65 protein-coding genes and 1 riboswitch (2 of these 66 only partly in view) are annotated in these 57,671 nt (G+C 28.2%); of the genes, 59 read left to right on the plus strand and 6 right to left on the minus strand.

From position 1 onward, the window contains the following. From ACYUEX_RS05500 to ACYUEX_RS05520, 5 genes are all read left to right on the plus strand, one after another. Positions 1-1,063 carry the 3' portion of a glycosyltransferase family 2 protein gene (locus tag ACYUEX_RS05500; protein WP_460286909.1) on the plus strand. Its footprint begins 188 nt before the window's first position, so the window shows 1,063 of its 1,251 coding nt (coding positions 189-1,251); its start codon lies beyond the left edge, outside the window; the stop codon is at positions 1,061-1,063. 13 nt (positions 1,064-1,076) lie between these two features. Further along, positions 1,077-3,212 (plus strand): cellulose biosynthesis cyclic di-GMP-binding regulatory protein BcsB, encoded by a 2,136-nt coding sequence (locus ACYUEX_RS05505; RefSeq protein ID WP_460286910.1) that lies wholly within the window; start codon positions 1,077-1,079, stop codon positions 3,210-3,212. 206 nt (positions 3,213-3,418) lie between these two features. After that, positions 3,419-4,174, plus strand: coding sequence for an amino acid ABC transporter substrate-binding protein (locus ACYUEX_RS05510; protein WP_460287062.1), 756 nt, complete (start codon positions 3,419-3,421; stop codon positions 4,172-4,174). A gap of 146 nt (positions 4,175-4,320) precedes the next feature. Next, entirely contained in the window at positions 4,321-4,941 is a 621-nt protein-coding gene (locus ACYUEX_RS05515; RefSeq protein WP_460287063.1) for an amino acid ABC transporter permease, read from the plus strand. A gap of 27 nt (positions 4,942-4,968) precedes the next feature. After that, positions 4,969-5,646 (plus strand): amino acid ABC transporter ATP-binding protein, encoded by a 678-nt coding sequence (locus tag ACYUEX_RS05520; RefSeq protein WP_460286911.1) that lies wholly within the window; start codon positions 4,969-4,971, stop codon positions 5,644-5,646. 140 nt (positions 5,647-5,786) lie between these two features. On the opposite strand, the gene ACYUEX_RS05525 is transcribed toward ACYUEX_RS05520, so the two are convergent. Next, the gene (locus ACYUEX_RS05525) at positions 5,787-8,417 is read right to left on the minus strand and encodes a calcium-translocating P-type ATPase, PMCA-type (protein WP_460286912.1); all 2,631 of its coding nucleotides are present in this window, start codon (positions 8,415-8,417) and stop codon (positions 5,787-5,789) included. 153 nt (positions 8,418-8,570) lie between these two features. On the opposite strand from ACYUEX_RS05525, the gene ACYUEX_RS05530 reads away from it, so the two are divergent. The 6 genes from ACYUEX_RS05530 (at position 8,571) to ACYUEX_RS05555 (ending at position 15,426) form a co-directional block, all read left to right on the plus strand. Beyond that, a complete protein-coding gene (locus ACYUEX_RS05530) occupies positions 8,571-8,993 on the plus strand; it encodes a YaaR family protein (protein WP_460287064.1) in 423 nt (140 codons plus the stop codon). Positions 8,994-9,141: 148 nt separating this feature from the next. Then, positions 9,142-10,854 carry an ABC transporter ATP-binding protein gene (locus ACYUEX_RS05535; protein WP_460286913.1) on the plus strand — a complete coding sequence of 571 codons (1,713 nt, stop codon included), beginning with the start codon at positions 9,142-9,144 and terminating at the stop codon, positions 10,852-10,854. A gap of 128 nt (positions 10,855-10,982) precedes the next feature. Further along, a complete protein-coding gene (trxA, locus tag ACYUEX_RS05540) occupies positions 10,983-11,297 on the plus strand; it encodes a thioredoxin (RefSeq protein ID WP_460286914.1) in 315 nt (104 codons plus the stop codon). A gap of 18 nt (positions 11,298-11,315) precedes the next feature. Beyond that, positions 11,316-12,185 carry an NAD(P)/FAD-dependent oxidoreductase gene (locus ACYUEX_RS05545; protein ID WP_411168554.1) on the plus strand — a complete coding sequence of 290 codons (870 nt, stop codon included), beginning with the start codon at positions 11,316-11,318 and terminating at the stop codon, positions 12,183-12,185. Between the two features lie 314 nt (positions 12,186-12,499). Next, the gene (locus tag ACYUEX_RS05550; protein WP_460286916.1) at positions 12,500-14,239 is read left to right on the plus strand and encodes an oleate hydratase; all 1,740 of its coding nucleotides are present in this window, start codon (positions 12,500-12,502) and stop codon (positions 14,237-14,239) included. A gap of 401 nt (positions 14,240-14,640) precedes the next feature. Beyond that, the gene (locus ACYUEX_RS05555) at positions 14,641-15,426 is read left to right on the plus strand and encodes a histidine phosphatase family protein (RefSeq protein ID WP_460286919.1); all 786 of its coding nucleotides are present in this window, start codon (positions 14,641-14,643) and stop codon (positions 15,424-15,426) included. 187 nt (positions 15,427-15,613) lie between these two features. Here the strand turns inward: ACYUEX_RS05555 and ACYUEX_RS05560 are convergent, their stop codons facing one another. Continuing rightward, positions 15,614-16,354: a MerR family transcriptional regulator gene (locus tag ACYUEX_RS05560; RefSeq protein WP_460286921.1), complete on the minus strand. Its 741-nt coding sequence runs from the start codon at positions 16,352-16,354 to the stop codon at positions 15,614-15,616. 146 nt (positions 16,355-16,500) lie between these two features. Between ACYUEX_RS05560 and ACYUEX_RS05565 the strand changes: the two genes are divergently transcribed. The 5 genes from ACYUEX_RS05565 (at position 16,501) to ACYUEX_RS05585 (ending at position 21,258) form a co-directional block, all read left to right on the plus strand. Then, positions 16,501-17,823, plus strand: coding sequence for a PTS sugar transporter subunit IIC (locus ACYUEX_RS05565; protein ID WP_460286924.1), 1,323 nt, complete (start codon positions 16,501-16,503; stop codon positions 17,821-17,823). 4 nt (positions 17,824-17,827) lie between these two features. Then, on the plus strand, positions 17,828-19,219 hold the full coding sequence (locus tag ACYUEX_RS05570) for a glycoside hydrolase family 1 protein (protein WP_460286925.1): 1,392 nt from the start codon (positions 17,828-17,830) through the stop codon (positions 19,217-19,219). A gap of 71 nt (positions 19,220-19,290) precedes the next feature. Further along, a complete protein-coding gene (locus tag ACYUEX_RS05575) occupies positions 19,291-20,538 on the plus strand; it encodes a prolyl oligopeptidase family serine peptidase (RefSeq protein WP_460286926.1) in 1,248 nt (415 codons plus the stop codon). A 97-nt stretch (positions 20,539-20,635) separates the two neighbouring features. Beyond that, entirely contained in the window at positions 20,636-20,938 is a 303-nt protein-coding gene (locus ACYUEX_RS05580) for a PTS sugar transporter subunit IIB (protein ID WP_460286927.1), read from the plus strand. A gap of 5 nt (positions 20,939-20,943) precedes the next feature. Then, complete coding sequence (locus ACYUEX_RS05585; protein WP_411168546.1) at positions 20,944-21,258, plus strand: PTS lactose/cellobiose transporter subunit IIA; 315 nt, start codon at positions 20,944-20,946, stop codon at positions 21,256-21,258. Between the two features lie 172 nt (positions 21,259-21,430). Here the strand turns inward: ACYUEX_RS05585 and ACYUEX_RS05590 are convergent, their stop codons facing one another. Continuing rightward, positions 21,431-22,249: a VanW family protein gene (locus tag ACYUEX_RS05590; protein WP_460286928.1), complete on the minus strand. Its 819-nt coding sequence runs from the start codon at positions 22,247-22,249 to the stop codon at positions 21,431-21,433. Positions 22,250-22,428: 179 nt separating this feature from the next. After that, on the minus strand, positions 22,429-23,493 hold the full coding sequence (locus ACYUEX_RS05595) for an NAD(P)H-dependent flavin oxidoreductase (protein ID WP_460286929.1): 1,065 nt from the start codon (positions 23,491-23,493) through the stop codon (positions 22,429-22,431). A gap of 371 nt (positions 23,494-23,864) precedes the next feature. Here ACYUEX_RS05595 and ACYUEX_RS05600 point away from each other — a divergent pair, with 371 nt between their 5' ends. The 25 genes from ACYUEX_RS05600 to ACYUEX_RS05720 all read left to right on the plus strand — a co-directional run bounded on the left by ACYUEX_RS05600 (position 23,865) and on the right by ACYUEX_RS05720 (position 44,737). Continuing rightward, positions 23,865-24,842, plus strand: coding sequence for a beta-ketoacyl-ACP synthase III (locus ACYUEX_RS05600; protein WP_460286930.1), 978 nt, complete (start codon positions 23,865-23,867; stop codon positions 24,840-24,842). 12 nt (positions 24,843-24,854) lie between these two features. Beyond that, complete coding sequence (gene acpP / locus ACYUEX_RS05605; protein WP_322458835.1) at positions 24,855-25,082, plus strand: acyl carrier protein; 228 nt, start codon at positions 24,855-24,857, stop codon at positions 25,080-25,082. Between the two features lie 15 nt (positions 25,083-25,097). Continuing rightward, positions 25,098-26,024 carry an enoyl-[acyl-carrier-protein] reductase FabK gene (fabK, locus tag ACYUEX_RS05610; protein WP_411168542.1) on the plus strand — a complete coding sequence of 309 codons (927 nt, stop codon included), beginning with the start codon at positions 25,098-25,100 and terminating at the stop codon, positions 26,022-26,024. Between the two features lie 12 nt (positions 26,025-26,036). Further along, positions 26,037-26,981, plus strand: coding sequence for an ACP S-malonyltransferase (fabD, locus tag ACYUEX_RS05615; RefSeq protein ID WP_460286932.1), 945 nt, complete (start codon positions 26,037-26,039; stop codon positions 26,979-26,981). Further along, a complete protein-coding gene (gene fabG, locus ACYUEX_RS05620; RefSeq protein ID WP_460286933.1) occupies positions 26,982-27,725 on the plus strand; it encodes a 3-oxoacyl-[acyl-carrier-protein] reductase in 744 nt (247 codons plus the stop codon). 15 nt (positions 27,726-27,740) lie between these two features. Continuing rightward, on the plus strand, positions 27,741-28,982 hold the full coding sequence (fabF, locus tag ACYUEX_RS05625) for a beta-ketoacyl-ACP synthase II (RefSeq protein WP_460286934.1): 1,242 nt from the start codon (positions 27,741-27,743) through the stop codon (positions 28,980-28,982). Continuing rightward, positions 28,967-29,470 (plus strand): acetyl-CoA carboxylase biotin carboxyl carrier protein, encoded by a 504-nt coding sequence (gene accB / locus ACYUEX_RS05630; protein WP_460286935.1) that lies wholly within the window; start codon positions 28,967-28,969, stop codon positions 29,468-29,470. The genes fabF and accB overlap by 16 nt, the downstream gene beginning before the upstream one ends. Positions 29,471-29,480: 10 nt before the next feature. Next, positions 29,481-29,897, plus strand: coding sequence for a 3-hydroxyacyl-ACP dehydratase FabZ (gene fabZ / locus ACYUEX_RS05635; RefSeq protein WP_411168537.1), 417 nt, complete (start codon positions 29,481-29,483; stop codon positions 29,895-29,897). 15 nt (positions 29,898-29,912) lie between these two features. Continuing rightward, positions 29,913-31,256 (plus strand): acetyl-CoA carboxylase biotin carboxylase subunit, encoded by a 1,344-nt coding sequence (locus ACYUEX_RS05640; protein WP_411168536.1) that lies wholly within the window; start codon positions 29,913-29,915, stop codon positions 31,254-31,256. Between the two features lie 11 nt (positions 31,257-31,267). Next, positions 31,268-32,125, plus strand: a complete 858-nt coding sequence (gene accD, locus ACYUEX_RS05645) for an acetyl-CoA carboxylase, carboxyltransferase subunit beta (RefSeq protein ID WP_460286937.1) — start codon at positions 31,268-31,270, stop codon at positions 32,123-32,125. Positions 32,126-32,127: 2 nt separating this feature from the next. Next, positions 32,128-32,919, plus strand: a complete 792-nt coding sequence (locus ACYUEX_RS05650) for an acetyl-CoA carboxylase carboxyltransferase subunit alpha (protein WP_460286940.1) — start codon at positions 32,128-32,130, stop codon at positions 32,917-32,919. A 390-nt stretch (positions 32,920-33,309) separates the two neighbouring features. Further along, positions 33,310-34,134 carry a hypothetical protein gene (locus ACYUEX_RS05655; RefSeq protein ID WP_460286941.1) on the plus strand — a complete coding sequence of 275 codons (825 nt, stop codon included), beginning with the start codon at positions 33,310-33,312 and terminating at the stop codon, positions 34,132-34,134. A gap of 249 nt (positions 34,135-34,383) precedes the next feature. Continuing rightward, positions 34,384-34,839 carry a deoxycytidylate deaminase gene (locus ACYUEX_RS05660; RefSeq protein WP_460287065.1) on the plus strand — a complete coding sequence of 152 codons (456 nt, stop codon included), beginning with the start codon at positions 34,384-34,386 and terminating at the stop codon, positions 34,837-34,839. A gap of 121 nt (positions 34,840-34,960) precedes the next feature. After that, complete coding sequence (locus tag ACYUEX_RS05665) at positions 34,961-35,332, plus strand: YkvA family protein (RefSeq protein ID WP_460286942.1); 372 nt, start codon at positions 34,961-34,963, stop codon at positions 35,330-35,332. A gap of 154 nt (positions 35,333-35,486) precedes the next feature. Further along, on the plus strand, positions 35,487-35,654 hold the full coding sequence (locus ACYUEX_RS05670) for a response regulator (RefSeq protein ID WP_460286943.1): 168 nt from the start codon (positions 35,487-35,489) through the stop codon (positions 35,652-35,654). Positions 35,655-35,815: 161 nt separating this feature from the next. Further along, positions 35,816-36,961 (plus strand): MGDG synthase family glycosyltransferase, encoded by a 1,146-nt coding sequence (locus tag ACYUEX_RS05675; RefSeq protein ID WP_460286945.1) that lies wholly within the window; start codon positions 35,816-35,818, stop codon positions 36,959-36,961. Then, the gene (locus ACYUEX_RS05680; RefSeq protein ID WP_460286946.1) at positions 36,900-37,589 is read left to right on the plus strand and encodes a polysaccharide deacetylase family protein; all 690 of its coding nucleotides are present in this window, start codon (positions 36,900-36,902) and stop codon (positions 37,587-37,589) included. Before ACYUEX_RS05675 ends, ACYUEX_RS05680 begins: the two co-directional genes overlap by 62 nt. Next, entirely contained in the window at positions 37,576-38,619 is a 1,044-nt protein-coding gene (locus ACYUEX_RS05685) for a lysylphosphatidylglycerol synthase transmembrane domain-containing protein (RefSeq protein WP_460286948.1), read from the plus strand. Before ACYUEX_RS05680 ends, ACYUEX_RS05685 begins: the two co-directional genes overlap by 14 nt. Before the next feature lie 84 nt (positions 38,620-38,703). Further along, entirely contained in the window at positions 38,704-39,543 is an 840-nt protein-coding gene (locus ACYUEX_RS05690) for a metallophosphoesterase (protein ID WP_460286950.1), read from the plus strand. Between the two features lie 70 nt (positions 39,544-39,613). Next, a complete protein-coding gene (locus ACYUEX_RS05695; protein ID WP_460286951.1) occupies positions 39,614-40,348 on the plus strand; it encodes a TatD family hydrolase in 735 nt (244 codons plus the stop codon). A gap of 261 nt (positions 40,349-40,609) precedes the next feature. Next, positions 40,610-40,717: riboswitch (TPP riboswitch) on the plus strand. A 127-nt stretch (positions 40,718-40,844) separates the two neighbouring features. Continuing rightward, the gene (locus ACYUEX_RS05700) at positions 40,845-41,135 is read left to right on the plus strand and encodes an MTH1187 family thiamine-binding protein (RefSeq protein ID WP_460286952.1); all 291 of its coding nucleotides are present in this window, start codon (positions 40,845-40,847) and stop codon (positions 41,133-41,135) included. Then, positions 41,107-41,883 carry an ABC transporter permease gene (locus tag ACYUEX_RS05705; RefSeq protein WP_460286953.1) on the plus strand — a complete coding sequence of 259 codons (777 nt, stop codon included), beginning with the start codon at positions 41,107-41,109 and terminating at the stop codon, positions 41,881-41,883. Before ACYUEX_RS05700 ends, ACYUEX_RS05705 begins: the two co-directional genes overlap by 29 nt. A gap of 34 nt (positions 41,884-41,917) precedes the next feature. Continuing rightward, positions 41,918-42,922 carry an ABC transporter substrate-binding protein gene (locus ACYUEX_RS05710; RefSeq protein WP_460286955.1) on the plus strand — a complete coding sequence of 335 codons (1,005 nt, stop codon included), beginning with the start codon at positions 41,918-41,920 and terminating at the stop codon, positions 42,920-42,922. Continuing rightward, positions 42,903-43,625, plus strand: a complete 723-nt coding sequence (locus ACYUEX_RS05715; protein ID WP_460286956.1) for an ABC transporter ATP-binding protein — start codon at positions 42,903-42,905, stop codon at positions 43,623-43,625. The genes ACYUEX_RS05710 and ACYUEX_RS05715 overlap by 20 nt, the downstream gene beginning before the upstream one ends. A 446-nt stretch (positions 43,626-44,071) precedes the next feature. After that, complete coding sequence (locus ACYUEX_RS05720) at positions 44,072-44,737, plus strand: deoxynucleoside kinase (protein WP_460286958.1); 666 nt, start codon at positions 44,072-44,074, stop codon at positions 44,735-44,737. 103 nt (positions 44,738-44,840) lie between these two features. Here the strand turns inward: ACYUEX_RS05720 and ACYUEX_RS05725 are convergent, their stop codons facing one another. Beyond that, the gene (locus ACYUEX_RS05725) at positions 44,841-45,359 is read right to left on the minus strand and encodes a hypothetical protein (RefSeq protein ID WP_460286959.1); all 519 of its coding nucleotides are present in this window, start codon (positions 45,357-45,359) and stop codon (positions 44,841-44,843) included. Between the two features lie 168 nt (positions 45,360-45,527). Between ACYUEX_RS05725 and ACYUEX_RS05730 the strand changes: the two genes are divergently transcribed. The 18 genes from ACYUEX_RS05730 (at position 45,528) to ACYUEX_RS05815 (ending at position 57,360) form a co-directional block, all read left to right on the plus strand. Next, positions 45,528-45,707 (plus strand): hypothetical protein, encoded by a 180-nt coding sequence (locus ACYUEX_RS05730; RefSeq protein WP_460286960.1) that lies wholly within the window; start codon positions 45,528-45,530, stop codon positions 45,705-45,707. A 309-nt stretch (positions 45,708-46,016) separates the two neighbouring features. Next, complete coding sequence (locus ACYUEX_RS05735; protein ID WP_460286961.1) at positions 46,017-46,700, plus strand: HD domain-containing protein; 684 nt, start codon at positions 46,017-46,019, stop codon at positions 46,698-46,700. 150 nt (positions 46,701-46,850) lie between these two features. Next, positions 46,851-48,266 (plus strand): MFS transporter, encoded by a 1,416-nt coding sequence (locus ACYUEX_RS05740; protein ID WP_460286963.1) that lies wholly within the window; start codon positions 46,851-46,853, stop codon positions 48,264-48,266. 304 nt (positions 48,267-48,570) lie between these two features. Beyond that, positions 48,571-48,759 (plus strand): hypothetical protein, encoded by a 189-nt coding sequence (locus ACYUEX_RS05745; RefSeq protein ID WP_460286964.1) that lies wholly within the window; start codon positions 48,571-48,573, stop codon positions 48,757-48,759. A gap of 63 nt (positions 48,760-48,822) precedes the next feature. Continuing rightward, positions 48,823-49,317: an SdpI family protein gene (locus tag ACYUEX_RS05750; protein ID WP_460286965.1), complete on the plus strand. Its 495-nt coding sequence runs from the start codon at positions 48,823-48,825 to the stop codon at positions 49,315-49,317. Positions 49,318-49,420: 103 nt separating this feature from the next. Further along, positions 49,421-49,879, plus strand: a complete 459-nt coding sequence (locus tag ACYUEX_RS05755) for a GNAT family N-acetyltransferase (RefSeq protein ID WP_460286966.1) — start codon at positions 49,421-49,423, stop codon at positions 49,877-49,879. Between the two features lie 135 nt (positions 49,880-50,014). Then, on the plus strand, positions 50,015-50,452 hold the full coding sequence (locus tag ACYUEX_RS05760) for a GNAT family N-acetyltransferase (protein ID WP_460286967.1): 438 nt from the start codon (positions 50,015-50,017) through the stop codon (positions 50,450-50,452). Positions 50,453-50,537: 85 nt separating this feature from the next. After that, on the plus strand, positions 50,538-51,014 hold the full coding sequence (locus ACYUEX_RS05765; RefSeq protein WP_460286968.1) for a GNAT family N-acetyltransferase: 477 nt from the start codon (positions 50,538-50,540) through the stop codon (positions 51,012-51,014). 65 nt (positions 51,015-51,079) lie between these two features. Next, positions 51,080-51,673, plus strand: a complete 594-nt coding sequence (locus ACYUEX_RS05770) for a GNAT family N-acetyltransferase (RefSeq protein WP_460286969.1) — start codon at positions 51,080-51,082, stop codon at positions 51,671-51,673. Positions 51,674-51,840: 167 nt separating this feature from the next. Next, positions 51,841-52,170, plus strand: coding sequence for a hypothetical protein (locus tag ACYUEX_RS05775; protein ID WP_460286970.1), 330 nt, complete (start codon positions 51,841-51,843; stop codon positions 52,168-52,170). Between the two features lie 71 nt (positions 52,171-52,241). Next, positions 52,242-52,502 (plus strand): hypothetical protein, encoded by a 261-nt coding sequence (locus tag ACYUEX_RS05780; RefSeq protein ID WP_460286971.1) that lies wholly within the window; start codon positions 52,242-52,244, stop codon positions 52,500-52,502. 144 nt (positions 52,503-52,646) lie between these two features. Then, positions 52,647-53,576 (plus strand): phosphotransferase family protein, encoded by a 930-nt coding sequence (locus ACYUEX_RS05785; protein WP_460286972.1) that lies wholly within the window; start codon positions 52,647-52,649, stop codon positions 53,574-53,576. Between the two features lie 121 nt (positions 53,577-53,697). Next, the gene (locus ACYUEX_RS05790; protein ID WP_460286973.1) at positions 53,698-54,201 is read left to right on the plus strand and encodes a hypothetical protein; all 504 of its coding nucleotides are present in this window, start codon (positions 53,698-53,700) and stop codon (positions 54,199-54,201) included. 307 nt (positions 54,202-54,508) lie between these two features. Then, positions 54,509-55,081 carry a class I SAM-dependent methyltransferase gene (locus ACYUEX_RS05795; protein ID WP_460286974.1) on the plus strand — a complete coding sequence of 191 codons (573 nt, stop codon included), beginning with the start codon at positions 54,509-54,511 and terminating at the stop codon, positions 55,079-55,081. 118 nt (positions 55,082-55,199) lie between these two features. Then, positions 55,200-55,661: a hypothetical protein gene (locus ACYUEX_RS05800; RefSeq protein WP_460286975.1), complete on the plus strand. Its 462-nt coding sequence runs from the start codon at positions 55,200-55,202 to the stop codon at positions 55,659-55,661. A 158-nt stretch (positions 55,662-55,819) separates the two neighbouring features. Beyond that, a complete protein-coding gene (locus tag ACYUEX_RS05805; protein WP_460286977.1) occupies positions 55,820-56,530 on the plus strand; it encodes a hypothetical protein in 711 nt (236 codons plus the stop codon). Between the two features lie 87 nt (positions 56,531-56,617). After that, on the plus strand, positions 56,618-56,749 hold the full coding sequence (locus tag ACYUEX_RS05810) for a hypothetical protein (protein WP_460286979.1): 132 nt from the start codon (positions 56,618-56,620) through the stop codon (positions 56,747-56,749). 146 nt (positions 56,750-56,895) lie between these two features. Next, the gene (locus ACYUEX_RS05815) at positions 56,896-57,360 is read left to right on the plus strand and encodes a GNAT family N-acetyltransferase (protein ID WP_460286982.1); all 465 of its coding nucleotides are present in this window, start codon (positions 56,896-56,898) and stop codon (positions 57,358-57,360) included. 153 nt (positions 57,361-57,513) lie between these two features. Here ACYUEX_RS05815 and ACYUEX_RS05820 read toward each other — a convergent pair whose 3' ends face one another. Continuing rightward, on the minus strand, positions 57,514-57,671 hold the 3' end of the coding sequence (locus ACYUEX_RS05820; protein ID WP_460287066.1) for an arsenic resistance protein. The gene runs 631 nt beyond the window's last position; 158 of the gene's 789 nt are visible here — the last part of the coding sequence; its start codon lies off the right edge, out of view — the gene reads right to left on this strand; its stop codon occupies positions 57,514-57,516.

The following is a 57,671-nucleotide window of genomic DNA, read 5'->3' on the forward strand; positions in this document are numbered from 1 at the left end:
AATAGAAAAGACTGCAAGATCTTTATTAGAGATTGAGTATCCAAAGAATAGGTATGAAGTAATAATAATAAATGATAATTCAAGTGATAATTCAGCAGAAATATTAGCTAGAGTAAAAAAAGAATATAGTGATAGAAATTTCATAATTATTAATACTGATAAAAATACTGGTGGCAAAGGTAAGTCAACGGCATTAAATATTGGATTTTCAAAAAGTAAAGGAGAAATATTAGCAGTGTATGATGCTGATAACACTCCAGAAAAAGAAGCTTTAAAATATTTGACTCAGACACTAATAAAGGATGATAATCTTGGAGCAGTTATAGGTAAATTTAGATGTAGAAATAAAAATGTAAATATACTTACAAGCTTTATTAACATAGAAACCTTAACATTTCAATGGATGGCACAAGCAGGTAGGTGGAAACTGTTTAAGTTATGTACTATACCAGGAACAAACTTTGTAATAAGAAGAAGTATATTAGAAGAAATAAATGGCTGGGATACAAAGGCAATAACTGAGGATACAGAGCTCAGCTTTAGAATATATAGGATGGGATATAAAATAAAATTTATGCCATCAGCAGTAACATGGGAACAGGAACCACAAACATTAAATGTCTGGTTTAAGCAAAGATCAAGATGGGCTAAGGGAAATACTTATGTGGTAATTAAAAATTTTAAGTATTTATTTGATAAAACAGCAGGAGCCACTAGATTTGATATATTTTATTATATTCTTATTTATTTTTTCTTTTTATCTGCAACTATTGTGTCAGATGCAATATTTGTATTAGGGGCTATTGGATTGGTTCATATAAATATACTAGGTTATAATACGATTCTTTGGATAATGGCTTATTCAGTATTTGTTTTATCTATATTAGTTGCCATATCAACAGAAAAAGGAGAATTAACTATAAAAAATACTTTTGTAGTAATGCTTATGTATTTTACTTATTGTAAGTTATGGGGAATAGTAGCAGCCCTGGGGTTTTATAATTACTTAAAAGATGTGATATTTAAAAGAGAAGCTAAGTGGTATAAAACAGAGAGGTTTTAAAGGAGGAAAACAAATGAAAAACTATAGGGTTAGTTTGAGAAAGGCAATACATATACTAATATTATCCTTTTTGTTAGTATCGATTTTTAATTTAATAACTTTTGCAGCACCTAAGAACTATAGTGTAGGAAAAAAATCATATGTAAAGAAAGAAACTATCAATAATGATGCTATATTTAAAGGAGTTTTTACAAGTCATAGCATTTATTTTAATATAGAAAAATGGTGGAGCGTAGAAAAGATAGAAGCAGTAATTAATTTATCCATAAATCAATTAGTAGACTTAACTAAGGATTCATATATAACTTTTAATATAAATGGAGTACCATTTTATTCTTACAAAATAGTATATAATCCAAATGAAGAAATTCAAAGTTTAAGAGTTAATATTCCGAAAGACAACTTAAAGGAAGGAATTAATGAATTTAAAATTGACGGATATTCTAGAATAACAGATAAACCATGTACTGATGATATTAATAATGCTAATTGGTTAGTAATAAAAAAGCAATCTCAAATAAATATAGCTTATAAGGAAAAACTTGTAGATAATAGTATAATGAATTTCCCATATCCATTTTTAAAATCAAACCAAAATGATTCGCAAATAACTCAAATAGTTATACCAGATGATTATAGTGATAATCATTTAGAAAAAGCTTTGTTAATTTCAACTTATTTAGGAAAAGAAGATAAAAGTAATCTTTACAAAGGAGAATTATTAAAGTATTCAGATCTAAAAAAACAAAATAATGAAAATAATATTATTTTTATTGGGAGTAAGGGATCACTTCCAACTGAAATAAATAATCTATTTAAAAATATTAATAATATAGACCTATCAAATTCAGCATTAATAAAATTAGGGGATTCTCCTTACAAAGGAAATGCTGAAAACTCAAAATTAATGTTAATAATATCAGATAAAGAAGATTATTATTTAAAGGCTATAAAATTTTTAATGAACAAAGAAATTACTACTCAAATAAGTAGTGATACATTTATTATAGATGATAGTATTAAAGAAGAAACACAAGTAAAAGATCTAGAAAATAGGATAACATTTGAAAGTTTAGGATTTACTCATATACAATTTAAAGGACCTTTTAGAAGGACAGGAACAATTTCATATTTTTTACCTAAAAATAAAGCTATTGCAAGTGGAGCAAAAATAAAATTAAATTTTAGATATTCAGAAAACCTAGATTTTAATCGTTCTTTAGTTACCATTTACATAAATGATATACCAATAGGTAGTAAAAAGTTAGAAAAGGAAAATGTAGCTTCAGATGAATTAGAAGTTCAAATACCTACAGATGTTATTAATAGCAATTATATAGAAGTAAAGATAGCTTTTGATTTAGAAACTATTGGATCTTACTGTGAAATAAGGCAAGAAGAAATGCCATGGGCATTAGTAAATGGAAGCTCATATATTAATTTAGAAACTAAAGATTTAACAGGATATTTCTTTAATAAGTATCCTTCACCTTTTATAATAGATGGTAAATTTAATGAACTACTTTTTTCAGTTCCTGATAACTTAAACTCTAATGAACTTATAGCTGTAGGTAGAGTTTTTGCTTTAATAGGTAAGGACATAAGATATAACAATGGAAGTTTTGAAGTTTCAAGATATTCTGCTTTAAATGGAAGAGAAAAAAATAAAAATTTAATAGTTTATGGAACTCCAGATTCAAATAAGCTAGTTAAGGATTTAAATGAAAAACTATGGTTTAAATATGAAGATAATTATAAATTTTTTATTGGAAATGAGAAATTATATTTAACCCAACCATTTAACTCTAAAATAGCATCTTTTCAATTAGATTCATCACCTTATAATAATCAAAAGGCAATGCTAGTAGTAACATCTCCTAATAAAGATGTGCTATTAGATTCTTTAGCTTATTTAGGTGACTCTAGTAAAATAGATAAGCTAATAGGAGACTCAGCAATAATAGATGAGTACGGAGATTTAAGAACATTTAAATTTAAGAAGGATGAAGAGAAGCCAGTATATGAAAAAGTAAAAAAATTAGATACTGCTGGAAGGGGCTTACTTGGAATTATAGTCCTAATAATTATATTCTTTACTGCTTCAACAATTATGTACTTTATAAAAAATAAAGAAAAGAAGAGTAAGTAGTTTCATAAAGGATATATTTATAAAAAAACTATTATAAGATAAAATACGATAAATAATTTATATAATTATCGTATTTTATCATTGACTTTAACGCTTTATTATGATAAAGTATTAATATAAAGAAGCGAATTCGGATATAAATATTAAAGGAGGATTTAATAATGAGTTTATTAAAAAAAATATTATCAAGTTCTTTAGTTATATTAATGGCATTTGGATTAATTTCATGTGAAGGAAAGAAAATGAAAAATTCTATAGATAAAGATGAATTAATTTTGGGGTTTGATGATACTTTTGTTCCAATGGGATTTAAAGATGAAAATGGAGAATACACAGGTTTTGATATAGAACTAGCAAAAGAAGTTGGAGAAAAATTAGGTAAAACAATAAAATTCCAACCTATAGATTGGAGCATGAAAGAAACTGAACTTAATAACGGAAATATAGATTTTATATGGAATGGATATAGTGTAACAGAAGAAAGAAAAGAAAATGTTGAATTTTCAAAAGTATATTTAAATAACAGACAGGTTATTATAACATTAGCTAATTCAAAGATTAACTCAAAAGCAGATTTAAAGGGTGCAACAGTAGGTGCACAAAATCAATCAAGTGCTGTTGATGCAATAGAGGCAGATAAAGATATAGTTAAAAGTTTTAAAGATAGCAAGGTAGTTACATTTGAAACTAATAATGAAGCCTTAATGGATTTAGAAGCAGGTAGATTGGATGCTGTTGTAGCAGATGAAATTTTAATTAAATACTATATAAATCAAAGAGGAGCTGAAAAATATAAAATATTAAATGATGATTTTGGAAAAGAAACTTATGCCGTTGGTATGAGAAAAGATGATAAAGAATTAGTAGACGCATTTAATAAAGTTTTAGATGAAATAATTAAGGAAGGCAAAGCAGGAGAAATATCTAAAAAGTGGTTTGGAGAAGATATAATAGCTAAATAATATTTAAAATGAAATTCTAAAAACTTACTCATATGTAATTACGGAACTATCATATCAACAAAAATGTCTAACAGAGCCTAAGATTAAAGACGTTAATTAAGAAAGAGGTGCTTATTTTGAATTTATTAAATGAAGTCATAGCTCTTATGCCACAAGTATTAGAAGGGTTTAAAGTTACTATAGAAATATTTATAATGACTCTTATACTATCTATTCCACTAGGAGTAATAATAGCTCTAGGTAGAATTTCTAGAATAAAAATTTTAAAATCAATAACAGGAGCATATGTATTAATATTAAGAGGAACACCTTTATTACTACAAATTTTATTTATATTCTTTGGATTACCTTTATTAAATATAAGTATTCCAAGATTCCCAGCAGCAATTTTGGCAATAGTTTTAAATTATGGTGCTTATTTTGGTGAAATATTTAGAGCAGGAATACTTTCTATAGATAAGGGACAATTCGAAGGTGCTGAAGTACTAGGATTAAGTAAAAAAGATACTTTTTTTAGAATCATAATGCCTCAAGCATTAAAAAGAATATTCCCTCCTGTAGCAAATGAAGTTGTTACTTTAGTAAAAGATACAGCATTAGTATATGTAGTTGGGTTGGACGAGCTTTTAAAAGTTGCTAAGATAGCATCTAATAGATTATCTTCCATAATGCCTTTTGTAGTTGTAGGAATTGTTTATCTAATATTTAATGGTTTCTTAACTAAAGCATTAGAAGCTATAGAAAGAAAATTTAATTACTATCAGTAAGAGGAATATATAATAGGAGGTGTTTTTATGCTTAAAATTCAGAACTTGAAAAAAACTTTCGGGAAAACAGAAGTTTTAAAGGGAGTAGACTTAGAAATTAAAAGTGGTGAAGTAGTAGTTATAGTTGGCTCTTCAGGAGAGGGAAAAACTACACTACTAAGATGTATAAATGGCTTAGAGTTTTGTGACGAGGGTACAATAGAAATTGATAATAAATTTTTATGTAAAGATGGAAATTATAAAGAGAAGGCAGAATTTAATGAAGCAAGAAGAGAAATAGGACTAGTATTTCAAAATTTTAATTTATTTCCACATATGAGTGTTATAGAAAACTTAATTGAAGCTCCTAAAAGAGTTTTAGGACAATCAGAAGAAAAAGCAAATAGACATGCTTCAAAAATTTTAGAATTTTTAGGATTAAGTGATAAATTAAATAATTATCCTTATGAATTATCAGGAGGTCAAAAACAAAGAGTAGCAATAGGAAGGGCCTTAGCATTAAATCCTAAGTTAATGTGTTTTGATGAACCTACATCAGCTTTAGACCCAGGATTAACAGGAGAAGTTGCTAATTTAATAAGAGGTCTTGCTAAAGATGGCATGAGTATGCTTATAATAACTCACGATATGGCATTTGCAGAGAAGGTTGCGGATAAAATATATTCAATGAAAAATGGCATTTTAAATGAAGGAAACATTTTTTAGAATTGAGATTATAATTAATCATTATAGATAGAAATTAAGTTTAAAATTAGCATGAAATTTTTGATGATAAAGTAAAATAGGGTACATCTAAAGAAGATGACCCTATTTTAATTTTATAGTTAAGCATTCACTATTAATAATTATCTATGAATTTTTTTATCATTCATTCTAAAAAAGATTTTTACTACTTCATTTATTGCAAATGGAATTAAAGATATTAATATTACAATTCCCCAATCTTTAAAGGTTAAGGAGTATACTTTAAAGATATTAGCTGTAAATGGCACTGTAATTATTGTAAATTGTAATAAGATACCAAATAATAAGGAGGCTACTAACCATTTATTTTTAAACACTCCAACTTGGAATAATGACTTAGATTCATTTCTTACAGAGAAGGAATAAAATAATTGAGAAACACTAAGTACAACAAACGCCATAGTCTGTGCATGTCTTAAAGAATCAGGATATAGGTATTCACCTAATACAAAAGCAAATAGAGTTGTTGCCCCTATTAAAACTCCATTTATAATTAGCAATTTACCCATTCTTCCTGAAAATAAGCTTTCTTTTTCGTTTCTCGGTGGAATATCCATAACTCCCTTATCTCCAGGGTCTACTCCTAGTGAGAGAGCAGGGAAACTATCAGTAATTAAATTAACCCAAAGAATGTGTATTGGTAAAAGTGGTGATTCCCAATTAAGTAGTATAGCAAAGAATAAAGCAACTACTTCACCTAAGTTACAACTTAGCAAGAATAAAATAGACTTCTTTATATTATTAAAGATATTTCTTCCTTCTTCTACAGCTTTAACTATTGTTGTAAAGTTATCATCTGTTAAGACCATATCAGCAGCGCCCTTTGCAACATCGGTTCCTGTAATACCCATTGCAACTCCTATATCAGCACTTTTTAATGATGGAGCATCATTAACACCATCTCCAGTCATAGAAACGATGTTTCCATGAGTTTTAAATGCTTTTACAATTTTAACTTTATGCTCAGGTGACACACGTGCAAAAACTTTATAGTTATTAACTATCTTAGTGAATTCTTCATCTGAATAAGTATCTATTTCACTACCTGACATAGCTTCTGAAATATCATTAGCTATTCCAAGTTCCTTAGCAATAGCAACAGCAGTATTTTTATGATCACCAGTTATCATTATAGTTCTAATTCCAGCATTTTTACTAACCTGAATAGATCCCTTAACTTCTTCTCTTGGAGGGTCTATCATTCCCATAAGACCTACAAAAATTAAGTCCTTCTCTAGATCATCTATTGCAACATGTTCATTTTCTATAGTTTTATATCCTAAAGCTAAAACTCTTAATGCATCATCAGACATTGAATTTGAAGCCTTAAGAATTTTATCTTTTTCTTCTTTTGTAAACTCTTTAATTTCCCCATTTAATAATATTTTATTTGATATTTTTAAAATGCTATCTATGGCTCCTTTGGTGAAAACATTAAAGCCTTTATCATAAGTATTTACAGTGGTCATAAGTTTCCTATCAGAATCAAATGGAATTTCATTGACTCTCTTGTGGATATTGTTTAGCTCATCTTTAAATATATTAACTTTATTTCCAACATCAATTAACGCAACTTCTGTAGGATCACCTGTTTGAACTCCATCTTTTGAAGTGGAGTCATTACATAAAACCATACCATCAACTAAAAGTTTACTTTCATTATTATTAATGTCGATATCATCTAAGTTTTTAATTTCATAGTTAACGTAATATTTTTTAACAGTCATTTTGTTTATAGTAAGAGTACCAGTTTTATCAGAACAAATAATAGTTACAGAACCTAATGTTTCGACTGATGGAAGCTTTCTAATTATAGCATTTTCTTTTATCATTCTTTGAACTCCAAGAGCAAGTACGATAGCTACTATTGCAGGTAATCCCTCAGGAATAGCGGCAACTGCTAAGCTAATAGAAGTCATGAACATTTCAATAAAATCTCTGCCTTGAAACATAGAAACTATAAACATAATTATGGAGATACCAACAGCTAAAAATCCTAAATTTTTACCAAGTTGAGCTAATTTTTTTTGAAGAGGAGTTACATTTTCATCTTCGTTATCTAACATTTTAGCTATTTTACCAATTTGAGTATCCATACCTGTAGCTACAACTATGCCCGTTCCTCTACCATAAGTAGTGAGAGTAGACATAAATGCCATATTATGCTGATCACCAATTGGAACATCTTTTTCTTCTTTTATAACTTGAGAATTTTTTTCAGAAGGAACAGATTCTCCTGTAAAGGCAGATTCCTCAATTTTTAAATTTGCAGACTCTATTAATCTTAAGTCAGCAGGGATATATCTTCCTGCATCTATTATAGCTATATCTCCAACAACAACCTCTTCTGATGGGATTTCTATAATTTCACCATTTCTTTTTACTAAAGCCTTAGGGGTAGACATATTTTTAAGAGCTTCTAAGGCTTTTTCTGCTTTGGATTCCTGAATAACTCCAATTATAGCATTAATGAATATTACGATTAATATTATTATTGCATCACTAATTTCTCCTACTATAGCAGAAATTATTGCTGCAATTAATAAAATATAAATCATAACATCATTAATTTGAGCCAGAAAAAGTTGAAAAGTAGACTTTTTCTTTTTTCCTTGGAGTTTGTTTGGACCGTTTTTTTCTAATCTTGTTTTTACTTCTTCTGAAGAAAGACCATTAATCATATTAGATGATAATTCTTTTATTATTTCTTCAGAACCTTTATTAAACCACATTTAAATACCTCCAAACCTTCTAAAATTTGTAAAATTAAATTCCTTATATAAGTATAGCATAATTATTTTAATTAATATTAATACATGGAAAAAAAAGTGAGAAAAAAACTAGTTGTTAATGATATAATATTCTATAGAGAAAGGGTGAAGAATATGGAAATAAGTAGAGTAAATAGAAAAAGTCCTATTAAACAAGATAGAAGAGTAGTTGCAGAAAAAAAAGATTTTTCACAAAGTTTTAATCAAGCTAGGGAAAGAAAGTCAGAAGAGCAATTAAAGCAAATGATTGAAGAAATACATAAAAAGGGTAATAGATTAGTAATTACTAAAACATATGGGGATGTCGTAGCATATAAAAAGTTGATAAAAGAATATCTAGAGTCCATTTTAAGATTTATGTATGATACTAAAAAAGATATTAGCTTTTGGCAAACTCAATATTTTATAACAGTAGATACAATAGATGCAAAGCTTGAAGATTTAACTAAATCTTTTTTAACTGGAGAAGTAGATAACTTAAACATGGCAGCATCAATAGATGAGATTCAAGGATTAATAGTTGATATATATAGATAATATAAATAATAAAACTATAAATGATAAATCTCTTAAGCATAATATATTTAGTAATAGACAGATAATTTCAAAAATTTAAAGATTACTTGAAAATTATTATCAATAAGGCTATTATATAAATAATACATAGCAATAAAAGGAGGTATTTATGGTAAAAAGATTTATTAGTTATTATAAACCATATAAAAAGTTATTTTTCTTAGATATGTTTGCAGCACTTATAGCAGCAGCATGTGATCTTGTTTATCCTATGATGACAAGAACTTTAGTAAATGATAGTATTCCAAATAGAAATATAAGAATGCTAGTTATTTTTGGTGTTACTTTATTAGTTATATATATAATAAAAGCAGCTTGTGGATACTTTATGCAATATTATGGACATGTTATGGGTGTACATATGCAAGGTGATATGAGGAAGGATATGTTTTTACATCTTCAAAAATTACCTAATACTTATTTTGATAATAACAAAACAGGAGATTTAATGAGTAAGATGATAAATGATCTTATGGAAGTGTCAGAGCTTGCTCATCATGGTCCAGAGGATTTATTTATTTCTCTTGTAATGTTAATTGGATCATTTACAGTATTATGTACAATAAATATACCATTAACACTTATAATATTTGCATTTATACCATTTATAGTTTTATTTACATGGAAGCAAAAAAATAAAATGCTAAGTGCTTTTATGGAGACTAGGGTAGAAACATCATCAGTAAATGCTAATTTAGAAAACTCTCTTTCAGGAATAAGAATAACAAAGGCTTTTGTATCACATGACCATGAAATTGATAAGTTCCAAAATGGAAACAACAGATTTAAAAATGCTAGAGCAAGAGCATATAAGGTTATGGCAGAATATTTTGCAGGAGTAGGTTTTGGAATAGACATACTAGATTATGTGGTATTAATAGCAGGTGGTATATTTACATACTTTAATATTATAAACTTAGGAGATTTCTTTGCATATCTTTTATATATAAAATTATTTACTCAACCAATTAAAAAGCTAGTTAATTTTATGGAACAATATCAAAATGGAATGACTGGTTTTAAAAGATTTGTATCAGTAGTAAATGAGAATGTTGAAAAGGATGGAAGTTTAGAACTTAAGGATGTTAAGGGAAGTATAAAATTTGAAAATGTACATTTTAGTTATGATGAAAAGAATATTTTAGAAGGCATAGATTTAGAAATAGAAAAGGGCAAGATGTTAGCTTTAGTTGGGCCATCAGGTGGTGGAAAAACAACGTTTTGTAATTTAATTCCTAGATTTTATGATGTAACAGAAGGAAATATTTCTATAGATGGATTAAGTATTTATGATACTACTTTAGAGTCTTTAAGAAAAAATATAGGAATAGTTCAACAAGATGTATTTTTATTCACAGGTACAATAAAAGATAATATATTATATGGAAAACATGATGCAACTGATGAAGAAATTATAATAGCAGCTAAAAGAGCAAATATACATGAATTTATTATGAATTTACCAGAAGGATATGATACTTATATAGGAGAAAGAGGCGTTAAATTATCAGGAGGACAAAAGCAAAGAATATCAATAGCAAGAGTATTCTTAAAAAATCCACCTATTTTAATATTAGATGAAGCTACATCTGCATTAGATAATACAACAGAATATATGATACAAAAATCTTTAGAAGAGCTTTGCAATGGAAGAACTACTATAGTAGTGGCACATAGATTATCTACAATTAAAAATGCAGATGAAATTTTAGTATTGACAGATCAGGGAATTGAAGAAAAGGGAAGTCATGAAATACTTCTTGAAAAAGGTGGTATTTATAAAGAACTTTATGAATCTCAATTTGCACATTTAAAAAAATAATAAAATATATTAATTGGGGGAAAATAAAAGGGTAAAAGCACCCCTATAACCTATTGACTAAAAATGATAAATTGTGTAAAATTAATTGGAATAATACCCCATATGGGTATGATAGGAGGATAATTTATATGGTTCAACATATATCTGAAGTAGATTTTAATGAAGTGGTATTAAAATATGAAGGAGTTGTTTTAGTTGATTTTTGGGCAACTTGGTGTGGTCCTTGTAAAATGATAGCTCCTGTACTAGAAGAAGTAGCTAATGAAGTAAATAATGCTAAATTTGTAAAAGTGGATGTGGATCAAAATCCTAATTTAGCAAATAAGTATCAAATATCTAGTATCCCAACTTTAATGGTATTTAAAAATGGTGCTCCTGTAGACACTTTGGTTGGGTTTATGCCAAAGGACTCTTTAAAAGCTGCAGTTATTAAGCATCTGTAATTATAAAGAGGTAGAAAAGTGAGCGAAAGATATGATATTGCAATAGTGGGCAGTGGCCCAGCTGGTTTGTCAGCAGCTTTAAATGCAAAAATAAGAAATAAAAAGTTTATTATTTTTGGTTATAGTAATTTAACTAATAAGCTAGTTAAAGCCCCAAAAATTAATAACTATTTAGGCTTTTATGGAATGACTGGGGAACGCATTAAAGAAATCTTTCAAGAACATTTAAATGCTATGGATATTGAGATAACAGAAGAAAGAATTAATAGTATTTATGCAATGGGAGAGTATTTTGCTTTAATGGCTAATGATAAAACCTATGAAGCAAAATCAGTTATTATAGCAACGGGAATAGAATATACAAGGCCTATTGAAGGTGAAGAAAAGTACTTAGGTAAAGGTGTAGGGTACTGTGCAACTTGTGATGCACCTTTATATAAAGGAAAAGTAGTAACAATAATAGGGCATAATAAAGAGGCTGAAGAAGAGGCAAACTATGTTTCAGAATTAGCAGGCGAATTATATTATATTCCTATGTATAAGAATAATTATAAATTAAAAAACAATATAAAAATAATTGAAGATAAGCCTAAAGAAGTTGCTGGAGAGCTAAAGGTTAATAGATTAATTTTAAATAATACAGAGTTAGAAACTGATGCTGTATTTATATTAAAAGATTCCATATCTCCAGGGCAATTAGTACCAGGTTTAAAAATAGAAGATAATCACATTGCTGTTGATAGACTTATGAGAACTAATATACCAGGCTGCTTTGCAGCGGGAGATTGCGTAGGTAAGCCATATCAATATATAAAGTCAGCAGGTGAAGGGAATATTGCAGCACTTAGTGCAGTTAAATATTTAGATTCAATCTCTAAAAATAAATAAAGTTAAATTGAGTGTATAGTACTTAAAAAGTGCTATACACTTTTTTTATGTGGAGGAAAGTATAAAAGTTTGAAAATGTGATTATATAAGTTTTTAGTAATTTAATGTAGAAATGTAGATTTATTTCATACTTTCCGTACCTTTAGTTTGTATGTGGACATATATGATTAGACTTTTTATAATATGTACAAATTATTAAGTTTAAAGAAATTTAGACAAATAATAAATATTGTCTAAATACATTTTAATTTTAAGAAACTATAATATTAATTAGAAAGACAAACAATCTAGAAGGAAAGTTGAGGGATCATTTTATGAGTAAAAAAACAAAAAGAACTAACATAAATCCCCTATTAGCAGTAGGTGCAATTGCAGGGGCAGCTGCAGTAGCTACAGTAGCAGCTAAAAAATTAAAAAATAATGAAGAGAAAAAATCATCATTTGTAACTTTTACAGAAAATTTTGATGATAATAAGGAAAGACAAGTATACTTTGTTGGTGGAGGATTAGCATCATTAGCAGGAGCTGCATACTTAGTTAGAGATTGTAATTTTAAAGGTGAAAATATTCATATTATTGAGGGAATGCATATTTTAGGTGGAAGTAATGATGGTGCAGGTGATCCTGTAAATGGTTTTGTATGCCGTGGTGGTAGAATGTTAAATGAAGAAACATATGAGAACTTCTGGGAATTACTTAGAAGTGTTCCATCATTAGATATGCCTGGCATGAGTGTTACTGAAGAAATACTAAATTTTGATCATTTACATCCAACACATGCACAAGCTCGTTTAATTGATAAATTTGGTGTTATACAAGATGTAGAAGGTATGGGATTTAATAATGCTGATCGTATGGCACTTGGTAAATTAATGATTACTAAAGAAGAAAAATTAGATGATTTAACAATTGAAGATTGGTTTAAAGATACACCACATTTCTTTACAACAAACTTCTGGTATATGTGGCAAACTACATTTGCTTTCCAAAAATGGTCTAGTTTATTTGAATTCAAACGTTATATGGAACGTATGATATTTGAATTCTCACGTATAGAAACATTAGAAGGTGTTACTCGTACTCAATATAATCAATACGAATCAGTTATAGTTCCATTAAAAGCATATTTAGATGGATTTGGTGTTGACTTTAGCATAAATGCAACAGTAACTGATTTAGATTTTAAACCAGGTGAAGGAATAACAGTAACAGCTATTTATATAGAAGATGAAGAGGGAGAAAAAGTAATTGAACTTAAAGATGGAGATATATGTATTATGACTAATGCTTGCATGACAGATAGTGCAACACTAGGAGATCTTAATACTGCGCCTGAGTATAATCCAGACAAGCCAATATCAGGGGAACTTTGGTCAAAGGTTGCTAAAAAGAAACCAGGTCTTGGAAACCCAGAACCATTTTTTGGTCATCCAGATGAAACTAATTGGGAAAGTTTTACTGTAACATGTAAGGGAAATAAATTATTAAAGCTTATAGAACAATTCTCAGGAAATATACCAGGAAGTGGAGCTTTAATGACATTTAAGGATTCAAATTGGTTAATGAGTATAGTTGTTGCAGCTCAACCCCACTTTAAAAATCAACCAATGGATACAACTATATTCTGGGGATATGGACTTTATACAGATAAAATTGGAGACTATGTAAAGAAACCAATGAGAGAATGTACTGGTGAAGAATTATTAATTGAACTTTTACATCACCTACATTTCGAAGAGCAAATAGATGAAATTATGGATACAGTAGTAAATGTAATTCCATGTATGATGCCATATATTGATGCTCAATTCCAACCACGTAAAATGACTGATAGACCACAAGTAGTTCCACAAGGATCAACTAACTTCGCAATGATAAGTCAATTTGTTGAAATACCAGAAGACATGGTATTTACTGAAGAGTACTCAGTACGTGCAGCTAGAATTGCAGTTTACAAATTATTAAATGTGAAGGATAAAAGGATTATTCCAGTAACTCCTTACAAGAAAGATCCAAAAGTATTATTAAAGGCAGTTAAAAAATCTTATAGTTAGAATATTTTTATAAAGATGTCAGACTGAGTTATAAAGACAAAACAGAAATTTAGAATTGAAAATCATCCTATTAAGTAGATATATAATATTCTTAATAGGGTGATTTTTTTTATGATAATAAAAATAATTGAATATAGGACTAAAGAAGTTATGGCAGAGTTAAAGATTAATAGGTTAATTAAAAAATACAGAGTTAGAAAGGAATACTGAAACAAGGATTACAGTTTATAAATTATTAAGTGTAAAAGATAAAAAAGTAATTTCAGTAATTCTATAAAAGAAAGATTTAAAAGTTCTATTAAAGTTCCTTAAAAAATCTTCATGAAATGCTTTACATTAAAGCTGCTTTAAGGTTTATAATGTTAAAGTAAATTTATAAAAGCTTAAAGGAGGAAATTTATATGAAAAAAAGAATTTTATCATTATGCTTAGTAGGAATATTATCATTTATACCAGTAGGATGTGCCCAAAATAAAGCTAAAGAAACTAAAGGAACAAAACCAGTTGAAATTTATTTAACAAGACATGGTAAAACTATGTTAAATACAACAGATAGAATGCAAGGATGGTGTGATGCTCCACTTACAGAAGCAGGTATCGAAGTAGCTGAATACCTAGGAAAAGGACTTGATGCAGAGGGAATTAAATTCGATGCTGCTTATTCTAGTGATAGTGGACGTGCTATAGAAACTGCTAATATAGTCTTAGATAAAAGTGGACAGCCAGATTTAAAAGTAAATCAAAGTAAATATTTAAGAGAAGTATCTTTTGGAATTTATGAAGGAGAAAAAACTGAAACTGCATGGGCAGAAGTAGCAAAAGCTAACAATATGACTTTTGAGGAATTTATGGATACTTTCGATATGCCAAGAAATTTAGATATGAATGCAAAAATGCCAGAAAATGATATGGCTGAGAGTTCTGAAGAACTTGCAAATAGAGTAAAACCTGCAATGGATAAAATTGCAAAGGAAACAGAGGATAATGGTGGAGGAAAGGTATTAATTGTATCACATGGTATTACAATAATGAGTTTCTTAGAGCAAATAGCACCAGGAAGTACAGAGGAGCTTATTTCAGGATTAAAAAATGCCAGTGTATGTAAAGTTGTTTATCAAGATGGAAAATACACAGTAGAATCAGTAAATGATATGAGCTATGTAGAAAAAGGAAAAAGTGAAAAATAGCACTATAAATTTAGAATATGTTAAAAAGCTAAGACTTAATTATAAGTCTTAGCTTTTTATGCTGTGAAGATTATTGTAAGATATATAGAAATAATACAGTGGCAAAAGGGTGGTCCTTTCGCCACTGTATTATAGTAATGTAGGTACTTTGTTTTAAACAAAAGTACCTACACTACTATAATATAAATCAAATAATCTCAATCCAAGCCTGAAAATAATCATAAGGGTAATCAGAAGCTAAGTATTGAGCTAAAATTATCCCAGGTTTAGAATTAATTGAATTAATATAATCAAGATGCTTATCTAGAGTTGATTTATCAATAATATCATTTTTAACTGGTAAAAGACAAGTTATGTAAGTATGCGGATTATTATCATTTTCCCATAGAGCTTTTTTAGAGGTATCAGAACTATTTACTGAAATCGTACCATAATAATTTATACTACACTTGCTAAAGTCTGTTACAAAGGACAAAACATGTTGATTTTGAATGTACTCAAGTACGTTTTCTGTTTCACTTAAACGTAAGTGTACTATTTTATTAAATTTTGGAGTGGAGATTGAATAAGGCCTTTCTTGCAATTCCCTAAATAGTTGAATTTTTTCTAAAGAATAATTTATTTTATTTAAAGTTTTATTTAAATCTTCTATTTTATTTTGAATTTCAGTTTGCGATTCTTTTAATAATTCTTCGTTATCATCAATACCCATCTGCAATATATTTTTTAATCTTTTTATAGGTAGATTTAAGCTTCTATAGAACTTTATATCACAAATTTCAAGTAAATTATCTGTACTATATTCACGATAATCGTTTTCATCATTTCTTATAGAAGATATTAAGCCTTCACTTTCCCAGTACCTTAATGTTGATTTCGGAATACTAAAAAGTTTTGAAATTTTATCAATAGTATATGTTTTACTCATTTTTATCACCATACATTATTTTAACTTTTATACTTTATATAGTCAATTGAGCTAATAAAAATTAGATATAAAAAATTCGAAAGAAATGCTTTACATTAAAGTGGCTTTAAGGTTTATAATTTAATCAAATAAAGGAGGGAATTATTATGTTTTCAAAATTTCAAAGATTTCTAGAAAAATTTGTAGGGCCTATTGCCCAAAAGATGTCAGAAAATAAGGTTGTTCAGGCATTGACTAATGGTATGATGTCAGTATTACCAGTATCTTTAGGTGTTGCTTTTATAGCTATTGTAGGAAATTTGCCAATAGGTCCATGGCAAACATTATTAGAAAACTTAGGGTTAACGCAAGTAATCCAAGATTTACTTAATATTACTAATGGATTATATGCTATATATATTGTATGCACAATAGCATATGAAACGGCTAAAATTGAAGGTGAAAATCCTATTACTTCTTTAATTTTAAGTTTAGCTTTTTTCTTAATTTTAGCACCACAAAGTCAAATAGAATTAGCTCCAGGCGAGTATGCAGCATTTCTTAAAACTTCATCTATTGGAAGTGAAGGGATTTTTGTTGCAATGATTGTGGCAATATGTGTTACACGACTATATAGCTATTTAATGAAGAAAAATATAAAAATCAAGCTTCCAGATTCAGTACCACCAATGGTAACAGATTCATTAAGTCCAACTTTTGTTGCTATGATTATCTTTGTACTAGCATTTGCGGTTAAAGCGATATTTATATTTACACCATATGGAAATGCTATGGATTTTGTAAATGCTGTAATTACAAATCCAATTACTAATGTAGGTGTAACTCCATTGTCTATAGTACTAATATTTACTTTTGCTAATATACTATGGTTTTTTGGTGTTCATCCAAGTGCTATAATAAATATTTTTTATGCAGTTGCAGCACCAGTTTTAGTTGCAAATGTAGGAGCATTTTTAGCAGGAGAACCTTTACCATATTTAGAGATGTTATTTATGCTTAGTATACTTATGATTGGAGGTACTGGTAATACATTAGGACTTGCAATTAGTATGTTATTTGCAAAATCAGAGCGTTTTAAATCTATGAGAAAATTAACATTTATACCAAGTATATTTAATATAAATGAACCATTAATTTTTGGTATTCCAATTGTTTTAAACCCAATATTCTTTTTACCTTTAATATTATCAACTGCTTTAGGTGGAGGTATTATTCATATATTTTATAAAATAGGATTTTTAAACTTTTATAATCCAACTATTGAATTACCATGGGTAACACCACCAATTATTGTTGAATGGGTAGAAGGAGGATTCCGTTTTGCTTTTGTTATGGTTATAGTAATAGCAGCTTTAACATTATTATATTTACCATTTTTCAAAATGGCTGATGAAAAGGCTCTTCAAGAAGAGAGAATGCAAGCTCAAGAAGTAGGTGGGCAAGCTCAAGAAATAAGTGGGGAGGCCTAACCAGATGACTTTTCCAAAGGATTTTTTATGGGGAGGAGCTATTTCTGCAAATCAGTGTGAAGGAGCTTATGACGTTGATGGAAAAGGCTTAAGTAGTGCTGATATTGCAACAGTATGTAATCCCGAACATAAAAGAGAATATACAAAAGGAGTAATAGAGGGAAAATATTATCCATCTCATGAAGCTATAGATTTTTATAATAGATATAAAGAAGATATAGCAATGTTTGCAGAAATGGGTTTTAAATGTTTTAGATTTTCAATAAACTGGCCACGTATTTTCCCTAATGGAGATGAACTTGAACCAAATGAAGAAGGGTTAAAATTTTATGATTCTTTACTAGATGAATTAGATAAGTATGGAATAGAACCGATAGTAACAATTTCTCATTATGAGGTTCCTTATAATTTGGTTGAAAAATACCAATCATGGAAAAATAGAAAAATGATAGATTTCTACGTTAATTTTTGTGATACATTATTCAGAAGATATAAAGATAGAGTTAAATATTGGATGACATTCAATGAAATAAACGTAATAGGATACAAATCATTTTTTTCAACAGGAATTAATACAAACAACACTGAGTTAATAATGCAAATGGCTCATCATCAATTTGTAGCTAGTGCTAAGGCAGTATCATTAGCACATAGCATATCTAGCGATATGAAAGTTGGAATGATGCTTATGTATGGACCGTCATATCCTCGTACATGTAATCCATTAGATATTATGGAAGCTATAAAAGATGATGATGAAACTTATCATTATTCTGATGTACAAGTTAGAGGGAAGTATTCTAATAAATCAAAAAAAATATTTAAAAGCAATGGTATTAAAATAGTAATGGAGCCAGAAGATGAAGATATTCTAATGAAAGGGAAAGTAGATTTCATAGGCTTTAGCTATTATATGTCTTGGACATCTGGGATAGATGTTGAAGAAGTGAACGGAAATATGACTGAAGGTGGAGAAAATCCTTATTTAGAAAAGAGTCAATGGGGATGGCAAATAGATCCTGTCGGACTACGTATAAGTTTAAATAAGTTATATGAACGTTATGAAAAGCCTTTATTCATAGTTGAAAATGGATTAGGTGCGAAAGATATTCTTACTGAAGATGGTAAAGTACATGACGAATATAGAATAGAATATTTGAGAAGACATATACAAGAAATGGGACGTGCTATTAATGAAGATGGTGTTGACTTAATAGGATATACTCCTTGGGGATGTATTGACTTAATAAGTGCAAGTACAGGGGAAATGTCTAAGAGATATGGTATGATTTATGTAGATAAAGATGATAAAGGGAATGGAACATTAAAACGTTATAAAAAAGATAGTTTTTATTGGTATAAAAAAGTCATTCAAAGTAATGGAGAAATTTTATAATTTAGAAATTTAATTTAATAATAATTAATAAAAAATTTTGATATTATAAGTATAAATGAGGGGAATTAAAAATGTTTAAGAAAAGAAAGATTACGAATATATTAGCTGGTTTAACAATTTGCATTCTTGGTAGTGTGATAACAGGATGCGGCTCAGGAAATAAAAGTACACTGGATACTTCAAATGTAACACTTATAACTAAGGTTAGTCCATATGGTGAAGTGGGATATGCTATGGTTTGTGATTTTGGAGATACAGTTGATTCAAAATATTTAGATCCTAAAAATTTTAGTGTAGAAACAACTGTTGACAATAAAACTGAAACTAGAAATATTACAAGAGTATATACCAATAGTGAAATAGCTATATCAGATGAGTCAAAGGATGGAAAATATGTTGTAATTGAGTTAAATCCAGAAGATGCTAATGCGACAACACTTGGATTTAATGAAGAGGCATTTTTAAATTATAGAAATGAAATTAACTATACAGTAACTTTAAAATCTAATATAAAAACAAAAAATGGCAGTGAATTTAAGGATACATCTGATAAAGTTAAATATTCTAATATAGTTACTCCTGTTGCAGACGATTTTAAAAAATTAACTTATAAGGATGCATCTGGAAATACTATTAATTATGGATTATTCGAGCCAAAGAAAGAAGACGGAAAGAAATATCCATTAATATTATTCTTACATGGTTCAGGTGAAAGAGGTAGTGACAATCTTATGCATTTAATTGGAAATCAAGGTGCAACAGCTTGGGCAGAACCTGAACAACAAGCAAAAAATCCAGCATATGTATTAGCTCCACAAGCATTAGCTAAAGAAGAGTTAACAATGTATTGGGTAGAAGAGCCAAATTATACAACAGTATTAAACTTATTAAAAGAAACTATTGATAAGTATGATGTAGATAAAAATAGAATTTATGTTGTTGGAATGTCTAATGGCGGTATCGGAACTTGGAATATAATTGAAAAGAACCCAGACTTATTTGCTGCTGCAGTTCCTATTTGTGGTATTGGAGATGTTAGTAAAATGAACCTTAGAGACGAGTATAGGCCAGTAAGTGATTTTACTAATTTTGAAAAGATAAAGAATATGCCAATTTGGATTTACCATGCAGTTGATGATCCATTAGTCGATGTAAGATATAGTAGAGATGCTAAAAAAGTAATAGAAGAATTAGGTGGTGCTAAAGTTAAGTATACAGAATATCCAGAAGGTACTGTATTGCCAATGGGACATTTTTCTTGGGTTCCTGCACTGCAAGATCAAGAAATGATAAATTGGTTATTTAGTCAAGCAAAATAGAATTTACCTTTAGATTTTGAATTTTTAGACAAAAAATAGCATGTAGTACACAATGAATAGATTAAATATAGTAAGGTAATGGAGAGGAGTTTTAAATATGAAAAAGATACTTTTAGTTTGTAATGCAGGTATGTCAACAAGCTTACTAGTAAATAAAATGAAAGAAGCTATAGCAAATGAAAGTGAAGAATATCAAATAAATGCACATCCGATTTCTGAAGTTAAAGAGAAGGGAGCAGATTGCGATATTATTTTACTTGGACCACAAGTTAGATTCCAATTAAATAAGGTTAAAGAGATGTTACCAGGTAAAAAGATAATGGTAATTGATATGGCAGCTTATGGAACTATGAATGGAGCAAAGGTTGTTGCAGATGCAAAGAAAGAAATGGGGATATAAATAGTATGCAAAGCACAGAATTAATAAGCTTCCAAATTATTTCTGCCGTAGGAACAGCAAGAAGTATGTATATAGAAGCTATACAAGAGGCGAAAAAAGGAAACTTTCAAAAAGCACAAGAGTTAATAGATGAAGGCGAAAAAATATTCAATGAAGGACATCACTGTCATGGTGAGTTAATTCAACAAGAAGCTGCAGGAAATAAAACAGAATTTGAACTGTTATTAATGCATGCTGAGGACCAATTAATGGTTGCAGATGCTTTTAAAACAATTTCTGAAGAGTTTATAGAAGTTCACAAGGCTTTAAAAGGACAATAGATTATTGAAATCAGAAGCTAAAACAATATAGTATTTCATACAGTTAAAAATTTAAATATAAGAGAAACGAGACTATATATAAATTTATATAATTTATTAAATATTACTGGAAATTGTAATTTCCAGTAATATTTTTTAAAATAAGATAATTTATCTTTTTATTAATCATAAATTATAAATTTTCTAAATAAGGTTGATACACCATAAATGCATGATTTTCACATATATATTCATCTCTGATTTCATCACCATCTAGATTTAAAACTTTTCTATATATAATATTATTTCTAATATAATGCCCAAAAAAGCCAGGTGTTATAGAATGTTCTTTTTCATAAACTTCATATTCATAATTGCAAACTTCAGTAGAGCGCCATTCACCTATAAGATTATCTTTAGTAAGATACAGTTTCAGCTGATAAGGATTATTTGTAGTGTTTTTAATTTCTAAGTCTAAATAATTAAAGTAGCAAGTGGCACCAGAGCCAAAAGGTTGAGTTCTATTAATATCAGGGAAAACATCATGACTATGTCTATATCTTTCAGTAACAGCTAGAGGTGTATGAAGAGTAATCCAATAAAGTAAGTTAGATAATTGGCAAAGGCCTCCACCAACACCAGGTTTAAAATCTCCATTTGGGCAAAGAATTACACCATCCATATAACCTTTTCTATAAGTAGGCTTTCCAATAAGTTTCCAGTAAGAAAAATACTCTCCAGGCATAATAACAACGCCATCAAGCTTTTCTAATGCAAGCTTCAAATTTTCAATCTTATTATGCTGCAAATACATATCTACATTCTTTAGCTTTCTATAAAGAGGAGTGCTATGTTTAAAAATTATATGTTCTAATTGTTCTTTATAAATATTTTTACTATATGAATTTTTAGAGAACCACCAGTAAAAATACTTTCTCACCTTATAGTAAGTTTGTCCTAAAAACAATCTTAATCTACTACGATTAATAGTTTTTTTCTCAACATAGGACATAAATTTCCCTCCTAAAATATAATAAAATATCATTGTAAAATAATGGGAAAATATAAACAAGTAGTCATATTAAATAATTTAAGTCTTCATTTTGTAATCCATAGAAATAAAAATGGAAGTAATTCAGTATACTGAATTACTTCCATAATTATTTTGTTTTTTATATATTTATTTCATAATTATTTAGTTTCTTCACCCATTAGTTCACTTATAAGTTCTTTAACAGAAACTATTTTATTTATTCTATAGGCATTAGCACCACAGAAAACTAATCCATTTTCAAGATCTCCTTTAACTGCATTAATTAAAGCTAATGATATACAATATGGAGTATCTGCAGGATTACAAGGAATTAAACAATCATAACATTTAGTTATTTTAATTTTTCCCTTACTAACCCTTTGAGTAAATTCATTGAAAATAGCTCTTCCTGGCATTCCCACTGGACTTACAGTTATTTTAATATCTTCCTTCTTGCAGTTTACATATGCTTCCTTAAAATTAGGATGAGCATCGCATTCATGAGTTGCTACAAATCTAGTTGCCATTTGAACTCCACTAGCTCCAAGACTTAAGTATTTAATCATATCTTCATGAGTAAATACACCACCAGCAACTACAATAGGTATATTTGTGTTAAACTCATTTTCAAATATTTTGACTTCTTTCATTATATTTAAAACATTATTATCGAAGTTTTTAATTTCATCTTGTAGATTGTTAGCTTTAAATCCAAGATGACCTCCAGCCATTGGACCTTCAACGATTATTGCATCAGCAGTTCTATTAAAATGCTTTTTCCAATATCCTAAAATTACTCTTACAGCTTTTGAAGAAGAAACAATAGGAGCTATTTTTATAGAGCTTCCTTTTGTAATTTCAGGTAGATTTAGTGGAAGTCCAGCACCAGATATAATTAAGTCTGCTCCAGCTTCAATAGCAGTTTTTACATGATCAACATAATTATTCATGGCAACCATTAGGTTTACACCTATTATTCCATTTGAGCTTATTTCTTTAGCTCTTTTTATATGTTTTGATAAACCCCTAAGGTTAGCTTTTAATGTATTAGTTTCAAAATCATCTTCCATATAACCTGCATGAGCACCGGAGATAACACCGATGGCACCATTCTTTGCAACATTACCAGCAAGATTTGATAGAGATACTCCAACTCCCATTCCCCCTTGAATTACAGGGACTTTAGCTATTAAATTACCAATGATTAATGGTTTAATATTCATAATTTTACTCCTTTAAATTTACTAAATAATACTTTGATAATCAAAGTATTATTTAATAGTATAATCTAGAAATTTAAAAAATACAATAATTAAAAAAAAGTTACGAATCTTGACAAATTAAAAAAATGGTATTATTATGATGGTATTACTTTGATAGTCAAAATATTTGAGAGGTGATGAAAGAAGCGAAGAGACAAAAATATATATTTCAACCAACTTTTAGTTATTTAATTGGACTTATATTAACATCATATATACAAATATAAATTTAAAAAATAGTAACTTAATATACGAAAAAACTTTGATTATTAAAATATTTGATGAATACAATTTTATGTATTTAAATATCAAATTTTAGAAAGAGGCGTTAAATGAAAGGCGTAAAAGTAGTTGGATTAGGTCACTATTGTCCAGAAAACATTATTAGTAATAAAGATTTAGAGAATATAGTTGATACTACTGATGAATGGATAATAAAAAGAACAGGGATAAAAGAAAGAAGAATATCTACTGGAGAAGGAACTGTTGAATTAGCTTATAAAGCGGCTTTAGAAGCCTTAAAAAACAGCAATTGTAGTAAAGATGATATTGATTTAATAGTAGTAGCAACAACTTCACCAGATAAAATAATGCCATCTACAGCATGTAGTGTGCAAGGTCTTCTAGGTTGCAAAAATGCAGCAGCTTTTGATGTGTCAGCAGCGTGTTCAGGATTTGTATATTCCCTAATTGTGGCATCTAGTTTAATTAAAGGTACTGATAAAAAAAGAGCTTTAGTAATTGGATCAGAAGTTTTATCTAGAATAGTAGATTGGACTGATAGGGGAACCTGTATACTATTTGGAGATGGAGCTGGAGCAGCAGTAATTGAAATTTCAAATGATGAAGAAGGTATTATAAGCACCTGTTTTTCATCAGACGGAAATTTAGGAGAGAAAAGTTTAGTTGGAGGCCAATTAGAGCTTAATACACCTTTTGCAAAAGAAAAAAAATCTGAAAAAAGATATATAGAAATGAAAGGTGCAGAAGTTTTTAAATTTGCAGTATCAATATTACCTCAAATAGTGAATGAACTATTAGAAAAGGCAAATGAAGATATAGCAAATATAAAATATATAGTACCTCATCAAGCAAACTTAAGAATAATTGATGAGGCTGCAAGAAGATTAAAATTAGATAAAGATAAGTTTTATGTTAATGTTGATAAATATGGTAATACTTCAGCAGCAAGTATTCCAATAGCATTAAGTGAGCTTCTTGAAAAAGGTCTAATAAATAGAGGAGATAAAATAATTGTAGCTGCCTTTGGTGGAGGATTAACCTGGGCAGGAGCATTAATTAAATTTTAGGAGGATTTTAAAATGGTATTTGAAAAAATTAAAGGCATAGTAGTAGAACAATTAGGAGTTAACGAGGAAGAAGTAAAATTAGAAACTAGTTTCATAGAAGATTTAGGAGCAGATTCATTAGATTTATTCCAAGTTGTAATGGATCTTGAAGATGCATTTGATGTAAAGGTAGAAAATGTTGAAAATATTAAAACTGTAGGAGATGCAGTAAAGTATATAGAGAATGCTATAGAAAAATAGAGTGGAGGAAATCTCATGAACAATAATATTTGCAAATTGTTAAATATTAAATACCCTATTTTTCAAGGGGGAATGGCGTGGGTTTCAGATAGTTCTTTAGCAGCTGCAGTATCCAATGCAGGTGGACTTGGAATAATAGCAGGAGCAAATGCTCCTGCAAGTTTCGTAAGAGAAGAAATTAGAAAGACAAAAGAATTAACTGATAAACCTTTTGGACTTAATATAATGTTACTTTCAGAGAATGCAGGTGAGTTAGCTCAAATTGCAATTGAAGAAGGAGTTAAGGTTATTACAACTGGAGCAGGAAACCCAGGAAAGTACATTGAAAAATGGAAAGAAGCGGGAATAAAAGTTATTCCTGTAGTTGCATCAGTTGCATTAGCTAGAAGAATGGAAAGAGCAGGAGCAGATGCAATAATTGCAGAAGGTTGTGAAGCTGGAGGTCATATAGGAAAGTTAACAACAATGGTTTTAGTTCCTCAAGTTGTAGATGCAGTAAATATTCCTGTTATTGCAGCAGGTGGAATAGGTGATGGAAGAGGAATTGCAGCAGCATTTATATTTGGAGCAGGTGGAGTTCAAGTTGGAACAAGATTTTTAGTTGCAGATGAATGTAATATACATGATAACTATAAAGAAGCTGTAATAAAAGCTAAAGATATAGATACTGTTGTAACAGGTAGAATTACAGGACACCCAGTTCAAGTTATAAAAAATAAACTTGCAAGGGAATACTTAAACCTTGAAGGTAAGAACGCTTCGATAGAGGAATTAGGTGAGTTAGGAAAAGGGGCTCTTAGGAAAGCTGTAAAAGATGGTGATGTAGAAAGAGGATCTCTTATGGCAGGTCAAATTTCAGGAATGATTACAAAAAGACAAAGCGCTAAAGAAATTATAGAAGAAATGTTTATGGAATATGAAAAGATAAGAAAGAGCCTTTAAAGAGGAGGAAGTATGAAAACAGCATTTATTTTTGCAGGTCAAGGATCACAGTATATAGGAATGGGAAAAGAGTTATATGAAAACATTCCAAGATGTAAAGAAATTTTTGATAAAGCAAATGATATTTTAGGTTTTGATATAAAGGAATTAATATTTAATGGTAGTAAAGAAGAATTAGATATTACAGAAAATACACAGCCAGCGATTTTATTAACTTCAATTGCTGCTAAAGAAGCCTTTGAAGAAAAGGGCATTAAAGCAGATGTTGTTGCAGGCTTAAGCCTTGGAGAATATTCTGCTTTAGTAGCATCTAAAGCTTTAGATTTTGAAGAAGCTTTAGCTTTAGTTAAAAAGAGAGGAAAATTTATGCAAGAAGCAGTTCCAGTTGGAATTGGTTCAATGGTAGCAGTAATAGGATTATCCTTAGAAAAACTAAAGTCAGTTTTAGAAAAAGCAAGAGAAGAAGGCGTAGTAGAAATTGCAAATTACAATACAAATAATCAAATTGTAATTGGTGGAGAAAAAGAAGCAGTAGAAAAAGCTAAAGAGTTATGCTTAGAAGCAGGGGCTAAAAGGGCTATAGAATTAAAGGTATCTGGTCCTTTTCATACTTCCTTATTAGAAGAAGCTTCAATAAAACTAAAAAAAGAACTTGAAAATATAAAATTTAATGATCCTAGTATAAAAATTATATCTAATGTTACAGCAGACTTTATAGAAGATAAAACTAATATAAAAGAGTTACTTTTTAATCAAGTTAAATCATCCGTAAGATGGAGCGAAAGCGTAGAAAAAATGCTTGATATGGGTGTTGATACATTTGTAGAATTTGGACCTGGAAGAGTACTAAGTAGTTTTATAAAAGAAATAAGTAGAGAAAAAGGTTTAAAGGTAAGAATTTATAATGTTGAAGATATTAAATCCTTAGAAAAAACATTAGAAGGGATAGGTAGTTAAATGCTTAAAAATAAAAATGCAATAGTTACAGGCGGAACTAGAGGTATAGGAAGAGAGATAGCAAAGACATTAGCTGAAAATGGAGCTAATATTGCAATAAATTATAGAAATTATAATGAAGAAATAGAAAGTCTAATAGAAGAATTAAAAAGCTTTGGAGTAAAGGTATTAGCAGTTAAATGTGATGTAAGCAATGAAGAGGAAGTTAATAACTTTATAAAGGAAGTTAAGGATAACTTTGAAAGCATAGACATCTTAATTAATAATGCTGGAATAACTAAAGATGGATTAATTATAAGAATGAATGAAAAAGATTTTGATGATGTTATAAACGTAAACTTAAAAGGAACCTTTAACACAACAAAAGCTGTTTCAGCAGTAATGGTTAAGCAAAGATATGGAAAAATAATAAATATATCTTCTGTTGTTGGAGTAACAGGAAATGCAGGTCAATGTAATTATGCTGCATCTAAGGCTGGAGTTATAGGTTTTTCAAAATCTGTAGCAAGAGAGCTTGCAGCTAGAAACATAAATGTTAATGTTATTGCTCCAGGATATATAAATACAGATATGACAAAAGTACTACCAGATAGAGTTAAAGAAGAAGTTTTAAAAACTATTCCTATGAAAAAAATAGGAGAGCCTAAAGAAGTAGCTAATTTAGCTTTATTCTTATCATCTAATTTATCTGATTACATTACTGGTCAGGTAATAAATGTAGATGGTGGAATGGTTATGCTTTAAAAGGAGTGAATTTTTATGAAGAGAAGAGTAGTAATCACAGGATTAGGAGCTATAACACCAATAGGTAATTCAATAGAGAGTTTTTGGAATTCTGTTAAAGAAGGAAAAAATGGTATAGATAAAATAACATTTTTTAATACAGAGGACTTTAAGGTTAAAGTAGCAGCAGAGGTTAAAGACTTTAATGCTGAAGATTACTTAGGAAAGAAAGATGCTAAGAGGCTAGATAGATATACTCAATTAGCATTAGTAGCTTCTAAAGAATGTATTAAAGATAGTGAGATAGATTTAGATAATGTTGATAAAGAAAGATTTGGAGTAATATTTGGTTCAGGAATAGGTGGACTTTCTACGATAGAAAATCAAATAAAAACTTTAGTAGCTAAAGGCCCTAATAGAGTTTCGCCTTTAACTATACCAGCATCAATATCTAATATAGCAGCAGGATCCATAGCAATAGAATTTGGACTTTTAGGAACTTGTTTAAGTGTTACTTCAGCTTGTGCAACTTCAACTCATTGTATTGGGGAAGCATACAGAAGCATAAAGGATGGATATTTAGATAAAGCAATTGTAGGTGGATCAGAAGCATCTATCTGTGAATTTGGAATAGCAGGGTTTCAATCTTTAACAGCTTTAAGTAAAAGTGAAGATATTAATAGAGCATCTATACCTTTTGATAAAGACAGAAATGGTTTTGTAATGGGAGAAGGTGCAGGTGCATTAATTCTAGAAGATTTAGAAGGTGCTATTCAAAGAGGAGCAAAAATTTATGGAGAAGTTGTAGGTTACGGAACAACTTGTGATGCTTATCACATAACTTCACCAACTCTTGATGGAGATGGAGCTTATAGAGCAATGAGAGATGCGATGAAAGATGCCAATTTATCACCAAGTGAAATTGGATATATAAATGCTCATGGTACATCAACAGAAATAAATGATAAAGTTGAAACATTAGCTATAAAAAAAGCTTTTGGTGATTACTCAAAAGATGTCTATGTAAGTTCAACTAAGTCTATGACAGGACACTTACTTGGAGCAGCTGGAGCTGTAGAAGCAATAATTTCTATAAAAGCTTTAGAAAACAGTTTTATACCAGCAAATATAAATTATCTAAATCCAGACGAAGAATGTGACTTAAATTTAGTTGTAAATAATGGTAAGAATGAAGAGATAGAATATGCTATGTCTAATTCACTAGGTTTTGGTGGACATAATGGTACAGTTATATTTAAAAAATGGAGAGGAAGATAATAATGCTAAATTATGAGCAAATAAAAGAGTTAATAAAGTCAATAGATTCATCTTCCCTTAGAGTTTTTGAATTAGAAAGTGAAGGAATTAAATTAAAGCTTAGCAAAAATGAAGAAGGCTTTAAGGAAAGTTCAAAAGAAAACAAAAAAGAAACCCAAAAAGAATTTAAAGCTTCTGAAAATAATTCAATAATAGTAAACAACAAAACTGAAATAAAAGAAGAAGCTAATATAGAGTCTATCAAAGATGAAAACTTAAAAGTAGTTAAATCACCTTTAGTAGGCACATATTATTCATCAGGAACTCCAGGGGGAAAACCTTATGTTGAAGTAGGAACTAAGGTTAAGAAAGGCGATGTTCTTTGTATAGTAGAGGCTATGAAAATAATGAATGAAATTACCTCTGAACATGATGGAGAAATAGTAGAAGTCTTAAGAAGTGATGAAGACATTGTGGAGTTTGGAATGGAATTATTTAAAGTAAAGTAGGTATAGAGATATGGATATAAAAGAAATTATGGAAATAATTCCTCATAGATACCCATTTTTATTATTAGATAGGGTTGAAAGCTTAGAGGATAACAAAATAGTAGCAATAAAAAATGTAACTATGAATGAGTACTTTTTCCAAGGACATTTTCCAGTAGAGCCAGTTATGCCAGGGGTTTTAATTGTAGAAGCACTTGCACAAGCTGGAGCAGTAGCTCTTTTAAAAAGAGAAGAGTTTAAAGGAAAAATTGCATACTTTGGTGGAATAAATAACGCTAAATTTAGAAAAAAAGTTGTGCCTGGAGATACTCTAAAACTAGAAGTGGAGCTTACTAAAATAAGAGGTGCAGCAGGTATAGGAAAAGGAATTGCTTATGTAGATGGTAAAAAGGTCTGTGAAACAGAATTAACCTTTATGGTAGGATAGTAAAGAGGTGTTTTTATGATTAGAAAGGTTTTAATAGCTAATAGAGGAGAGATAGCAGTTAGAATAATAAGAGCTTGCAAAGAGCTTGGAATTAAAACTGTAGCTATTTACTCAGAAGCTGATAAAGATGCTATGCATACACAGCTTGCAGATGAAGCTATTTGTGTTGGAAAGCCTAGATCAAAGGACTCATATTTAAATGAAAGCAATATTATAAGTGCAGCAGTTATAACAAAATGCAATGCAATTCATCCAGGGTTTGGTTTTTTATCTGAAAATGCTGAATTTGCATCTATATGTGAGGAGTGCAATATAAAATTTATTGGACCAAACAGTAAGACTATAGGCATTATGGGAGATAAATCAAGAGCAAGAGAAATTATGAAAAGTGCTAATGTTCCAGTAATCCCAGGAAGTAATGGTATAGTTAAAAGCATTGAGGATGCATATATAGAAGCTAAAGAAATAGGTTATCCAGTAATGATAAAAGCAGCCTTAGGAGGTGGTGGTAAAGGTATTAGAATAGTTCATAAAGAAGAAGAACTTGAAAATGCTTATTTTACTGCCAAATCAGAAGCTAAAACAAATTTTGGTGATGATACAGTATATATTGAAAAATTTATAGAAAATCCAAGACATATAGAATTTCAAATTTTAGGTGATGAATATGGAAATATAATTTACCTAGGAGAAAGAGATTGTACTATACAAAGAAGAAATCAAAAGGTCTTAGAAGAAGCCCCATCATCTATATTAGAAGATAAGCTAAGAGAAGAAATGGGGAAAGTAGCAATTAATGCAGCAAGGGCTGTAAATTATGTAAATGCAGGAACTATAGAGTTTCTAGTAGATAAGCATAGAAACTTTTATTTTATGGAGATGAATACAAGAATTCAAGTAGAACATCCAGTTACAGAAATGATAACATCAGTAGATATTGTAAAAGAACAAATAAAAATTGCAAATGGAGAAGAATTAAGTATTTCTCAAGAGCAAGTAGAAATAAAAGGTCATGCAATAGAATGTAGAATAAATGCAGAAAATCCTAAAAAGGGATTTGCACCTTCTCCAGGGAAAATAGAATTTTTAAATTTACCTGGAGGTAATGGAATAAGAGTAGATACGGCAGTCTATTCAGGATATACAATTCCACCTACTTACGATTCAATGATAGCAAAGTTAATAGCTCATGGTAAAGATAGAGAAGAAGCAATTAATAAGATGCTTAGAGCCTTAGATGAATTTGTAATTGAGGGAATTGATAATAACATAGAATTCCAAATAGAAATTTTAAATAACGAAAAATTTCGCTTAGGGGACTTCGATACTAGTTTCATAAGCAAAGAATATAATTTATAGTTGGTGAAATTATGGGGATTTTTAAAAAGAGAAAGTATGCAGTAATTAATTTAATTAAGGAAGAAGAAAAAGACGTACCAGTAGTTCCAGATGGGACTTGGGTAAAGTGCAATAAGTGCGGAAAAATTTTATATAAAAAGTCTTTAGAAGAAAACCTTAATATATGCAGTAATTGTAGTTATCACTTTAGACTAGGTAGTTATGAAAGAATATCACAAATTTGTGATAAAGGAAGTTTTAAAGAATTTAATAAATACATGGAATCAAAAAATCCAATGAATTTTCCAAATTATGAAGAAAAGTTAAAAGTTAATAAAGAAAAAAGCGAAGTTACTGAAGCTGTGGTAACAGGAGAAGGAGAAATTGGAGGAAATAAAACAATTATTGCAGTTATGGACTCAAACTTTCTAATGGGAAGTATGGGTACTGTAGTAGGAGAAAAAATAACATTAGCAGTAGAGGAAGCAAGTAAAAGAAAGCTCCCTATTATAATCTTTACAGCTTCTGGAGGAGCTAGAATGCAAGAAGGGATATTTTCCTTAATGCAAATGGCTAAAATAAGTAGTGCACTTGCAAAACATAGTAAAGAAGGACTTCTTTATATAACTGTATTAACAGATCCAACTACAGGTGGAGTTACAGCAAGTTTTGCTATGCTTGGAGACATTATACTTGCAGAACCAAATGCATTAGTAGGTTTTGCTGGAAGAAGAGTAATAGAAGGAACTATAAAAGAGAAATTACCAGAAGATTTTCAAAGTGCTGAGTTTTTATTACAAAATGGATTTATAGATAATATTATAAAAAGAGAAAATTTAAAGAGCACTCTTTCAACTCTTCTTAAATTTCATAAGATTAGGGAGGTGTAGTTATGGTTAAAAAAATTAAAGCTTGGGATAGACTAGTAATTGCAAGAATGGTAGAAAGACCAACTACACTTGATTATATAGATAAAATATTTACAAACTTTTTTGAGTTACATGGTGATAGATGTTTTAAAGATGATAAATCAATAGTAGGTGGAATAGGTCTTTTAGATGGAAATCCAGTTACTGTGATAGGAATACAAAAAGGAAAAGACTTAAAAGAAAATATGGAAAGAAACTTTGGGTCACCTCATCCTGAAGGCTATAGAAAGGCATTAAGGCTTATGAAACAAGCAGAGAAGTTTAATAGACCTATTATTTGCTTTATAAATACATCAGGAGCTTATTGCGGTATTGGAGCTGAAGAAAGAGGGCAAGGTGAAGCAATAGCGAAAAATTTAATAGAAATAGCTCAAATAAGAGTACCTATAATCTCTATAGTAATAGGAGAAGGTGGAAGCGGCGGAGCTTTAGCCTTAGCTTGTGGAGATAGAGTGTGGATGCTTGAAAACTCAGTTTATTCAATTCTTTCACCAGAAGGATTTGCTTCAATACTTTTAAAAGATCCTTCAAAGTCTAAAGAAGTTGCAGAAACTATGGGAATAACTTCTTATGATCTTTTAGAAGGAGGAGTTATTGAAAAAATAATAAAGGAACCTAAAGGTGGAGCACATAAGAATGTAGACTTAGTTGCAAATTCAATTAAGGAAGAATTAATAAATGAAATAAAAGTGCTGGAAAGCAAAGATAGAAATAAGCTTTTAGAAGAAAGATATTTAAGGTTTAGAAATTTCTAATTATCTTTTACTAATGATTAACATTTTAAAACATTAATTGGAGTAATAATGCTTGGTACTATTTTTAGATTATAAGCTAACTTTTTTGTTTAATACAAAGAAGTTAGCTTTATACTTATTTAAAATATGAATTTAAAAGAATATTTTATATATACAAAAAATACAATAAATTATATAGTAATCACATATAAATTTAAATCAATAGAAATCACATCAAATTACAACATGACTTACTAAGTTACCCAAGTAAAAAAAACATAATTTTGAAAACGTATAACATAAGATGTGTAGTTAATGAGAAAATGTATCTCTTAGCATTGGCTTAAATAAATTTAATTTTAAGAAGGTTATTTAAATGAGAAATAAATAAAAAATAAAGGAAGGTAAAAAATGTTAATCAAAAAGAGAAGCACATTAAAACCATCAAAGTTAATATCAACAATTGTATTAGCTTTAATGTTAGCGATTGGAGGTTTTCTACCTGGAAGTACTTTAACAGCTAAGGCAAATCACTTTACAGAAACAAAGATGTATTCTATTCATCTTTTAAGTACGTATGAAAGAAGTGTAACTTATAATTTAGCGCCAGGAACTGTGATTGTTATGTATCCTAACAGTGATAGAACTGTATTTACGTATTTATGGGCAGATGATTTAGTAAAAAATAATACAGTGCAAACTGTTGTAATGGCAGGGGTTGGAAGTAGTTCATTAGGAACTGCAGCAATGGCAAAACAAATAGCAAATGAATTGGGAGAGCCTGTAGCAGGGATAGTTAGTGGTTGGGGGGACTCTACTATCTGGTATTATGGCTCTCAAGGATATTACGTAGGTAGACCTAACAATATTGATGGGACATACTATAGTAATTCAGCTTCTTATAAATTATATTCTCTATACTTAGATGGCGCTCGTCCACAAAGAGTTATAGGACATAGTAAAGGAAGTATGGATTCAGCAAATGCATTATTCAGACTCAAAAATGAGGGAAAAAATTCTATGTATAGTGAAACAAGTTTTATTTCTTTAGGAATAGGAGTAAATGTACCAGAAGGAGTTTATAATTATAGAGGTTACTTGGGAACAGAGGATTCTTTAGGTGCTACAAATACGACAAATGAGAATGGATTAACAATGCTGAAGGGTAGTGAGCATCATATTAATCCAACCTATTCTAAAAATTTACCAGTAACAGCAGATATGTTAGAGAGATAGTTTGAATTAAAATTATAATATATATAAATTAGAAAGAATTAATCAAAAGATTCTTTATGAATGTATAAGTTGAATATTGTTAATGTTAGGAGGTATATATAAAAGTACCTCCTTCATATTTTAGGGGGAATTAGTTATCCTAATAATATTTGACTAAGAGCATTCTTAGAGTATAATAATAAAAAAGAATACTAATAAGGGGGAATTTAAGTGAAGAGAAATGATTACATATCATGGGATGAATATTTTATGGGGGTAGCAATACTTGCAGGAAAAAGAAGTAAGGACCCTAGCACTCAAGTTGGAGCTTGTATAGTTGATAATGACAATAAAATATTAAGCCAAGGATATAATGGACTTCCAAGAGGCTGCTCTGATGACGAATTTCCGTGGAGTAGAGAAGGAGATATGTTAGAAACAAAATATCCTTATGTAGTTCATGCTGAGCTTAATGCTATTTTAAATAGTAGAGGAACCGACCTTTATGGATCTAAGATTTATGTTGCCCTATTCCCTTGTAATGAGTGCGCAAAGGCTATAATACAAGCTGGGATAAAGGAAGTTGTTTATTTATCAGATAAATATGCTGATACTGATATTGTTAAAGCTTCTAAAAGACTATTAAATGCAGCTGGAGTAAGAATTACAATGTTAGAACCTAATAATAAAAATATAAATATATCTTTAGATATAAATGATATTTAATTAGTAAATATCAAGCACGTAGAAGATGATTTCTCTATTAAATGGGAGTCGTCTTTTTTATTTCTTTATATTGGAATTAATTATATAATGTAGATAAGTTAATAAATTAGAGGGAGAAAAAATGAATATCAAAGAAATTATAGGAAAATTTAAATTAAAAATAAAAGTAGTTTATTTAGCATATAAACATGAAGATACTCCAATAATTGCAAAAATATTAGCTGGTATAACTGTAGCATATGCTTTATCACCAATAGATTTAATACCAGATTTTATTCCTATCTTAGGATATTTAGATGATTTACTAATACTACCTTTACTAATATACATATCAATAAAACTCATACCGAAAGAAATCATAGGGGAATGTGAAGAAAAATCAAAGGAACTTTGGACAAATGGAAAGCCTAAGAGCTGGATATATGGAGTTCCAATAATTATTGTTTGGGTTATAGTTGTAGCTTTAATAATATATAAGCTTTTTATTAAATAAAAGTTATTAATATAAATAATTAAATTAAGAATAAATATTTAAAGTGTAAACATATAAAAAATTATATGTTTACACTTTGGAAATAACTCAGTAAAAGGTGTTAACAATTGTGCCTTATAATGAGAAGGAAATAATAATGCTTTGGGAGAGAAATATGAGAGAGAATATATTAATTATAGAAGATGATAAAGATATAAGTGAAATCTTAAGATTTGCTTTAATGAAGGAAGGATATAAAGTTAAAGTAAATCCTAATGGGTTACAAGCTGAGGAAGAGATAAAAAGATTTAATCCAGACTTAATATTACTAGACATAATGTAAAATGATATAGATGGACTTAGTGTTTGTAGAAATGTTTTAAACTTTAGGAAATCTTAAGGCTTTATAAAGTTGAAATTAATAATTTAGTAGTATTATTTATATAAAGTTTTAATTATCGTTAATATACATTTAGCGTAAAACTAAAGAGAGGAAATAATTACATGAAAATATTAATTTTAACAAGCCGTTTTGGAATGGGGCATTATTGTGCTGCAGAGGCTATTAAGGAAGAATTACTTGAATCTAATACTGATGATATTATTGAAGTTGTAGATATCGTAAAGGTATTGTTCCCTATTATGTATAAACTAGTTTATAGATTCTTTAATCTTTTTATATGTAGATTTTCATGTGTGTACAACTTTATAAATAGTTTTGCTGTGAAGCATGAAAAAACTTGCTTAAAGAGACGAAATTTAAATAAAATAAATTCTCTAATTGAAAAATATAATCCTGATTTAATAGTATCTACATGGTCTGCATGTTCTCGCTTTATTTCAACTTATAAGGAGGAATATGAAGATGATATTCAACTATATACACATATTACGGATATTACAGCTCATGATGGATGGATTGCTAATAAGACTAATATGTATTTTGTAGCAGCGAGAAGCACAATGGAACTCCTTTTATCAAAAGGAGTTCCTGCTGAGAAAATTATTATAAATGGAATACCTGTAAGGAAATCATTTAAAAATGACATGGAAGTGCAATCTATTAATGATAAAAAGAAAATCCTAATAATGGGAGGAGGGCTTGGGTTAATAAGAGGCCTTGATAATATATTAGAACAATTATATGAATCAAGCGAGGTTCATATTACAATTATAACTGGTAAAAATAAAAAACTATTAAAAAAGATTAAAAAAGATTACCCTAAAATAGATGCAGTTGGTTATACAGATGAAGTATATAAATATATGGAAAGGTCAGATTTAATAATCACTAAGCCAGGAGGAATTTCTACTTTTGAAGCTATTTATACTACTACACCTTTATATATTATTAAACCATTTTTATCTCAAGAGGTTGGAAATGCTGAATTTATTGAAAAAATGCTTATAGGAAAAATTGCTTGGGAAAATAACTCTAATATATCTGAAGATATTATATCTTTAATAAGTAACGATAGGCTTTTAGGACAAATGAAATATAATATGCAACATTTGAAGAATGAAATTTCTGAATTTAAACTAAATGAAGTTTACGAAAGGAATGTGAAAAAAGATGTGGATAATTATATTGATAATTATAACGATAATATCTTTAATAATATATGGAGTAATTCCTACAGTAATTTATAGAATATGGAATAAGAAACTAAAAAAGCTTAGGAGAGAAAAAGAAATAGAAAATATATACTTAACATTTGACGATGGCGTTGACAATAAATATACTACAGAAGTTCTTAAAGTCCTAAAGACTTACCAAGTTCAAGCAACGTTCTTTGTTGTAGCGGAATTTGCTAAAAATAATCCTGAAATTATTAAGGAAATAAAAGAAGATGGACATATAATAGGACTACATTCATTAGAACATAAAAATGAAATTTTTCAGACACCATGGAATATAAGAAAAGATTTTTCAAAAAGTATGGATATATTAAAAGAACTTGGTATTAAACCGAAGTTTTTTAGACCTCCTTGGGGGCATTTTAGCTTGGCGGCTATAAAGGAAATAAAGAATTTAAATTTAAAAATTGTTCTTTGGAATGTAATTGTAGGAGATTGGAAGGCAAATATAGATGCAACAACTATAGCAGATAGATTGCTTCGTGAAACAGAAAGAGGAGATATTATCTGTCTTCACGATGGTCGAGGAAAAAATGATGCTCCGAAAAGAACTGTTGAAGCATTAGAGATAGTTCTTCCAATTTGGAAATCACAAGGAATTACCTTTGGAACTTTGGAGGAACTTTATGAACAAATGTAAAAAACTAGTGAATTTATTGAAAAATGGTGGGTTATTTATAATAATTGTTATAGTAACATTCAAAATGATTTTTTTCAATGCTGACTTTAAAGAGATTATAAAAACAGTGTCAGATGTAAACTTAGTATATATTGCTATTGGCATAGCTGCTATGTCTCTTGTGGTTCTTTGTGAGGCTATAAATATAAGGCGTAGTTTAAAGAGTTTTAAAGAAAGGGCAACACTACTTGAATGTGTACAGTATTCATTTACGGGAATTTTTTTCAGTTCTATAACACCGTCAGCCACTGGGGGGCAGCCAATGCAGCTTTATTATATGCATAAAAAAAAGATAGATATTTCTAATGGCATGCTTGCGTTACTAATATGTCTTGCAACATATCAACTTGTTACCGTATCAATGGCAATTATGGGAGTAATAATAAAATTTGAATTTTTAAAAGGAACTCTTGGAAAGTTTAGTATATTACTATTTTTAGGGATTGGGTTAAATGTAATTTTATTAGTATTAATATTGGTATCTATTTTTTCAAAAAAGCTTATTTTTAAAGTTGTGAACTTATGCGTTAAAGTTTTACAACACTTTAATTACCAAAAATCTATAATATTTAATGAAAAGGCATTAATAGAGATAGAGAAGTACAAAAAGGGTGCAGATTATATTAAAAATGATAAATTTTTTATAATTAAAACTATTCTTACTACCACGGTACAAATTTTAGCATTGCATAGCATCCCGTTTTGGATATATAAATCCATTGGAATGTCATCTGTGTCTTTAATTCAATTCATTTTGATTCAGTCTACCTTATACATTACAGGTGCAGCATTACCGTTGCCAGGTGCAGTAGGAATAGGCGAGAAAGGGTTCTTAATATTTTTTAAGACTTTATTTCCAATTCATCTAATAAGTTCTGCTATGCTACTTAGTAGAGGTATAAGCTTTTATTTAATGGTCTTAATTAGTGGTATAGGAGTTATGGTTTTACAGATAAATTTAAATAAAAATTTAAAAGGTGTAGAACTTTAGCTAATTAAAAGGTTAAGTTAAAATTAATAGAATTTGACTAAGGAATATAATTATGGATGGGAAATGAGAGGTTTATATAAAAGAATGAAGAAGTTGATATTAGGAGTTTTAATAATTATAGCATTATATGTGTTTGTCGTTTGGCAAAATAATAGTATTACAATTTCTAACTTTAATTACTTAAGCTATGATGTGCCATCTAAATTTAATGACTTTAAAATTGTACATATTTCTGATTTGCATAACAAAATGTTTGGAAAAGAGCAATCAGAAATATTAGAAGAAATAGAAAATTTATCACCAGACATTATTATAGTTACAGGTGATTTGATAGATAGGCGTAGATATAATTTAGATAAAGCAATGGACTTTATTAATGGTGCAATAGAAATTGCTCCAATTTATTATGTTTCAGGAAATCATGAAGCATGGTCAGGAAAATATTCTGAAATAAAGGATAGCTTAATTGAAGTAGGAGTTAATATAATAGATGATACTAAGTTAGAGATTAGAAAAGAAAATAGTACTATATATCTTTTAGGATTATCTGATCCATCTTTTCTTACCTCGAATTATACAGATGGGACGGATATAAGTAATATGGAGGAATATTTAAGTAATTGGTCAAATATTGAAGACTTTAAGATACTACTTTCACATAGACCAGAGCTGTTTGATTTATATTCTAAAAATAATATGAATTTAGTTTTTTCAGGACATGCTCATGGAGGCCAAATTAAGATTCCATTTGTAGGAGGAATTATAGCTCCAAATCAAGGGTTTTTCCCTAAATATACTAGTGGAAGTTATAATAGTGATAAAACTACAATGTTTGTTAGTAGGGGATTGGGGAATAGTTTATTTCCAATAAGAATATTTAATCCACCAGAAATTATATCAGTAACATTAAAAGGATATAATTAAGAAATTACTAATATAGAATATAAATTAAAGAGTTAATTATGCTACTTAAATTAGAATTCATGGAGGAATTATGTATATAGATGCACACACTCATTTAGATTTTTTCGGTGAAAATATAGAAAAAGCAATTGAAGATATAAATAAGAATGAAATATTAACTTTAGCAAATAGTATGGATATTAAGAGCTATATAAAAAATAAAGAATACAGTAAAAAGAGTAAATTTATTAATCCATGCTTTGGTATTCATCCCTGGAAAGCAGCAGAATATAAAGGGAATTTAGAAGGTCTTATACCTTATATAGAAGAAAGTGAGTTAATAGGGGAGATAGGTTTAGATTTTTTCTGGGTAGAAGATAAAAGTACTTATGAAGCACAAAGAAAGATTTTTAATTTTATACTAGAAGAAAGTATTAAAAGAAATAAGTTTGTAAGTATTCATACAAAAGGAGCTGAAGAAGAAATTTATAATGCTCTAAAAAGGAATAATTATAATAAAGCTATTATACATTGGTATAGTGGTGAAATAAGCACTTTAGAAAAATATATTGAGCTTGGATGCTATTTTACAATAAGTGTAGATATAGGATATTCAGAAAAAACTAATGAGGTTTTAGATAGAATACCATTAAATAGATTACTTATAGAAACTGATGGGCCAACAGCTTTAGAATGGGTTAATGGAGAATATGGATATCCAAGGGCAATAATAGATGTGGCTAAAAAGGTTTCAAATTATAAGAATATAGAACTGAATGAATTACTAAAAAATATAGAGGGTAATTATATTAGAATAATTAGTTAGGAGAATTTTAATTTCAATGCCTATAATAAAAATAATCATAGGATCTTTAGGGATTATAGTTGTATTATTTGGAGCTAATAAGAGTGAGGGATGAAAATCACTTAGAGAATTAAGCAAAGTAAATCGTTGAAACTTAGCTTAGAAATGGATTGTGTAATATATATAAGTATTATACAATTAATAAAATTATTTAGTTGATAAGTATTATTGATTAGCTTGACATTTGGAGTGAAAATGAATAAAATGGAACTATAAAAAGTAAATAGATATCTGGGGGGGCGGTGAACTGCCTGAGATAAAGTTGATACTATTTTGACCCATGAACCTGATTTGGATAATGCCAACGTAGGGAGATTATTTGTTATTGAATTTTAATATACAAATTGAACTATAATACAGTATTTCTAATCAGAGATACTGTATTTTTTTACTATATGGACATATAAATAAAATCAAATTTGTTTACTTTTAAATATATTTAGAGGAGGAAAAGACTATGTCAGTTTGTAATGTAAGTCTTCAAGTTATACCAACAGTTAGTGAGGAGAGGATTTATCCTGTTGTAGACAAGGTTATAGAATATATAGCATCCACTGGTGTTAAATATGAAGTTGGAGCTATGGAAACTACAATGGAAGGTGAATTAAGTGAATTACTAGAAATAGTAAAAAAGGCTCAAGAAATTTGTACTGAAGAAGGTGCATCAAGAGTAGTATCTATGGTTAAAATAGATTATAAAAAAGAAGGCGTGACAATGGATGAAAAAATTAAAAAATATAGGGAATAAGATAGCACCTATAGTATTTATTATAATTTTATTAGTTTTATGGCAGTGCATAGTAACTATTGGGGGCATAGAAAAGTATATAATGCCAGCACCAACAGATGTTATGCAAACATTAGTTAAGGATTTTAAAGTTATGATACCTCATACTTTAACTACATTATATGAAGGTATGATAGGGTTTTTAATAGCAATAGGATTATCTATAATACTAGCAATAATTATGGATATGATTCCACTAGTAAAAAGAGCTTTATATCCAGTACTAGTTATATCTCAAACTATACCGACAGTTGCTCTTGCGCCATTATTTATAATTTGGTTTGGATTTGGTTCACTTCCAAAGATAATAGTGGTTGTGCTAGTATGCTTTTTCCCAATAGTAATTAGCATAGTTGACGGGTTAGAAGGTGTAGATAAGGATTTAATCAATCATTTTAAATTAATGGGGGCATCTAAGCTTAATGTTTTTATGCATTTAAAGTTACCTTATGGAATGATAAACTTCTTTTCAGGTATGAGAATTGCAGCAACTTATAGTATTATGGGAGCTGTAATTGGAGAATGGCTTGGAGGAGAAAAAGGTCTTGGGGTATATATGACAAGAGCCAGAAGTGCTTATGCATTAGATAAAATGTTTGCATCAATAGTAATAATAGTAGTTATAAGCATGGCAATATTTTTTATAGTTACTTTGATGGAAAGAGTATGTACTCCATGGAATAATAAAAAATTAAAGATAAAGGAATAAAATACAAAATAATAGATTTTGAGGTGAAATAATAATGTTAAAGAAAAAAATTATATCAGTAGTATTAGCATCTGTAACAGCATTGACACTATTAGCTGGATGTAGTAAAAAAGAAGAAGCAAAAACTTCGGAAGGATTACAAAAGGTTACCGTAATATTAGATTGGACACCAAATACAAATCATACAGGATTATATGTAGCTCAGGAAAAAGGGTATTATAAAGATCTTGGATTAGATGTTGAAATAATTCAGCCATCAGAAGGATCATCCCTGCAACTTCTAGCTGCTGGAAAAGGTGATTTTGCAGTAAGTTATCAAGAGGATTTAACATATGCAAGAACATCAGATAGTCCACTTCCTGTTAAAGCAATAGCGACAATTATACAACATAATACATCAGGCTTTGCATCACCAAAGGAAAAGGGAATAGAAACAGTTAAGGATTTTGAAAATAAAGTGTATGGTGGATGGGGAAGTCCATCAGAGCAAGCTATATTAAAAGCTGTCATGGAGAAAAATGGAGCAGATTTTAGTAAATTGAAAACTGTTGATGTAGGAACAGAAGATTTCTTTATAGCAACTAAGAATAACTTAGATTTTGAGTGGACATTTGAAGCTTGGACTAATATGGAAGCTAAGCTAAGAGGATTTGATATAAACTATATACCAGTTAAAGATTTAGATCCAGCATTAGATTATTACACACCAATTATTGCAGCTACTGAAGATACTATTAATAATAAAAAAGATTTAGCTAAGAAATTTATGGAAGCAACAACTAAAGGATATGAGTTCGCTATGAAAAATCCAGAAGAAAGTGCAAAATTATTAGTAAGTAAAGTTCCTGAAATAGGAGAAGAACTTGCAATAGAAAGCCAAAAATATCTTGCGGATAAATATAAAGATGATGCAGCTGTTTGGGGAGAAATGAAGGATAGCGTATGGGATAACTATACTAAATTTCTATTAGATAATAAGCTTATAAATAAAGATATGAAAGCAAGTGAGGCTTATACAAATGAATTCTTATCAAAATAAGATTTTACTTGAAAATGTATCAAAGTCCTTTGATGAAATGGAGATATTAAAGAATATTAGTATAAAAGTTAATGAAGGTGAACTAGTATCAATTTTAGGTCCATCAGGCAGTGGAAAAAGCACAATATTTAATATATTAACTAATATTATAAAGTGTGATAGTGGTGAATTAAAAATAAATGGCGATTTAAGCTATATGTATCAAAAAGATATGATGGTTCCTTGGAAAAAAGTTATTGATAATATAGGAATTCCACTTGTATTTAAAGGAAATAATAAAAAAGAAGCTAGAGAAAAAGTTAAAAAGCATATAAATGAATTTGGACTTAGTGGCTTTGAATATAAGTATCCATCACAACTGTCAGGTGGTATGAAACAAAGAGCCAATTTCTTAAAGACATATTTAACATCAAGAGATATTATGCTTTTAGATGAACCCTTTGGTGCTTTAGATTCAATAACTAGAAGAAAGATGCAAAAGTGGCTTTTAGATTTAACTAAAGAAATGAATTCAACTATACTATTCATAACTCATGATATAGAAGAGGCAATATTACTTTCTAATAGAATATATGTAATATCAGAAAAGCCAGCAGTTATAAATGGTGAAATAAAGGTTAACCTACCTAAGGAAAGAAATGAAGATATAGTTACCAGTGATGAATTTGTAGCTATAAAAAAAGAAATATTAAAGCTTATGTAACTATAAGCGAATTAATATTTAGCAATAGAACTTATACAAGTAGACTTTTCTATTAATGTCTATTTTATAAGTTCTATTTTATTTACTCTATAGAGAATTATAAAAAAGTTTATTCTGTCGATAACTTTTGATAATTTCTTTCCTTCAGTTTTCAAGTGGACATATGTAATTTTGCATTGACTTGGAGCGAAGTGACGGAATAAGCAAACTCACATATGTCCACTTTTTTATTATAAATACTTTTTAGTTATTGTTTAAACTGAAAGTTACTAATAATTTAAACAAATATGAATATATAGACTTGAGAAATTATATAATTATACCATATATAGTGATTTTGGAAATGTAAATACCATATATGGTATAAAAATAAAAAGTCAAGACTTGAAAGTAAATTTTAAATTATGTAATATAGAGAAAGACAAAAAGTAAAGGATAGGTGAAGCATGTTGATAGTTGTTGGTGGGATGATTGGGCTTGGGAAAAGTTCTGTAGCAGAGATTTTAGGGGAGCACTTTAAATCAGATGTATTTTATGAAAGTGTGGATGATAACCCTATATTACCTTTATTCTATAGTGAGAGTGAGGAAGAAATCCAAAAAAAGAGGTATCCATTCTTATTACAACTTTATTTCTTAAACACTAGATTTAAAAGTATAAAAGAAGCATTAGTTCATAATGATAATGTCTTAGATAGATCAATTTATGAAGATTGGTACTTTGCTAAGAAAAATATGGAGCTTGGTAGAATAAATGACTTAGAGATGAAAATATATGAAGATCTTTTAAATAATATGCTTGAGGAGTTAGAAGAGCTTCCTAAGAAAGCTCCAGATGTAATGGTGTATTTAAAAGGATCCTTCGAAACTGTTTTAAATAGAATAGCATTAAGAGGAAGAGATTTTGAAATTGATGAAAGCTTAAAAGAATATTACCGCTTTTTATGGAAAGATTACGATGAATGGGTAGAAAATTGTTATAATGCATCAGAGGTTTTAATAATAGATATGGATAAGATGGATGTTGTAAATAATGAAGCAGATAAAGAAAAACTTATAGAGTTAGTAGAAGAAAAGCTTAGAGAAGTTAGAGATATTGAAGAGATTGCATAAGAAGAGTTATTTTTATGATAATAGAGCAAACAATTTAGTTTGCTCTATTTTTTAAATTTAGAATAATATATTCTAATATAAAGAGAACCTATAAGGGTTATTCCTAAGAGAGTATATCTTCTATTATTAAAGGTATAGAAGATATATTATCATTCCCATTTGAGAATATATTGTAATCGTAAATATAATCATCAAGAGATATTTCTGTTTTATGCTTATTTTGGGTTTCTGTTAAATTACTTTCATAATTTAATCTAGTAATATGAATTGATGTAGTTTCACCAATGGATTTTAGACAATCTATTTCTTTAGGAAATCTAGCATCAGGAATTAAGGCTACATCAAAATCATCTCTAACTAGTGATAATATTTTTAGTAATTCGTTTATTAAAAACATTTCATCTACTTCTCTCATTTTATCTCCTAAATGTTGAAGTAAGGTTCTACCATTATTATCTTTTAATTCATTCCAACCATAAACTTGTGTTGCAACCATTTTTAAATAGTCGGCATAGTGAATAATAAATACTTTTTTACCTTTTCCCTCTAGTATATCTTTTAACTTCAAAGCTAAAGTATCTTTTCCATGTCCTGCTCTCCCAGAAATTGAAACACACTTCATTAAGGAACCTCCTTCTTATGTTTAATATATATTATATATCTTTTGGAAAAATTAAATTATTATTTTTATATTATAACAATATTAATTTGATTTTAAATAGTATTATCCAAATAATTATTTAGCTTTTAGTGCTATGTTCTCCAAATATTGAAAACATGGGTTTACTTTGTGAAAAGTTTTCATCTAATGCAGCAGCATCTAAATGAATACAGCTTACTATCTAGTAAAAAGATATCATCTACATTGTTTAAATCCAATACACCAACTTCAATTGTAGTTACTTTTTTTATGACTTCAGTAACTACATTATTTATTTCTTTTGTATGTCCAGTTTTACTAAAATATTAAATTGATATTTTCGCTATATCTCCAATATAAATTTAAAAATTATTATTATATAGATATTATAGAAGTTTATAAACTTATATACAAATCATAAAATTTTAGTGTGTATGAGCGAGGGTTAAATAATATAAATTATTGAGTAAATTTAGCATAAATATATTAATTTTATGATTTGCATATTATAATTATTTGTAATCAGAAAATATCTTAAATATGATTAGATATAATTTATTAAATAACTAGAATTAGTAATGAGGGAGGGAATATTTAGTGATAGATTTTTTAATTAAAGCTCTTTCACTAAGATAACATATGAAAAATTTAGATGAAATAAAAGAAATAATAAGTAAAGAGGTCAGCAATATAATTGATAATGAAGTAGATAAAGCTTTATTAAAATATTTAATGGAAAATATTTTAGAAAATTATAAAGTCTTTGATAAGGGACATGGCATAAAACATATAGCAACAGTAATAGATTCATCAATTAAACTATCAAAATATTTCCCAGTAAATAAAAATATAGTGTTAACTATTGCAGTATATCATGATTTAGGAATGCGTATTGATAGAAAAACTCATCAAATGCATTCAAGGGATATGCTGATAAATGATAAAGAGTTAGAAAGATGGTTTAAAAAAGAAGAGTTAATTTTAATGGGGGAGGCATGTGAGGATCATAGGGCATCAAATTCTCATGAACCAAGAAGTATATATGGATATATCGTTTCAGATGCTGATAGAACAACAGATATATATGATATGATAGAAAGATGTTACAACTTTTCAAAGAAAAACTATAAGGATTTAAATGAAGAGAAAACCTATAATAGAGTTTATAATCATCTAGTAGAAAAATATGGAGAGGGTGGATATGCTAAATTTTATTTAGAGGAAAGTAAAGATGTAATAATGAAACCTTACATAGAAGCTCAAGAAATACTTAAGGATGAAGAGCATTTCAAAGCTTTTTATAAGAAAATTATAGCTCATTAGAATTTTGATGGAAATATACAAAATTTAAAGATAATTTTGCAAGAATGACGTAGGAGGAATCCTACGTTTTTTTATATGTATTTTCAATTTTTAAAACTAGGAGTATTATATAATGATAGAATACAAAAGATAGACTAGGAGATGGACGATATGAAGATAAAAAAAGAGTGGGCAATATTATTAACGGTGTTACCTATGACCTTTATGACTACCCTTGATAGTAGTATAGTAAACGTAGCTTTGCCAACTATGGCTAGAGAACTTGGAACAACAATGGCTGGAATAGAATGGGTAGTTACAAGTTATTTAATAACTATATGTGCAACTATTTTATTATTTGGTAGATTTGGAGATATAATTGGTAAAAGTAAAGTATTTAAAATTGGAATTGGAGTTTTTACTTTAGGATCCCTTCTTTGTGGGGTAGCTAATAGCCTTTCAATGCTTATATTATCTAGAATAGTTCAAGCAATAGGTGCAGGAGCTGCAATGGCAACTAATCAAGGAATAATTACAGAAACATTTCCTCCTAATGAAAGAGGTAGAGCCCTTGGAATGACTGGAACTGCAGTTGCTTTAGGAACTATGGTAGGACCCACATTAGGAGGTCTTATAGTATCAGTAGCACCATGGAAATATATATTTTTAATAAATATACCAATAGGAATTTTAGTTTATATTGGAGTAATTAAGGTATTAAACTTTAAAAAGGTTAAAGAAAAAGTTCCATTTGATATAAAAGGAACTATATTATTTATGATTTCAGTTATATTACTGTTTACCTCTATAAACTTTGGGCAAAGTATAGGATATACAAATCCTATAATTATAGGAGCTTTTATTATTTCCTGTTTATTACTATTTATATTTATAAAGATAGAGAAAAAAATAGAAAACCCTATGTTAGATATAAGTATATTTAAAAATAAATTATTTTCATTAAGTATATTTTGTGGATTCATTTCTTTTGTTTCTATAGGAGCAATAAATATAATTTTACCATTTTATTATCAAGATGTATTAAAGCTTACTCCAAGTGCAGCTGGACTTATGATGACAGTTTCCCCTATTATATTAGCTGTAGTTGCACCTTTAAGTGGATATCTCTCAGATAAAATTGGGAGTGAAAGAATATCCTTTTTAGGGTTGTCCATATTGACATTTGGTATATTCTCATTGACTATACTTACAGAAAACACTTCATTATTAGTAGTGGCTATAGTAGTCGGACTACTTTCATTAGGAAGTGGAATATTCCAATCACCAAATAATTCATTAATAATGTCAACAGTTGATAAAACAAAGCTAGGTATAGCTGGAAGTATAAATGGGTTAGTTAGAAATATAGGAACAACAACAGGGATAGCACTTTCAACAAGTCTTTTATACAGCATGATGAGTAGCAAAATGGGATATCATGTCGTAGGATATATAGAAGGTAGAGCAGATGTATTTATATATGCAATGAGATTTGTATTTACTGGTATAGGATTTATATGTTTGATTGGTGCAATTTTAACTTTACTAAGAGTTATAAATAGAAAATCTAGAATAGAAAATGAATAAATATAAAAGCTTTTATAAAAACTACGTAAAAGCTTCAGTATAAAGAATTAACTTAAAATAATAGGATAAATCATTATATTATCTTATTATCTTAAGTTAATTTTTTTTATTTTAGTCACTTAACAAAAGTATAAATAAGAGAAAATATATAAAATCTTTTTTATCTCGTTATTTTTAATTTTCATATGATCTCCTTAAGTATTTTAAAATATATTATCAACAAGTATAAGATAATGTGAGTGGAATAATTTGGATGATAATGATATAATCTAATATTATATAATTTACAAGGAGAAAATATCATATGAAACAATATGAATATAAAATCGAACAAATACAAATAGAATTAAAAAGCATAATTAAGACTGATAAAAGTAAATATAACAACGAAATTTCAAAAAAATTAAACTTACTTGGAAATGATGGCTGGGAATTAGCCGGTGTAGATGGTACTTGGTTTTATTTTAAAAGAGAGCTTAATAGTACAAAGTAATTTACCTTAAAACTAATAAATTCAGTAGCAATTTTAATGTACTAAATTCAGGAGATGAGAGAAATGAGTAAGTGGGAGAGTAGTGGTAAATATAAAAATATTAATAAAATACTCGATATTATAGGAATTATATTAATTTTAGCTTTAGTCATAATCACCTTTATGTATTGGTTAAATGCACCAGATATTGTACCAACTCACTATAATGTGCGAGGAGAAATAGATGGATACGGCTCTAAAAATACAATATTTTTTCTATTGTCTATAGTAATAATATTATATATAGGATTGTATTTTTTAGCAAAATATCCACAAATATATAACTATGCAGTAAAAATAACCCCAGTAAACAAAGAGAAGCAATATAATATGGCAACTACTTTTATGAGAGTGCTTAATGTTGAATTAGTATTAATATTTTTTTATATTCAATTAAAACAAGTTACGTCTATTAGTGGAAATAATAAAAATCTATCTATGGCTTTTTTACCAATAGAATTAATGGTTTTATTTGGATCCATTGCTTTTTATATTTACAAATCAATTAAAAATAAGTAGATAAGCTTGTGGAGTATAAATTTTTTATTGCAAACACTTTCTGAAAGAAAAGGGAATATAAAATATAAATAATTTAAGATAGTATTAGGAGAATATATTAAAAATGAATATAGAATTTAGAGTAATAGATAGAAGTAATTATAATCAATGTATAGAATTAAAAATAAGTGAAGAACAAAAAAGATTTGTTGCATCAAATATTTTTTCTTTAGTTCAATCAGCATACGAGCCAAATTTGTATCCATTAGGAATTTATAAAAATAATGAGATGGTTGGTTTTATTTTATATGATTTCGATGATGAAATTAATGGTTGGTCAATGAGTAGATTTATGATAGATGAAAAGTTTCAAAATCAAGGAATTGGAAAAGTAGCGTTACAAAAGTTTATAGAGTTTTTTATTGAAAAATATGGACATATAAAACTTTATACAAGTGCTGAAGTTGATAACACTATTGCAATTGACTTGTATGAAAAGAATGGATTTAAAAAAATAGAAGTATTTGAATATGAATTTGGCGGAGAAACTTACAAAGAATTTAGAATGGTTGTTCAACTATAAGAGAGTGCTTACAGAGTACTGCCTATTTATTTCAAAAGACTATATGCATTTTATCTAGAATTAATTTATTTCTTAAAAATAAGTAAATCAGCCTGTATATACCGAGTAAATTTAGTTAAATAATTAGGAGGGAAAATGGAATTTAAAGAAATAAAAATAGAAGATATAGAAATACTTTCAAGTATGTATGTTGAAACATTTAATTCTCCACCATGGAATGACGAGTGGACAATTGAAACTGCATCTAAAAGGTTATACCAAATGATAAATTGTGAAGGTTTTTATGGACTTATTGCATATAAAGAAGAAATGGTTGTAGGGATGATATTAGGTAGTGAAGAACAGTTTTTTAACGGATTAATGTTTAATATTAAGGAATTTTGTATTAAGAATGAAATGCGTAATAATGGTATTGGAACAATACTTTTAAAAGAGTTTGAGAACCGATTAAAAAATAGAGGAGTTACAGAAATAATTTTATTTACTTCAAGAGAGGATGGAACAGAGGGCTTTTATAATAATAGAGGACTAAAATCTTATAATGGTATGGTTATGATGGGAAAAAAATTATAACTATATTAGATGAACAATCTTAACATATTGTGAGAAAAAATAAATATTTATTTTTATTAACCTTTATAGAAGAATAAGGAGTACTATGGAAAGTTTAAATATAAGAAGATTCAATGATAATGATGCAGCTATTGTATCAAAAATAATTTGCAGAAATTTTTTAGAAGTAAACATAAAAGATTATTCTAAAGAAGAAATGGAAGCTTTATCACAAATTTATGATACTAATAAAGTATTAGAGATATCTAGTTATGCTCATATGTATGTTGCTTGCATAGATAATGAAGTTGTTGGATGTGGTGCCATTTCAAGTTTTTGGGGAAGAGAAGAGGAAAGTATATTATTAACTATATTTGTTTTACCAGAATTGCAGGGGAGAGGGATAGGCAAATCAATAATAGAAACCTTAGAAAGTGATGAGTATTTTCTAAGAGCAAAAAGAATAGAAATACCGGCATCAATTACTGCATATGAATTTTATAAAAAAATGGGATACAACTATAAAAATGGTGTGGAGGAGTTAGATGATGAGGGTCATTACAGGCTAGAGAAATTCAGATAAATTTACTTATTTTAATCATAAATAAGAAAGTATTTATACTTTAAGGAGGATAACAAAACATAATTATGGATATTAAAATGAGGATGGCAAGTGAAAATGACGCAGAAGAAATATTAAGAGTATATGCACCATATATAAAGGATACAGTTATAACTTTTGAATATGAAATACCAACAATCAATGAATTAAAAAATCGTATTAGAAAAATATCATTAGATTATCCTTATCTAGTTTGTACTTTAGATGAAAAGATAATTGGATATGCTTATTCATATAGACATAAGGAAAGAGCTGCTTATCAATGGAATGTTGAATTCTCCGTTTATATTGATAATTCATATTTACATTGTGGAATGGGAAAAGCTCTTTATAGTTCTCTTATTGAAATATCTAAACTACAAAATATTCAAAATATATATGGAGGAGTTACATATCCAAATAAAAATAGTGAGAAACTACATGAATATTTTGAGTTTAAGAAATTAGGAGTATATCATAATACTGGTTATAAATTTGGAAAGTGGCATGATGTTACTTGGTTTGAAAAAAGTGTTGACGAATATTATGGTGAACCCAAACCATTACTTTCAATTAAAGATATTGACGAAGAATTGCTTGATGAAATTATGGCTAAGTGTTGTAAGATGATAAAAATATAATGAAAAATCATTTATAGAGGCTATTTATTTTAACTAAATCAGATGGACAAGAAGTAATTACAAATAGAAATCTGTATGGATACGGGATTTGTTATTGAAGATATTGATGGAAGATGGATAGGCTTTGGGATAAAGGAACATTAAATATATTTTAAGGAGTGACAGTATTGGCAAAAATTAAGCTACAAGATTTAGTAAAAGTATTAAGTGAAGATGTATTAAAAAATAATTCTTGTATTGAAATTAACTTTTGCATTGATAATGATGCAGAATATGAAGATTGCTGGATGGGTAAAATGCCAGATAAGAATAATGTGAATAAAGAAATTTACTGGTATGGATTAGTTGCAGATGGTTCACAAGGCTATGATTATGATTGCTTAGAGGACATTCTAAATGCAAAAGTATTTAAGAATAAAAGCATATGTGATATTTGGAAAAATATTACTTTGTACTCATTAAACGGGTGTGATGTAGAAGAAATGCTTCAATATTAAAATTTTTATAATTTAAATACACAATATTAAGATATTATTCGTTAACATCACTAAATATGGGGGGGAAATTTATGAGGCTTATAGAAAGTAAATCTGAAAAAATAGTAAAGGGAATCCTTATAGGTGGATTAATTTATTTAATAGGATATATATTAATATTTTTGGCACAAAGTTCAACTGCTTCTTCAATTGCTGGACATTATATAGCAGTTGGTTTGTTACTTATTGGAACACTTTCTAGACCAATAGCAGCAATAATTATTTTTAAATTCTTATGTGATGCATTATATAAAATATTAAAAGCAGTTGATAAATATAACGAGTATAAATAAGAACAATCTTAATTTTAATATGATTTTATTACGAACTAACTATTAAAATTAATAACAGGAAGAATGTTCTTTGAAAATTGAATAATGTGGTGAAAAAATAGTAAGAAAAAATTTTTCTATTCATATTGAAGAGGAGATAAAGCTATGTATAAAGATATTGAAAATAGATTGGGTGCTAAAATACAAGATATTAAAGTTTTAAAATCAGGGTGGGCAGGAGAAATTATTTCCTTAAAATTTAAAGACAATACGCAAAAATATGTAATTAAGACCTATAATAGTAGTAAAAATGGACTTGAAAATATAAAACAAGAATGGAAAGGGCTAAACTTGCTTTATAATGCAAATTATCCAGTTCCAAGGCCAATAATGAGTGATTTTGTAAATGAAAAGCCTTATATAGTTATGGAAGAAATTGAAGGAGAAAATTTATGGGACTGTTATCAGACTTTATCTAAGGAAGACAAGGATCAATTATTAGAAAGATTTGTAAAGGTTTTTTTTGAGCTCCATGAATTAGATGTCTCCATAGTAGACAAGGAACTTGTAAAAGATTCTACAATATCTTTTATTGAAAAAGAGATTAATGAGATTAAAAAATTAGTAGAAGAAAATAAATTGGAATATTTTACTCAAATAATAGATTGGTTACAGAAGGAAAAAATGAATATCATAGGTGAGAAATTATCTATAATTCATAGAGATTATCATCCATGGAACGTAATAGTTGATAACAATGAAAAAATCTATGTAATTGATTTGCTGTGGGGAATTGGAGACTATAGATTTGATTTAGCATGGATGTATACACTAATGGAGAGAAGTGGATTTGAAGACTTTAGTCAAAATGTGTTAAAAAAATATAAAGAGCTAAAAAATGGGAATATTAATAATTTTGAATATTTTAAAGTGCTTTCAACTTTAAGATGGCTAATTAATGTCATGATCTCATTAAAAACTGGAGAGAACCTTAATGAAACAAGAAATAAAGAATTTGAAAATTTTGTTTCCCCACTCATACAAAAGGGAATAAGGTCAATTCAAGAAATTACTCGTATACAAATAATAATTTAAATTAATTGATTTGTAAAATTGAATAATGTGGTATTGAATAAATTATTCTAGATTAATATATCTAATGAATTTTGGGAAAGATAATTTTGCAACAATAATTAGATATAATCAGGAGGTAATTATGAAAAAATATTTAAGTTGTTTTTTAATTTTATGTACTGCAATTACAGTGCAGTTATTTGGGGTAAGTGAAGTAAGTGCTAAATCTGTTGTGGAGCTTTCTAATACTTATTTAAGTGCTGAGAATAATAGAGAATTCGATATTCCACAGCTTGTAAGACTACAGCAGATTTCACCTAATCAAATTCAAATAAGCTATGATATGGATGTGGATATGGATCTAGGAACAAAAGCAACTAATTACTGGGTTCAAGATACAAAGAATGTTAAACCAGAACATATAGCTACTCTTGGTAAAAATGATAAGGTTAATGAAAATAATTCGCTTACTGACAAATTAGTTAAAATTAACTCAAAAGATGGTTCAGCAAAAACATTTGTATTAACCTTTAGTCAAGATATTCCTAAAGGAGAAGAATATAAACTAATAATTTGTTATGTAACTGTTAAAGGAGCTCCACCTTATAATGGAGATAATGGATCGGCTACGTTTGTTGGAATGTAAAGATAACTACATTTTTTGGGAAAAAGATAAATATTAGACTTAATTATATAGAATATTAATTAAAATACCGTATTATTCAAAAATGAATATGCGGTATTTTTATATTTAAACAATAAATGAGAGAACTACATAAGTAATATACCCTATATAATAATGTTTAATTTAAAGCTATTGTGAATTAGATAATTCAATATGATATTTAAGAATCAAATAGTATAATATCAAGAAATATATGTAATTTAATGGCTTATTAGTTTATAATTGTATTATGTTGTGTGGGTAATAAAATTTTAGGAGAAAATTTAAAATGAGGTACATGGGAAATAAGGAATTTTGGGATGGTAAATTTGCAAATAGAAGTGATAATCCATTAAATCCGGAACAATCATTAGTTGAAAACATTATATATTTTAAAAAGGGTTCTGCTCTTGATATAGCATGTGGTGATGGAAGAAATGCTTTATTTTTACTTAAAAATGACTTTAAAGTAACAGGAGTTGATTTTAGTAGTGAGGCACTTGAGCGTTTAAGTAGGTTTGCTAAAAGAAATAATTATTTAATAAACACAAAACAAATTGATTTAAGTGTAGCTGATTCATTAAATGATATAGGTATATTTGATAATATATTAATTAATCACTATAGATTAAACAAGGATCAATTTAAAAATATAGAAAATAATATAACTGAGAATGGAATTTTATTTGTTTGTGGGTTTGGGCATAATCATAAAGTTGACTCTAGAATTAGAAAAGAAGATTTAATTCAACCAACTGATTTTGAATATATAAAGAAGTCATTTGATTTAATTAAGTATATAGAAAATGAAGATGATAGAGGTTTTTTTGTTACTTATATTTTTAGTAAGAGAAAAAATTAATTATAACTTGAACTTATTAAAACTTAATTAATAAAATATAGACTTTGAAAACTTAATAAAACTTAATATTAGAGTATTTCATTATAATATAAACTTTTTAAGGAGTAGTGAAAATCTTATGAACCTTAGCGATTATTTTCAAATAGTATTGCTTTGTGCTTTAATTCTTATAGCATTAATTGGACAACAGTATTATTTGATTAAGGCTTCAATTAATAGAATATATCGTGCTTTTATGTGGATAGCATCAGTTTCTATATTAGTAACTACTTTTTTAAAACATACAGACACTCATGAATTAATATATGGAATAATATATACAGCTTTATTTTTAGTATTATCATTTATGCGTAAAGGAATTACTCAAAAAGGCTTATCAGGTATTAAAGGTGATTCATGTAAATGGAGTAAAATTAATAGTGTTAAGTTATTAAAGCATAATAATAAAATTAAATTAGTATATCTTCATTCTAGAGGAGAAAGCTATATGTACTTTGATTATAATGACTATAGTAAGTTAATAAAAATTTTAAGGCAGTTTCTTAGTTATGATAAGATTAATATCTATGTCAGAACTTAGTTATTAATTGGTATATGTGATTTTTTTACATTATTAAATTTTATATTATAACAGTATAAATTTGTTCGGGTTTCAATTTTGGTAGTAGGACTAGCTAGAACTATATATAAAATTAATAAATATGGAAAAATTGATAGATAATCAGAGGGAGGAGAATTTTGGATAAGTTATCTAAAATACAAAGAAGAATACTTTGTTATTTAGGATTAGCAATAATGTTTGTGTTAATGGGAAATAGCAATAATGTACCAGAAATATTTGCTGAAAGAATATTTAAACCTATTAGGGGTAATGGTTGGGGAATTTATTATGCTGGGTTAATAGTTATGGTTGGAATATATTATTGTTTAAAACAACTTAATGAAATAGAAAAAAACTCTCTAATTAAGACAACGTTTAGAAGAGTTATTGTAACAGTAGCATTAATGAGTATTTTCCCTGTAATGTGGGTTTATTGTATTCAATTTTATAAAGGCTTTTCTAAGGATTTAAATTCGATATATCTTGATAGAGAGAAAACTTTAGTGAACTTTCATGGAAATAGGGATAAACTCACTATAAATGGAAGAATAGATATAGTAAATTGTAGCAATGATACACAAAAGTTGCACATAAAAATTAAGGCACCATCCTTAGTAAAAGAGTATGTAAAGGAAGAGTATATTACCTTAGAAAATGAATTTAAAGCACATCCAAAAGAAGAAAAAACTTTATTTATAAGTGAAGAGTTAAATTTTAATAGAGAAACTCAATATTCAGGATATAGCGCAAAAGCCTTTGAATATATATTGTTTAATGATAAAGGTGAAGTTGTGTTTAAAGGAACATTAGGAGAATATCAAACAAATGATTGGAGTTTAGAAACTTAATTTTTTGGATAGAGAGTAAAAATCAATGAGCAAGTATCTTATAATATGAAATAAACATAATTAACAAATTAAAAGGTGGACCTTATAATGGACATTCGTAAATGTGAAATGAAAGATGCAGATAACATGTTAAAAATATTATTAGCATTAGATAAAGAAACAAATTATATGTTATTTGAACTTGATGAAAGACCTAAAGATGTTAAGATAATAATATGAGAAAGTGGATTTCAGGTAGAAGGAATTAAAAAAATTCTATATATCGTGATGGTAAGTATCTTGATGAATAATATGGCTAAGTTATACTAACAATTTAATGGATATTTTTCAGTAAGTATTTATTACACAATGAAAGAGAGGTTAAGATGAATAGTTTTGAATTTATAAATGGGAGTATAGAGCTACTTGATTTAGTACAACCTTTATGGGAAAAATTAAATAAACATCATGAAGGCAACTCAACCTATTTTTATGATATATTCAAAAATTTCAAATTTGAAGATAGAAAAAATAAGTTTATAAAGAATAATAATTTAGAGGTTAAAATAGATTTAATTAAAGACTTAGAAAAAGGAATATATATTGGCTATTGTATTAGCACAATAGATAAAGAATTAATCGGAGAAGTTGATTCTCTTTTTATTGAGAAAGAGTATCGTAAATACGGTTTAGGAGATAAATTAATGAATATGTCATTAGAATGGCTAGATAGCAAACAAGCAAAAACAAAAATAATCGGAGTAGCAGAAGGTAACGAAAATGTATTAGAATTTTATAAAAAGTATGGTTTTTGCAAAAGAAGAGTGATTCTAGAGCAGATAAACGAATAGATTTTAATATATAATACTATATTTAATGATTATATTGTGAACTAAATTTTATTATAAATTAAGGTGTTCATTAAAACATCTGTTTCTTAGAAAAAAAGTTTAGTATGATAAATTTATCTTATCATACTAAACTAAGAACAATATACTTAAATATTAATTATACTGATATGATTCTTGTTTTAATTTTATGCCTAATAAAATTTTGGATATTAAAAATAATACTGGTAATTCTATCAGTGGCCCGATTATAAGAGCTAATGAAATTAAGGGCTTATCTGGAAATGATGCAACAGCAATTGCTAATGCTATAG

The sequence above is a fragment of the Clostridium sp. CTA-7 genome (assembly GCF_054768095.1).

Excerpts from the sequence above, each read along its gene's own strand:
- ACYUEX_RS05695 (WP_460286951.1), top strand. The coding sequence starts at position 39,614 with ATGTATATAGATGCACACACTCATTTAGATTTTTTCGGTGAAAATATA.
- ACYUEX_RS05800 (WP_460286975.1), top strand. The coding sequence starts at position 55,200 with ATGAACCTTAGCGATTATTTTCAAATAGTATTGCTTTGTGCTTTAATT.
- ACYUEX_RS05780 (WP_460286971.1), top strand. The coding sequence starts at position 52,242 with ATGAGGCTTATAGAAAGTAAATCTGAAAAAATAGTAAAGGGAATCCTT.
- ACYUEX_RS05725 (WP_460286959.1), bottom strand. The coding sequence starts at position 45,359 with ATGAAGTGTGTTTCAATTTCTGGGAGAGCAGGACATGGAAAAGATACT.
- ACYUEX_RS05690 (WP_460286950.1), top strand. The coding sequence starts at position 38,704 with ATGAAGAAGTTGATATTAGGAGTTTTAATAATTATAGCATTATATGTG.
- fabG (WP_460286933.1), top strand. The coding sequence starts at position 26,982 with ATGCTTAAAAATAAAAATGCAATAGTTACAGGCGGAACTAGAGGTATA.
- ACYUEX_RS05575 (WP_460286926.1), top strand. The coding sequence starts at position 19,291 with ATGTTTAAGAAAAGAAAGATTACGAATATATTAGCTGGTTTAACAATT.
- ACYUEX_RS05650 (WP_460286940.1), top strand. The coding sequence starts at position 32,128 with ATGGTTAAAAAAATTAAAGCTTGGGATAGACTAGTAATTGCAAGAATG.
- ACYUEX_RS05585 (WP_411168546.1), top strand. The coding sequence starts at position 20,944 with ATGCAAAGCACAGAATTAATAAGCTTCCAAATTATTTCTGCCGTAGGA.
- ACYUEX_RS05510 (WP_460287062.1), top strand. The coding sequence starts at position 3,419 with ATGGCATTTGGATTAATTTCATGTGAAGGAAAGAAAATGAAAAATTCT.
- ACYUEX_RS05560 (WP_460286921.1), bottom strand. The coding sequence starts at position 16,354 with ATGAGTAAAACATATACTATTGATAAAATTTCAAAACTTTTTAGTATT.
- fabD (WP_460286932.1), top strand. The coding sequence starts at position 26,037 with ATGAAAACAGCATTTATTTTTGCAGGTCAAGGATCACAGTATATAGGA.
- fabF (WP_460286934.1), top strand. The coding sequence starts at position 27,741 with ATGAAGAGAAGAGTAGTAATCACAGGATTAGGAGCTATAACACCAATA.
- ACYUEX_RS05675 (WP_460286945.1), top strand. The coding sequence starts at position 35,816 with ATGAAAATATTAATTTTAACAAGCCGTTTTGGAATGGGGCATTATTGT.
- ACYUEX_RS05520 (WP_460286911.1), top strand. The coding sequence starts at position 4,969 with ATGCTTAAAATTCAGAACTTGAAAAAAACTTTCGGGAAAACAGAAGTT.
- ACYUEX_RS05790 (WP_460286973.1), top strand. The coding sequence starts at position 53,698 with ATGAAAAAATATTTAAGTTGTTTTTTAATTTTATGTACTGCAATTACA.
- ACYUEX_RS05685 (WP_460286948.1), top strand. The coding sequence starts at position 37,576 with ATGAACAAATGTAAAAAACTAGTGAATTTATTGAAAAATGGTGGGTTA.
- ACYUEX_RS05755 (WP_460286966.1), top strand. The coding sequence starts at position 49,421 with ATGAATATAGAATTTAGAGTAATAGATAGAAGTAATTATAATCAATGT.
- ACYUEX_RS05710 (WP_460286955.1), top strand. The coding sequence starts at position 41,918 with ATGTTAAAGAAAAAAATTATATCAGTAGTATTAGCATCTGTAACAGCA.
- ACYUEX_RS05600 (WP_460286930.1), top strand. The coding sequence starts at position 23,865 with ATGAAAGGCGTAAAAGTAGTTGGATTAGGTCACTATTGTCCAGAAAAC.
- ACYUEX_RS05785 (WP_460286972.1), top strand. The coding sequence starts at position 52,647 with ATGTATAAAGATATTGAAAATAGATTGGGTGCTAAAATACAAGATATT.
- ACYUEX_RS05640 (WP_411168536.1), top strand. The coding sequence starts at position 29,913 with ATGATTAGAAAGGTTTTAATAGCTAATAGAGGAGAGATAGCAGTTAGA.
- ACYUEX_RS05535 (WP_460286913.1), top strand. The coding sequence starts at position 9,142 with ATGGTAAAAAGATTTATTAGTTATTATAAACCATATAAAAAGTTATTT.
- ACYUEX_RS05670 (WP_460286943.1), top strand. The coding sequence starts at position 35,487 with ATGAGAGAGAATATATTAATTATAGAAGATGATAAAGATATAAGTGAA.
- ACYUEX_RS05810 (WP_460286979.1), top strand. The coding sequence starts at position 56,618 with ATGGACATTCGTAAATGTGAAATGAAAGATGCAGATAACATGTTAAAA.
- trxA (WP_460286914.1), top strand. The coding sequence starts at position 10,983 with ATGGTTCAACATATATCTGAAGTAGATTTTAATGAAGTGGTATTAAAA.
- ACYUEX_RS05530 (WP_460287064.1), top strand. The coding sequence starts at position 8,571 with ATGGAAATAAGTAGAGTAAATAGAAAAAGTCCTATTAAACAAGATAGA.
- ACYUEX_RS05700 (WP_460286952.1), top strand. The coding sequence starts at position 40,845 with ATGTCAGTTTGTAATGTAAGTCTTCAAGTTATACCAACAGTTAGTGAG.
- ACYUEX_RS05570 (WP_460286925.1), top strand. The coding sequence starts at position 17,828 with ATGACTTTTCCAAAGGATTTTTTATGGGGAGGAGCTATTTCTGCAAAT.
- ACYUEX_RS05770 (WP_460286969.1), top strand. The coding sequence starts at position 51,080 with ATGGATATTAAAATGAGGATGGCAAGTGAAAATGACGCAGAAGAAATA.
- ACYUEX_RS05715 (WP_460286956.1), top strand. The coding sequence starts at position 42,903 with ATGAATTCTTATCAAAATAAGATTTTACTTGAAAATGTATCAAAGTCC.
- accD (WP_460286937.1), top strand. The coding sequence starts at position 31,268 with ATGGGGATTTTTAAAAAGAGAAAGTATGCAGTAATTAATTTAATTAAG.
- ACYUEX_RS05750 (WP_460286965.1), top strand. The coding sequence starts at position 48,823 with ATGAGTAAGTGGGAGAGTAGTGGTAAATATAAAAATATTAATAAAATA.
- ACYUEX_RS05565 (WP_460286924.1), top strand. The coding sequence starts at position 16,501 with ATGTTTTCAAAATTTCAAAGATTTCTAGAAAAATTTGTAGGGCCTATT.
- fabZ (WP_411168537.1), top strand. The coding sequence starts at position 29,481 with ATGGATATAAAAGAAATTATGGAAATAATTCCTCATAGATACCCATTT.
- ACYUEX_RS05595 (WP_460286929.1), bottom strand. The coding sequence starts at position 23,493 with ATGAATATTAAACCATTAATCATTGGTAATTTAATAGCTAAAGTCCCT.
- ACYUEX_RS05815 (WP_460286982.1), top strand. The coding sequence starts at position 56,896 with ATGAATAGTTTTGAATTTATAAATGGGAGTATAGAGCTACTTGATTTA.
- ACYUEX_RS05515 (WP_460287063.1), top strand. The coding sequence starts at position 4,321 with ATGCCACAAGTATTAGAAGGGTTTAAAGTTACTATAGAAATATTTATA.
- ACYUEX_RS05590 (WP_460286928.1), bottom strand. The coding sequence starts at position 22,249 with ATGTCCTATGTTGAGAAAAAAACTATTAATCGTAGTAGATTAAGATTG.
- fabK (WP_411168542.1), top strand. The coding sequence starts at position 25,098 with ATGAACAATAATATTTGCAAATTGTTAAATATTAAATACCCTATTTTT.
- ACYUEX_RS05550 (WP_460286916.1), top strand. The coding sequence starts at position 12,500 with ATGAGTAAAAAAACAAAAAGAACTAACATAAATCCCCTATTAGCAGTA.
- ACYUEX_RS05655 (WP_460286941.1), top strand. The coding sequence starts at position 33,310 with ATGTTAATCAAAAAGAGAAGCACATTAAAACCATCAAAGTTAATATCA.
- ACYUEX_RS05765 (WP_460286968.1), top strand. The coding sequence starts at position 50,538 with ATGGAAAGTTTAAATATAAGAAGATTCAATGATAATGATGCAGCTATT.
- ACYUEX_RS05525 (WP_460286912.1), bottom strand. The coding sequence starts at position 8,417 with ATGTGGTTTAATAAAGGTTCTGAAGAAATAATAAAAGAATTATCATCT.
- acpP (WP_322458835.1), top strand. The coding sequence starts at position 24,855 with ATGGTATTTGAAAAAATTAAAGGCATAGTAGTAGAACAATTAGGAGTT.
- ACYUEX_RS05735 (WP_460286961.1), top strand. The coding sequence starts at position 46,017 with ATGAAAAATTTAGATGAAATAAAAGAAATAATAAGTAAAGAGGTCAGC.
- accB (WP_460286935.1), top strand. The coding sequence starts at position 28,967 with ATGGAGAGGAAGATAATAATGCTAAATTATGAGCAAATAAAAGAGTTA.
- ACYUEX_RS05665 (WP_460286942.1), top strand. The coding sequence starts at position 34,961 with ATGAATATCAAAGAAATTATAGGAAAATTTAAATTAAAAATAAAAGTA.
- ACYUEX_RS05740 (WP_460286963.1), top strand. The coding sequence starts at position 46,851 with ATGAAGATAAAAAAAGAGTGGGCAATATTATTAACGGTGTTACCTATG.
- ACYUEX_RS05760 (WP_460286967.1), top strand. The coding sequence starts at position 50,015 with ATGGAATTTAAAGAAATAAAAATAGAAGATATAGAAATACTTTCAAGT.
- ACYUEX_RS05795 (WP_460286974.1), top strand. The coding sequence starts at position 54,509 with ATGAGGTACATGGGAAATAAGGAATTTTGGGATGGTAAATTTGCAAAT.
- ACYUEX_RS05555 (WP_460286919.1), top strand. The coding sequence starts at position 14,641 with ATGAAAAAAAGAATTTTATCATTATGCTTAGTAGGAATATTATCATTT.
- ACYUEX_RS05505 (WP_460286910.1), top strand. The coding sequence starts at position 1,077 with ATGAAAAACTATAGGGTTAGTTTGAGAAAGGCAATACATATACTAATA.
- ACYUEX_RS05720 (WP_460286958.1), top strand. The coding sequence starts at position 44,072 with ATGTTGATAGTTGTTGGTGGGATGATTGGGCTTGGGAAAAGTTCTGTA.
- ACYUEX_RS05705 (WP_460286953.1), top strand. The coding sequence starts at position 41,107 with ATGAAAAAATTAAAAAATATAGGGAATAAGATAGCACCTATAGTATTT.
- ACYUEX_RS05660 (WP_460287065.1), top strand. The coding sequence starts at position 34,384 with ATGGGGGTAGCAATACTTGCAGGAAAAAGAAGTAAGGACCCTAGCACT.
- ACYUEX_RS05580 (WP_460286927.1), top strand. The coding sequence starts at position 20,636 with ATGAAAAAGATACTTTTAGTTTGTAATGCAGGTATGTCAACAAGCTTA.
- ACYUEX_RS05745 (WP_460286964.1), top strand. The coding sequence starts at position 48,571 with ATGAAACAATATGAATATAAAATCGAACAAATACAAATAGAATTAAAA.